Here is a 57,528-nt window from a genome sequence, read left to right as displayed (position 1 = left end):
CAACTGGGATCAGGCGCATTGATGCGTTTTTCGCGGACAGGGTCCGCTCCTACACAGCTGACACTATTTTAAGATGCTGAAAAATAGTTTTATTTTGCGGACAGGACGCGCCCCTACAGAAAACAGCTTTTAGCCTGTGGGAGCGGACCCTGTCCGCGATTTTAATAGTCATATTTTGATAAGGAATATCGTGTGATCGAAAAAGTTGAATGCCCTAAATGTGGTTGTTTCAATAAAGTAACTGACAACTTTTGCTGGAAGTGCAAAAGACCTATTGATAGTGAAGACCTTGAGCGTCACAGGGAGAAGGTTAGCCGGGAGAAAGCCAAAAGAGATAATGAACTAAGAATTCAAGAGTCAGAGTTGCAGAATAGGCTGGAAATGGCTAAAGATAGCGGTGATTGGAGTTGTTTTTCTAAAGAAGAACTTTCTAAGATTTCCGAGTCAGTGATCCTGACAACATCATTCCAAATATCGAAAATGGATATTATTAAGGAGATAGAAATTATAACGTCAGAAGTTGTTTATGGCGTTAATGTATTTAAGGATGTAATGGTTCAGGTAAGGGATATATTTGGTGGGAAAAGTGAAACAATGAAAAAGGTTTTAAGAGACGCAAGAAAAGAAGTTCTTGAGCAACTTAAAATCGAAGCTTATTGTGCTGGTGCAAATGCTGTTATCTGTGTGGATTTAGACTACCAAGAAATTACAGGGTCGGGAAAAAACGGGCTTATGATGCTTGTTGCTTCTGGAACTGCTGTTGTTGCTTCACCTCAATGAAGAAATTAATTCTCTCTCTCGACGGTGGTGGTGCCCGTGCTGCAGCCACCACTGAATTTCTGTCTCTGATAGAACAGCAGCTGCAGCGTTCGGGTAAAACGCTGCGTGACGAAGTCGATTTTTTTGCCGGAACCAGTGCCGGTGGCACTATTGCTCTGGCATTGGCCTGCACAGATAAAAGCCTGGATGAAATTAATTATCTGCACGGTGAGGTGAATGCCGCGCGTTTGTTCCGGCATAACAGCCGCTGGCCATTTATGGGTGGTGTGTTGCGGCCCAAATATCAGCGTCAGGGCAAGCTTGAAGTGCTGACACAAATTTTTTCTGAGGCGCGTCTCGGTGATGTCGCTGATGAAAAAGAAGCATTGGTGGTTTCTTATGACGTTAAAGCCCGTACGCCGCTGGTGATTAAATCCACTGAGTCTGACCACCGGTCGTTATTGTGCACTCAGGTCGTTGATGCGACCTCGGCAGCTCCGACGTTCTTTCCTACTGCGGCAGTTAATATAAACACGACACAGCGCTGGTTAATTGATGGTGGTGTGGTGGCGAATAATCCCGCTTTGTGCGCCATTGCCGAAGCGCGCCGGCGCTACCAAACCTCGATTGATCAGATGCGGCTGCTGTCGATTGGCACCGGTCACCGCACCGCTGCGATTAATGGTAAAGCGTCGCAACGCTGGGGTGCTATTCAGTGGGCGCTTAAAGGTCAGATTATGAGTGTGCTGTCGGATGAGCGTATTGTTGCTTATCAGGCGCAAACCATTACCCGGCCGGGCAGTTATATCCGGGTCGATAGCGAATTAGCCACCCAGCCCGGCTTGCCGAATCCGCCGCAGCAGGCGATGGATTGTGTTACCCGGGATAATATTGCGCGCATCCGCGACATGGGAAAGTTCTGGTTTGATCAGTACGGTGAAGCGGTTGTTCAGTTGATTCTCAATCAATACCAGGGCCCATCATTGGGCCGGATTGATGCCCGGAGCGGCAGGCCGATGGTGTTGTCGGATGACGAAACTGGAGCCGGGTAAGGCTTTCAGGGCATAATGCCCGCCCCTGAAGCGCGTGTGATGATTATGACATTTTTATTGTTTCTGGCCGTCGGTGCGGTCGCGGGTTTGTTAGCCGGTTTATTTGGTATTGGTGGCGGTATGGTGATTGTGCCGGTACTGGTGCTGACCTTTGCTGCACAGGGCATCAGCGAAGCGGTGTTAACCCATATGGCGGTAGCAACGTCGCTGGCGACGATTGTGTTTACCTCCATCAGCTCGGTACGTGAGCATCACAAAAATGGCGCGGTGGACTGGTCATTGGTGGCCATGATGAGCGTGGGCATTATTGTCGGCACCGCGCTCGGTGTTTCTCTGATTACCAGTGTGCCCGGCCCGGTATTGCAAAAAATCATCGGTGTGTTTGCTTTATTAGTGGCAATTAAAATGTTTTTTGGCCTGGATCCGAAACGCGATGGCTCGCGCCCTGGGAACGCCGGCCTGGTTACGGCGGGTGGTGTGGTTGGTTTTGGCTCCTCCTGGTTTGGTATTGGCGGAGGCACCTTCACCGTGCCGTATTTAACCTGGATGCAGATCCCGATGCGCCAGGCGGTAGCGACGTCAGCCGCCTGTGGCTTACCGATCGCATTAACCGGCGCCATCAGTAATGTGTTTGCCGGCTGGGATCAGGCAGGGTTACCCCAGTGGACTACGGGTTTTTTATATTGGCCGGCGATTGTGGGCATTGTGTTAACCAGTGTGCCCTGTGCCAAAGTGGGTGCCCGGCTGGCTCATAAGCTTGACCAAAAATTACTGAAAAAAGCCTTCGCGCTGTTATTGGTTGTGGTTGGATTGCGCTTCTTATTGTCCTGATCCGGTTTCTCTGATTCATAAAATTGCCGGATTTGGCCGTCATACTGACCACCAGATCCCGCTGCAAGGATGTTGTTATGCTGACTTACCCTGAAATTGACCCGGTTGCTATCGCCATCGGGCCGCTGAAAATCCATTGGTATGGCCTGATGTATCTGCTGGCCTTTGGTACCAGCTGGTGGCTGGCGAATTTGCGCGCCAAGCGGCCGGAGTCCGGCTGGACGCCGCAACAGGTGTCTGACCTGATTTTTTTCGGCGCCATGGGGGTTATTCTGGGTGGCCGCTGTGGTTATGTGTTGTTTTATAACTTCCCGCAGTTTCTGGAAGATCCGTTGTGGTTATTGCGGGTGTGGGAAGGTGGTATGTCGTTCCACGGCGGACTGTTGGGCGTATTACTGGCACTGGCCTGGTTCGGCCATAAATACAAAAAGAATTTCTTTGATGTTGGTGATTTTGTTGCGCCGTTTGTACCGCTGGGGCTGATGTTTGGCCGTATCGGTAACTTTATTGGCGGTGAACTGTGGGGCCGGATAGCCGATCCGCAATCAGTGCCCTGGGCGATGGTATTTCCGCGTGCCGGCGATTTACCGCGCCATCCGTCACAGTTGTACCAGGCGGCGCTGGAAGGCTTTTTACTGTTCGTTATTTTGTGGTGGTTTTCCAGTAAGCCACGGCCGCAGAAGGCCGTTGGCGCCGCTTTTCTGATAGGATATGGCCTGTTCCGCAGCATTGCTGAATTCTTCCGCGAACCCGATGCCCACATCGGCTTTGATCTGTTTGGCTGGATGAGCCGCGGGCAGTTATTGAGCCTGCCGATGATTGTTATCGGCATCGCTTTTATGGTCTGGGCTTATCGCGGTGCTAACAACCCGGCCAAAACCGCTTAATCGACTGAGAGTACACCATGAAACAATATCTGGATCTGATGCGTCATGTACGCGAAAACGGCACCTTCAAAGAGGATCGTACCGGTACCGGCACGTACAGCTGTTTTGGCTACCAGATGCGTTTTGATCTCAGTGAAGGTTTCCCGCTGGTGACCACCAAAAAGCTGCATCTGCGCTCCATTATTCACGAGTTGCTGTGGTTTTTAAGTGGTGATACCAATATCCGTTATCTGAAAGAGAACGGCGTTTCCATCTGGGATGAATGGGCCGATGAAGAGGGTAACCTGGGCCCGGTGTACGGTTCGCAGTGGCGCTCCTGGCCAACCCCGGATGGTGGTCATATCGATCAGATCAGCCAGGTGGTGGAGCAGATTAACAACAACCCGGATTCGCGCCGTTTAATCGTCAGTGCCTGGAATGTGGCCGAAGTGAACAATATGGCGCTGCCGCCGTGTCATGCGTTTTTCCAGTTCTACGTTGCCGATGGCAAGCTGTCCTGTCAGTTGTATCAGCGCAGTGCCGATATTTTCCTCGGTGTGCCGTTTAATATCGCCAGCTATGCGCTGCTGGTACATATGGTGGCGCAGCAGTGTGATTTAGAGGTAGGAGATTTTGTCTGGACCGGTGGTGATGTACATCTGTACGCCAACCATCTGGAACAAACCGATCTGCAACTGAGCCGTGAACCGCTGCCATTGGCGCAGCTGAAAATCGGCCGTAAGCCGGACTCTATCTTCGATTACACATTCGATGATTTTGAAATCGTGGGTTATGAGTCGCACCCACATATCAAAGCGCCGGTGGCGGTGTAACGCCGCCGATCCGCCCCCGGATGACACGGATAACAGCGCACTGGTGTTATCCGTGAGTTACATTTCCGTCGTCTGCTCGTTATCATCTGCTTTTTGTTCAACCAAGCGGATAATCCTGTGAAGCTCTCCCTGATCGTTGCGCTGGCCGAAAATCGTGTGATCGGCCGCGATAATAAACTGCCCTGGTATCTGCCCAATGATCTGAAATATTTTAAACAGGTCACGCTGGGCAAGCCGGTGATCATGGGCCGTAAAACCTACGAGAGTATCGGCCGGCCACTGCCCGGGCGCAGTAATATCATCATCACCCGGCAGCCGGACTATCAGCCGCCGGCTGCCAACGACAGTGTGAAAGTGGTGTCCAGCCTGGAAGCCGCGCGTGAGCTGGCAGAGCATATTTGCCTGATCGACGGTCAGCAGGAGGCTATGATTATTGGCGGGGCGGAAATTTATAGCCTGGCGTTAGCGCTGGTGGATCGTATGTATCTTACCGAGGTACACGCCGTCGTTGACGGTGATGCCCGCTTCCCGGAATTCGACCGCGACGCCTGGAAGAAGGTGGCGGGAGAAGATTTTGCCGCCACAGGCCCGAATCCTTATGCCTACAGTTTTAACGTGTATGAACCTGTTAGCGCGATGGCGGATTAAACCGTTATGAACTTATCGTTTGCCTGGAGAGACGTGGTGGATGTCGAGCAATCCGACAGCGGCTGGAGCCGGGAATCCCTGATTGAGGAAATCCCGGAGCTGCAGTGGCAGGCACCCGGCCTGGCCGAAAGCGAGCAATGGCAGGCCTATCGGCGTCACTACCAGCTCGATTTTGACGGTCTGGCGCAGGTCAGCCATTTTGCCGGTATGTTACACACTCAGGTGTATGACATTGCCGTGCAGTTGTGGCGTCAGCCCGGGGCCCGTGGCACGGCGCTGATTGTGCATGGCTATTACGATCACACGGGTATTTATGGCTCACTGATTGAGTTTTGTCTGCGTCAGCAGCTGGACGTGGTCATTTTTGATTTACCCGGCCATGGTTTGTCATCCGGCGAGCGGGCTGCGATCGACAGTTTTCAGCAATATGACGAAATATTCAGCCTGGTGTTGCAGCAGGTACAGGCACACTTAATTGCCCCGCTGTATCTGTTTGGCCAGAGTACCGGCGGCGCGATCGCCATCAATTATCTGCTTAAGCGTCAGCTGACTCAGGCGCAGTCGCCATTTCAGGCGGTGACGTTATTTGCACCGCTGGTGCGGCCGAAAGGCTGGCGCCGCGGTCGCCTGTTACACAGCATTCTCAGCCTGGTCCTGCGGCGGGTGAAACGTGAGTTTAATCCCAACTCCGCTGACGCCCGCTTCCTGAAATTTATTGCCGAACAGGACCCGTTGCAGCCGCGTCATCTGAGTGTGCGCTGGGTTGGTGCATTGCGTCAGTGGATTCCCTACATCGAAGCACGGCCGACGTGTGAAGTGGCCCTCAATATCATACAGGGGGACGCAGACAACACCGTGGACTGGTGTCATAATCTGTCCATCCTGTCGCAAAAGTTCCCCCATCGGCAGGTGTTGATGTTGCCTGGCGGGCAACACCATCTGGTGAACGAATCGGTGCAGAACCGCGCCCGTATTTATCAGCAGGTGGCGGACTGGCTGAATCTGGGCTGATTCGGTAAACAGATGTACAGGGAAGCGACCGGGAAGGTCGCTGTTAACACGGAAGTTGAAAGCAGAGGAATCCCATGGAAGAACGAAGCAACAATAATAAAAAACTGATTCGCCAATTTATCGAACTGACCTGGAATCAGAAACGTTTTAATCTCGCACGCTCGTTAGCGGCACCGGAATTTACTTACCATGCCAGCATGATCGATAAACCGATGACGCTGCAGAATATGGGGGTGGTGGTGCAGACCATTCAGGACGCTTTTGACGATTTCACGATTGCGGTGGATGAGCTGGTGGCGGAAGGCAATCAGGTGGTCAGTCAGTCCACTTTCAGTGGCACGCTGGTAAAGCCGCTGATGGGGTTTGAACCCACCGATAGAATGATTGCACTGAACGCGGTGACCTTCTGGAAGATACGACAGGGGGTAATTCAGTCGGGCCACTCGTTATTGGATACGGCCGATCTGATGCATCAGGCACAAACCATTCAGGACGGTGAGCGGCAACAGTATATGGCGCTTTAGCCGCCATTTCAGTGGCTGCTGTTGTGTGCCAGTTGCAGAATAAACTGCCACTGCTGCGGGCTTACCGGCTGCACCGATAAGCGGCCATTGTTCAGCAATACCATATCCTGCAGTTCCGGCTGCTGTTTCAGCTCTTTTAAGGAAACCGCTCGCGGCAATGGCGCATCCGCTGCAACTTCAACGGTTATCCAGCGAGGCTGTTCGGCGCTGGATTTAGGATCGTAATAGCGCGATTGCGGGTCAAGGCTGGTTGGGTCGGTAATACCGGTGCGGGTTATGCGGCACAACGCCACAACCGCCGGAACTTTGCAGCTGGAATGGTAAAAAAATGCCAGATCTCCAACCTGCATCTCATTTTTCAGCAGCTTTGCCGCTTGATAATTACGTACTCCGTCCCATAATGTGCGCTGATTCGGCGCGCTTTCGAGATCAGAATAACTATAAGCGTCGGGCTCGGATTTAAGTAACCAGTATTTCATAAGCTTGTTGCAGTTAGAGGCAGAGTGGTCTGACATTTGCTGACGAATTATCGCTCAGCTTTCACAGAGTATCATCGTACTGTCACTACGACGACTAAGAATATTGGCCGGGGTGTTATGTGGCCCCGGATAAATAATAAACCGCATGGCAAATAACGATCATGCACCGGGCATTAAACTGGGGAGTAAAAATGAAGAAGCCGGATGTATTAGTCCTGTTGGCAATGGTGGTGGCATTGGGGGCCGCGATCACAGGCATGACCGCAGAAGAAAAACGTTCTGCCAGCGTCATCGCTTCAGAAAGCAGTATCCGCTGACCTCGTCAGCGTTATTCCAGTCTTAATCAGAACTGTCGGAACCGGCCATTGGTAGCGATGGCATGCAGTGGGATATCCCATGCTTCTGCCGGCAGTTGTGGCACCTGCTGAAACTCATAAGCACAGCCAATCAGATCCGGTTTTTGTCCGCTCTGGTGACTGAATGCCAGGCTGCGGTCGTAATAGCCGCCACCCATGCCCAGGCGGTTGCCCTGTTCATCAAACGCCACCAGTGGCAGGCAAATCACGCTGATAAAGCGCGGGTTGACCCGCTGGCCATGGCGAAAGTCCGGTTCGCTGATGCCATAACGGTTGCGGCGCATTACGGTGTTTTTATGCAACCGGACAAAACTCAGCTGGCCGCTTTTCAGCGGGTGTAATACCGGCAGCAGTACCTGTTTGCCGCGTTGTTGCAGATCGTCGATCACAAACTGCGGATCGATTTCACCGTCGTTGGCGAGGTACAGGGCGACCCGCCGGGCTGCCAGAAAACGACTCGACTGATGTAACTGACAGAGCAGCTGGCGGGCCGCCCGGCGACGCTCAGCCAGCGGTAAGCGGCGACGCTTGTTACGGATCAGTTTGCGAAGGTCGGATTTATTCATGGTGATGGTGGCTCAGCGAGTTCTGAGAGAGGTAGCAGCTGATAACAGGAAAAAGAAACAGGGCTCCCCACTGTGCCGCTGTCATAAATAAAGGCCTTGAACCCTGTGGTCCAAGGTGGCAGGCCAGACACTGAATCAGGCTTTCCGTCGAGCGGACATGCACACATCAGCGAATGAACCTTCCATAATAAAAAGCATCGGCTCAGGTCTTTATTGACTGGCTAACACCCCAGGGAGCGACGCCAGTATAACAAAAGCAACAGCGCTTGAGATCCGTCCGCAGGGCGAAAAAACACTAAAAAATAAGGCTTTTTTGACTTGACCCGGAAAAAATTATGAGAAAGGCAGGTTACAGTTCCAGCTGAGATTCTTTATCCAGTGCGTCATCAATCAACTGATGGATTTTATCCAGTCGCTCGTAACGGCCCTGATGATCCTGCTGCAATTCCAGCAGCTGGTGGGCGATGTTCAGTGCGGCAATTACTGCGATGCGGTCGGTGCCCAGCACTTTCCCGGCCGTGGAGCTGGCGTTTTTGATTTCCACCATCTTTTCATTCAGATAGCGGGCGGCATTGCGCAGTTCAACCTCGGCACCATCGGGACAATTGACGCGGTAATCGCGGTCGAGGATGGTCAGTTCCAGGGTTTTCGCTTTAGCCACTGTTGCGCTCCAGGGTTTGCAGGCGGTTGATCATTTCGTTGACTTTACGACGGGCAATTTCGTTTTGCTGCATCAGTTTGGCACGCTCCGCCTGCCAGTCGGCTTCGGCGGCGCGCATAGCCTGATTCTGGGCGCGCAATTGTTCGTGCACCTGCAGCAGCTTTTCGATTTTTTGTTGCAAATGTTGCAGTTGTAAATCTTGCATCGTGTTCGTCAGAAGTCCGGTTCAGCGCTCTACTATAAGAGGCGGCAGCTAAGCAGGTCAATTCTGGCTGGCAAATGGTGGTTTGCCACGCGGGCGGATAAATAAATGCGCCAGAGCCGAGCATCGCTGCTGGCGGCAATGTTAGAATGAGGCGTTTTTCCGAGAGATGCTTATGAATATCGATTTTTCAGAAATGGCCGACCTGTGGCTGGAGTCCCGTTGTTACCAGACGCCGTCGGCCTTACACGGCTGGCTGACCGGTTATTTGTGTGGTGGTGCGCGGTTAACCACCGAAAACTGGTTACGCGAAGCGGAAGATTATCTGGAGCTGGATGAGGCACCACAGGACAAACTGAAGGTCGCATTAGTGGACTTCTATCAGCAGCTGCTCACTGGTCTGAGTGGTGAAGACATGAGTTATCAGCCGTTGCTGCCACCGGATGATGAAGCCGATGTGGTCGAACAGGTCGATTGCCTGGCGCAGTGGAGCAAAGGTTTTCTCGATGGCATTGGTGCGTCGGGTAAATTACAGGGCAATAAGCTGCCGGACGATGTGATGGAAGTGTTGCGCGATCTGGATGCGTTTTCCAACGCCACCATCGAAGATCCGAAGGACCCGGAAAACGAAACCCTGTATATGGAACTGGCAGAACATGCCCGCGTTGCGGCGCTGACGGTGTTTTATGGTATGAATCAGAAACCCGCCGCTGAAAACTCACCCAAAACCCTGCACTGAGGTCGAGCCGAGATGTCTGTAACACTGGAACCACAGGAATACGCCCGCCGCCGACAGCAACTGATGGCGGCGATGAGCCCGAATTCAATTGCGATTATTCCGTCTGCGCCGCTGACGACCCGTAACCGGGACGTCGAACATCCGTTTCGTCAGGACAGCGATTTTTATTACCTCAGTGGCTTCAGCGAAGAACATGCGGTGCTGGTGTTGTTACCCGGGCGCGAACACGGCGAATATGTGCTGTTCTGCCAGGAAAAAATTAAAGAACAGGAAATCTGGACCGGCCGTCGTGTCGGCCCGGAAGCTGCTCCTGAAGTACTGGGAGCGGATGATGCCTTCCCGGTAACGGATATCGACGACATTCTGCCGGGTTTGTTAGAAGGCAAAGATCGTATTTATGCCTGCCTCGGGGTGCGCCAGGACTTCGATCATCAGCTGATGATGTGGGTTAATCATATCAAAACTCAGGTGCGCAACGGTGCTACGCCACCGCGCGAATTCTGCGCTCTGGATCATCTGCTGCACGAAATGCGGTTGGTGAAATCCGACGCTGAACTGACGGTGATGCGTGAAGCAGCCATCATCAGTGCCGATGCGCACAAACGCGCGATGACGATGGTGAAGCCCGGCATGATGGAATATCAGCTGGAGGCGGAAATCCTGCGTACCTTTATGGACGCCGGCAGTCGCTGGCCTGCTTACCCGTCCATCGTTGGCAGCGGCGAGAATGGCTGCATTCTGCATTACACCCAGAACAACGCAGTGATTAAAGACGGCGATCTGATCCTGATCGATGCCGGTTGTGAGCTGGATTATTACGCCGCCGATATCACCCGTACTTTCCCGGCCAACGGCAAATTCAGCGAGCCACAAAAAGCTCTGTACCAGCTGGTACTGGATGCGCAGCTGGCCGCTATTGAGCAGGTAAAGCCGGGAAATCACTGGAACCAGCCACATGAAGCGGCGGTTAAGGTACTGGTGGATGGTTTATTAGCACTGGGCCTGATGCAAGGTGATGCCGCCGAGATCATCGAACAGGAAAGCTATCGTCAGTTCTATATGCATAAAACCGGTCACTGGCTGGGGATGGATGTACATGATGTCGGTGAATACCGCGTTGATGGCGAATGGCGGGTGCTGGAGCCGGGTATGGTGTTAACCATTGAGCCGGGTTTATACATCAGTCCGGATGATGAGTCCGTTGATGAGCAATGGCGTGGAATCGGTATCCGCATTGAGGACGATGTGGCGGTCACCGCTGACGGCTGTGAGGTGCTCACCGTCGACGTGCCGAAAGCCATTGATGCCATTGAAGATCTGATGGCCTGAGTATTCTCGGTCTGTGTTGGAAGGTGATGCCGGGTATTTGCTGACGACCGTCTGCCGCAGGGATGCGGCAGTCGAGCGTACATGGATGTATTCACCGCGTGTCGGGAGCGAATACCCGGCATTATCTTCCGCTGCCGAATGACGACAATAACTGGATCTACCGATGACTAGCGAACACAACGTTGATATTGCCATTCTGGGGGCGGGCATGGCGGGCGCCAGCCTGATTCATTTGCTGCGTCCGGCGCGTGAGCAGGGTTTAACCGTCGCGCTGATTGATCGCCAGCCGTTAACAGAAGAGCAGTGGAGCACGGATATCAGCCAGCGCCCGCCCAGCTTTGATGGCCGCGCCACGGCCTTATCCTACGGTACTCAGCAGTTATTCGAAAAACTGGGACTGTGGCCCGCTATGGCGCCGGCCGCGTGTGCGATTGAACATATTCAGGTGTCCGATCAGGGCCGTTTTGGCCAGGCTCATTTACACGCGGCAGAGCAAAATACCGCAGCACTGGGTTATGTGATTGAAAATGGCGCTCTGGGTCAGGGCTTACTGGCCAACATAGAGCAGCTGGACAATGTGGAACTGTTTGCTCCCGCTGAAGCTGATAACGTCCAGATGAATGCCGAAGGCGCTGAACTAACCTTCACCGATGGTCGCAAGTTGCAAACTCAGTTGCTGGTGATGGCCGACGGTGGTCGTTCGCCACTGGCTGCTCAGCTGGGCATCCGCCACTCACGTCAGCCATATGGCAGTCATGCGCTGGTGACTCAGGTGGAATGTGATCAGCCGCATAATCACTGGGCCTATGAACGTTTCAGCCGTGCCGGCCCAATCGCCTTGTTGCCGTTACAGCAGCGTTGTTTCGCGCTGGTCTGGACGCTGGCGGATGACCAGATTGATGAGGTCCGGGCGTTAGCGGATGACGTTTTTCTGCAGCGCCTGCAACAACAGATCGGCATGCGGCTGGGCAAATTTATCCGGGTTGGAGAGCGTCTGAGTTATCCGCTGGCGCTGCTGCAAAGCAAAGAACAGGTGCGTCGTTCGCTGGTGTTGCTCGGCAATGCCGCCCACAGTCTGCACCCGGTTGCCGGCCAGGGCTTTAACCTGGCATTGCGTGACGCCGCGGTGCTGGCCGAACATCTGAACCGTGCATACCGCCGCGGTCAGAATCTGGGAGATCTGGCGCTGTTGCAGGGCTATGTGCAACAGCAACAAACCGATCAGCGGAATACCATTGTTGCCAGTGATGCCTTACCGAAGTTATTTGCCAGCCAGAACTCGGCGCTGGCGTTTGTCCGGGATGCCGGTTTGTCAGGCCTGGCGGCGGCGCCCACCGCACGCAAGCTGTTTGCCCGGCACGCCATGGGACTGGGCCAGCGCGCTGCCAGGGTCTGATGCCATATGACGCGCCAGGAAGTTAATGTTGGAGACCAGTAACGTGTCTGAAAAAAAATATGATGTGGTGATTGTTGGTGCCGGGCTGGTAGGGCAGGCCATTGCTGCTGCGCTGCTATTGCAGCAGCAACAACAAAACAGTCGTCGGCCGTTATCGATTGCGCTGGTGGACCCGGCGCGCATCAGCCAGCCGGTGCCTGCTCAGTCGCTGACTGATTACGATCTGCGCGTCAGCGCGTTAACGGCACAGACCCAACAGCTGCTGCAGGACGTCGGAGCCTGGCAACACATTCCGCCACAGGCGCTGTCACCTTATACCGAAATGAAAGTCTGGGATGGTGAAGGCACCGGGGCAGTGCACTTCTCAGCCGCCGATCTGCATGTGGATAACCTCGGCCATATTGTAGAAAACCGGCAGACGTTAGCGGCGCTGCAGCAGGTGTTGGATGACTCGGCGGTGAGCTTTATTCACCAGCCGGTGCGTTATCTGGATAACCGTGATAGTGCGGGCAATACGCCGCTGGTGCTGGAAAACGGTGAAACATTATTAGCCCGGCTGGTGGTGGGAGCAGACGGTGCGTTGTCGCGGGTACGGCAGTGGGCCGGACTGGCGACCCGTGAGTGGGATTATCATCATCACGCGATTGTCGCGTCGGTGGAATGTGAGCAGCCGCTACAGGCAACCGCCTGGCAACGTTTCCGTCAGCAGGGACCGCTGGCATTTTTACCGCTGGCCGGCAACGAACACTTCGCGTCGATCGTCTGGTCTACGACGCCGGAAGAAGCGGAACAACTGCTGGCACTGGATGACGGGGCTTTCAGCCAGGCGCTTACTGAGGCGTTCGAAGGTCGCTTAGGTCAGATTTTGTCATGCAGTCAGCGTGTCGCTTTCCCGTTACGTCAGCGCCATGCGAAAGAGTACTGGTGCGATGGTGTGGTGCTGGCCGGTGATGCGGCTCACACCATTCATCCGCTGGCTGGCCAGGGAGTGAACCTCGGTTTTAAAGATGCAGCGGTGCTGGCGGAGGAGCTGGTGCGCGGCTTTAACAAAGGGCTCGATATTGGCAGTGCTGCGGTGTTAGCGCGTTATCAGCGTCGTCGCCAGGCCGATAATCTGGCCACCATGGCGGCCATGCAGGGTTTTAAAGAGTTGTTTGCCGCTGAGGCGCCGCTGTTGCGCTTGTTGCGCAACGAAGGCTTGCGTTGGTTCGATAAATTACTGCCGGTGAAGCAGCATGTTATGCAGCAGGCGATGGGATTGAAGTAACTCAACGTTTTCAGCCATTTTGTCGGGGACAAGGTCCCCTCCTACGGGCCACTTGTAGGAGCGGACCCTGTCCGCGACAGTCAGTCGCGATCTTAGCGATAGTTCTGCACGCCAATGCCCATCTCAGCAAAGTTCAGTTCCATTTGTTCCAGGTCGTATTCGCCTAACCCTAAGTAGGCGAGCACTTCATTGCCGATCACCTGCCACTCGTAGTCTTCATCCTGTTTGCCGAGAATGCGGTAGTTTCCACATATATGTTCTGCCATTTTCAGGATTGCCAACAGGGTTTTCAGTTCCGAATCTTTATGGTTTGAGGCGTTAAAATAACGCAACACGTTGTGGTGCTCAGCGATCACCTCGCACAGCAGTTCGGGCAGTTTCCACGATTTAGCGGTGTAATAACCAATCACCGCATGATTGGTATTCAGTTGCTGGTTTTCAATATCGATGACCCGTTGTTGTGGGTCATGAGCATAAGATTGCTCCATCACCTCAAGATAATTCGCGAAACGCCCCATTAGCAGCGGAATGCCACAGTTGTGAAACAGCCCGAGCAGGTACGCCAGATTGGGGTTGGGATAACCCACCTGTTTGGCGATCTGAGTGGCTACCTGAGAAATATCGGTGGCGGTGTCCCAGAAGCGGTTCATATTGACGATGGTTTCATCGCTCATCTGGCTTTTGATTGAAACACCGTTAATGATGTTGATCACGCCGTTCAGGCCAATCAGATTAACCGCCTGGTCGACCGAGGTAATGCGGTTGCGCAGGCCATAAAACGGCGAATTCACCACCTTCAGAATGGTACCCGCCAGGCCAACATCCTGGCGGATCAGACGGGAAATCGCCTGAATATCCGGATCTGGCATCAGTTGTTCCATCTGCAGGTCGACCAGGATCTGAGGCTGCGGCGGAATCCGGATGCCCTGCAGAATGTGTTTGATCTGATCTTCACTAAGTTCCTGAGCCATAAGACATTATCCGCCAAAACTGATGCTTCCAGTGTAGGTCATGAAACCACCTTTGCCGGGACAGGATTGTGTCTTTGTTGCTGCCTTTGTTATCCGTCGTGTTACGAAGGGCGATTTTTCAGGGCTGGTGGGTATAATGCGCGGCTGTTTCCGTTATCGCTCTGTGCACACCCTGAGGTTGTTATGCTGATTAGCCTGCGTTTAAAAAACAAAGCCGAACGTCGCCTGAAAGGTGGCCATTTATGGGTGTACTCCAATGAAGTGGATACCGCTCAGACGCCGCTGAAGGGCTTGCAGGCGGGTCAGGAAGTAATTATCGAGGCCGCCAGTGGCAAAGCGCTGGGGCGCGCAATCGTCAGCCCCGAGCAGCTGATCTGCGCCCGGCTGATCAGTCGCGACAGCAAGCAGCCGCTGGATGCCTCACTGATTGTGCATCGCTTAAAAGTGGCGCTCAGCAGTCGCGAGCTGTGGTACCCGCATCAGTGTTATCGCTGGGTGTATGGCGATAGTGATGGCTTGCCCGGGCTGGTGATCGACCGTTTTGGTGACGTGGTGGTGATCCAGATCTCGAATATGGCGATGGAGCTGCGGCGTCAGGATATTGTTGATGCCGTGATGAAAGTGGTGAAACCGGCCACCATTGTGCTGAAAAACGATGGTAAGTTACGCGCTGTGGAAGGTTTGGAAGAATACGTCGATATCGTGCATGGCGCACTGGAAGACAACTGTGCGCCGTTAATTGAAAACGACACCAACTTTATGGCCCCGGTGATTCACGGTCAGAAAACCGGCTGGTTCTACGACCACCGTGAAAACCGCGCGGTGTTAAATCGTCTGGTGAACGGCAAGCGGGTGCTGGATGTCTTTTCTTATGTCGGTGGCTGGGGTGTACAGGCCGCCAATCATGGCGCCAGTGAAGTGCATTGCATCGATGCTTCTGGCCAGGCGCTCGACTGGGTAGAGCAGAATGCCGCGTTAAACGGGGTTGAGGAAAAGCTGCACTGCTGGGAAGGGGATGCGTTTCAGGCGATGAAGCAGCTGAAAGATTCCGGCGAGAAGTTCGATATCGTGGTGGTCGATCCACCCGCTTTTATTCCGCGGCGCAAGGATATCAAAGCCGGCGAACAGGCTTACCGACGGTTAAATCAGCTGGCGATGCGGCTGCTGAATAAAGATGGTTTGCTGGTGGCGGGGTCCTGCTCGATGCACCTGGGGGATGATCGGCTGCCGGATATGTTGCGTATTCTGGGGCGTGAACTGGATCGTGAGGTGATGATTCAGCATATCGGCAGTCAGGGGGCCGACCATCCGGTGTTGCCGGCAATTGCTGAAACGCGTTATCTGAAAGCCGTTTTTGCCCGCGTTTTACCTACCCGTTAAATCTGCCCGCCCCGCGTTCAGCGGGGCATTGCCGGGTATCAGCGGCTGCTCAGCTCGTCACTGCGGGGAAGGCGCAGGTCAAAAGACTCGGCGGTCTTCTCCAGCAGTGATAACAGCTGGATCAGCTGCAGCCGTACCTTCTGATTCAGTTCGGCGTTGGCCATCCCCTGCTCCTGCCAGTCGCTGATGCTCTGATCCAGTAGCGCAAACTGCTGTTGCCAGTCCTGCGTCAGCTGGGTGTCAGCAATAATAGCCATAATCCCCTGACCGTGTTCCTGGCCAGATAACAGCAGTTTCAGACCATTAATGATGGCGACTATATCGTCCATGCCGGTATTACTGAATTCGCTGCTGTTGGAAGCCATACGACGATCAAGCAGTTCTTTGGATAACAGCGACTGGCTGGCCATCAGAGTGGCCAGCATGGCCTGATTGCCCGGTGTCTTTTCCAGTAGGCCAGCGTAATAACCGTTGCTGGGTTCCCAACGGCGCAACAGCCGGTGCAGATGCTCCAGCAGTTGATTGGATAACAACTGCAGGTAATGGCGCCGGCGGTTGTGGTTCTGCACCTGACTGCTGGCGGCAGCGGCCTGGTTATTGAGGTTGTTCTCCGGCTCCGCGGCACTGCCTTCGGAAGCAATGACAACCGGTGCGGTATTTTCACGGGCGATAAAGTCGCTGGCATCGCGGTCACCATTGGCGCCCCACAACATAAATTCCAGCGCGTGATAGCCCAGGCTGGCATAGCTTGGATCGGAGAAGCCGTGTTGTTCAAGCAGGTTGCGTTCGCTCAGCTCCAGCGTCAGATCGTTCACGATGCCGCTGTAGGGGTAGCCGGGTACGTGGTCTATGTAGCCACCTTCGATCGGCCAGCTATCCAGTAATGCCAGGGTAGCCTGGTAACCAATGCCTTTCTGGCGCCATTCGATCGGGTCGTTGATCGGCAAATACGCGTAGATCAGGCTATTCAGATAAGCGTCATAGGCCTGCCGCCAGGCACTCTGAGCCTGCACCAGGTGAGTGGCATCCGGCTGGTGCAAAAACGCCGACAAGCGCTGGTCGAATTGTTGCGCCTGCTGAGCGGCGTTCGACAGGCTGGTATAAGCCGTCAGGCCAAGGTAGGAACGGAAGGCATCTAAATCAGCCGCCGGTGTTCGTGGCGTATTGCTGCCGGGCAAAGTCAGCTTCTGCTGAGCGGGCGCCTGACCCGCTGGCTGGCCACAGCCGGTCAGCAGGATAGCAAAAATAAGCGTCGTGAGAGGACGTGCTCCGGGGGCCAATGCCATTGTCTGCTCCGTATTAAAGACACAGGCTGATCACAGGCCAGCCTTGTTGTTGTGCCCTGGCGTTGAGAATGTCGTCCGGATCAACGGCGACCGGATGGTCAACCAGTTCCAGCAGCGGTAAGTCGTTATGTGAATCGCTGTAGAAATAGCTGCCACTGAGATCCAGTTGTTTGTCTTCCAGCCATTGTTGCAAGCGGGTCACTTTGCCGTGCTGGAAGCTCGGAATACCAACGATCGCGCCGCTATAGTTGCCATCAATCAGTTCCGGTTCCGGAGCGATAATATGCTCTATCCCCAGCAGTCCGGCAATGGGATAGGTCACAAAGCCGTTAGTGGCAGTAATAATTAGCAGGGTGTCACCCGCCTGCTGGTGTTTGGCAATCAGATCGCGGCTTTTCTGGCTGATCAGCGGTTTAATTCGCTCATCCAGAAAGCGCTGGCGCTCTGCCAGCATCAGTTCCAGTGGATGTTGTGTCAGAGGCTTCAGGGCGAAGGTCAGGTATTCGTGGATATCCAGCGTACCGGCTTTGTATTGCTGGTAAAAATAATCATTGCGGCGCTGATGTTCCGCCGGCTCGACCAGCCCACGATCGACCAGATACTGGCCCCAGGCATGGTCGCTGTCACCGGACAATAAGGTGTGGTCTAAATCGAATATCACTAGTGCCAAGAGAGTCAGCCTCTTTCACAAACGTTACACAAATAAATCGCTATTCTAAGGGCAAGAGCGCATACTTTCCTTATAATTCTGAGTTTCAAGCAGAAAAACATTAGTACGTGTTTGTTCTAACAGTATGATGGATTAACTGGCCGAACAGGTCCGCTAGAGGTCGCCACAGTGCGGCTAACACAGTGATTTACTTGACCTTTGTGCAGAAATCAGCAAGTTTGGGAAGCAGACAGAATACAGGCGGATGGCATTGTGATTGATGAGCAGGGTTACCGCCCCAATGTTGGCATCATCCTTTGTAACGACAAAGGGCAGGTGTTATGGGCGCGGAGGATTGGTCAAGATGCCTGGCAGTTTCCCCAAGGGGGAATAAAGAAGGGGGAATCCCCGGAGAAGGCATTGTACCGCGAGCTGACTGAAGAAGTTGGCCTGACAAAAGAAGACGTGCAGATACTCGGGTGTACCCGTGGCTGGTTACGCTATCGCTTACCACGGCGGATGATCCGCCATGACAGCCACCCGGTTTGTGTCGGACAAAAACAAAAATGGTACTTGTTGCGACTGATCGCGGATGAGTCGCGGATTAACGTTAAATCCGGGGATAAACCCGAGTTCGACGGCTGGAGCTGGGTCAGTTACTGGTTTCCGCTGGGGAAAGTGGTTGCTTTTAAGCGCGATGTTTATCGCCGGGCCATGACGGAACTGGCCCCCCGGGTGGCAAAACTTCAACGGAAAGCGGGCTAGGTTATGCTCGAGATACTCAGACGCATTGTTCAGGAAGTCAGTTCGGCAACCGACCTGAGTGCGGCACTGAATGTCGTGGTCGCACGGATTCGTGCGGCCATGAAAACCGAAGTGTGTTCTGTGTATCTGTACGATCCGGAAATCAAACAATACGTCTTGATGGCGACGGAAGGTCTGAAGCAAACCGCCGTCGGCCGGGTGACGCTGAGCTCTTCCCAGGGCCTGGTTGGCCTGGTGGGTGCCCGCGAAGAACCTCTGAATATCGACGACGCTCCCTCCCATCCGAAATTCCACTTTGTATCTGAAACCGGTGAAGACCCGTTCCGTTCGTTTCTGGGGGTGCCGATTATCCATCACAAACGGCTGATGGGTGTGATGGTGGTGCAGCAGCGTGAAAGCCGCCAGTTTGACGAAAGTGAGGAAGCATTTCTGGTAACCATGTCGGCTCAGCTGGCTGGTGTGATTGCTCACGCTGAAGCGACCGGCGATATTCTGGATTTACCCGGCAACAAGAAAAAATCCGGCAAAAAAAATGCCCGCTTTAATGGTGCCCCCGGCGCTCCGGGTGTGGGTCTGGGGCGGGCCTATGTCATCACACCGGCGGCGGATTTGTCGTCAGTGGTCGATAAGGTGCCATCGTCCATTGATGATGAGTTAAAGCGCTTTGATCTGGCACTGGCTGCTGCCCGGGAAGAAATAAAGAAACTGGGCAGCCAGCTGGAAGGGGATCTGCGTCCGGAAGAGCTGGCACTGTTTGATGTTTATCTGAACATGCTCGATGACAATGCGTTGGGCGCGGAAGTTAAGCAGCGTATCCGTCAGGGCAACTGGGCGCAGGGAGCTTTGCGTCAGGTGGTTAAAGAATATGTCGGTCACTTTCAGGTGATGGAAGACGTTTACCTGCGCGAGCGGGCAACGGATATCCGTGATCTTGGTACCCGCATTCTGGCGCATCTGCAAGGCAACGACAGCAGTGAGATCCCGGTCGATTTCCCCGCTAACACCATTCTGGTCAGCGAAGAGCTGACGCCCTCCATGCTGGGAGAAGTCCCGGCTGATAAACTGCGTGGCCTGGTCTCGGTTAAGGGTTCTTCTAACTCCCACGTAGCGATTCTGGCCCGGGCGATGGGGATTCCCACCGTTATGGGGGTGGTGGATGTCCCCTACGCTCAGCTGGAAGGCCTGGAACTGATTGTTGATGGCTATCGCGGTTTATTGTTTTCATCACCTAACGATGAATTACGGGAAGAATACCAGGCGATCTATCATGAAGAGCAGTTGCTGCAGCAGGATCTGCAGGAGCTGAAAGACTGTCCGGCGGAAACCCTAGATGGCCACCGCATTCCGTTGTGGGTAAATACCGGCCTGATTACCGATGCGCTTCGCAGCCTGGACCGTGGCGCTGAAGGGGTTGGTCTGTACCGCACCGAAGTGCCGTTTATGATGAAAGATCGTTTTCCCAGTGAAAACGAACAGCAGAAAACCTACCGCCTGCAGCTGGAGACTTTTGCGCCGGCACCTGTAACCATGCGCACTCTGGACATCGGCGGCGATAAAGCGCTGACCTATTTTCCGATCAATGAAGCTAACCCGTTTCTCGGCTGGCGTGGTATCCGCGTGACGCTCGATCACCCGGAGATTTTTCTGGTTCAGATCCGTGCCATGCTGAAGGCCAGCGAAGGGCTGAATAATCTGCGTATTATGTTGCCGATGATCAGCCATATCAGTGAAGTTGATGAGGCGTTGCACCTGATTTACCGGGCTCATGCCGAGGTTCAGGAGGAAGGTTTCGCGGTAGAAATGCCGGATATCGGTGTCATGATCGAGGTGCCTGCAGCGGTGTATCAGATCCGTGAACTGGCTCAGCGAGTCGATTTCTTATCGGTTGGCAGCAACGACCTGACCCAATACCTGCTGGCGGTTGACCGCAATAATCCACGCGTTGCCGATCTGTATCAGGCGTTCCACCCGGCGGTATTATCGGCGTTAAAAATTATCGCTGAACAAGCGGCAGTACAGAAAACGCCGGTCAGCGTGTGTGGTGAATTAGCCGGTAATCCGCTGGGCGCGGTGTTGCTGATGGCGATGGGCTACGACATGTTATCGATGAATGCCACCAACCTGCCTAAGGTTAAATCGATTGTGCGTGGCATCAGTATGGAATGGGCGCAGCAGCTGCTGGGAGAAGTGATGCAGATGGACAGTGCCCCGATTATTGTTGCCACCATCCAGTTATCGCTGGAAAAAGCCGGCTTTGGCCGCATCATCGGACCGCAGAGCCCGGCGCGCTGACCTTGCCTTCAGGCGCCTTGCCAGTGACGGCGTCTGCCGGTGTCGATATGAATAAAACCACTTTTCGGGTAATAACCCACACCACCAGAACGCATCGCCATGGCTGCTTTATGCAGGTGACGGTGTGATACGCCGGGAATCCGGATATCAATTGCTTTGCCCTGCATATGCATGCTGCCTTCAGCAACTCCAGAGGACTGTTGACGCAGACTGGCATTGGTTTTTGGCGCCCGGTAGGCAGACACCACATACATAGGTTGTTGACTGTGAAACAGGTGTTGCAGATGGTGAAGCTTATCGTACAGCCGGCGCTGCATGGCAATTGCCTGGTTCGCGCGGTGATCACGCATCAATAAGTCGATCTGCTGGATTTCATCATCAAGGTATTCACCATCCGCCCAGAAGGTGGTTTTCAGTGATTCACCCGTGTGAATGTTATAAAGATGCAGGCTGCGTTCGGCGCTTATCCGGGGCTGGCTTTGCTGCAATTGTTCAGCAAAGCTCAGTGGCGTGATCAGTCCGGTGGTTCCGGCCAGTGCGACATTTTTCAGAAACTGTCGACGCTGTTGCATCGTATTTTCTCCAACTCCGGTGATTTGATAAGAACGCCCGATTATGGCGGCAGTATGCCTAAAGGAACTGTGCTGCCGTTGGTGTTCCTGGTCGGAGGGTTGAGAAAATGTCCCTTGGGTTACAAATGACAGTTGGGGAAGTGTAACTGCAGTGACTGCTTTACAAACTGACGGCCGGGTTTACCGGCGCCAGGCCAGCAATCAGATCCCGCTTGTACACATCGTCGCGCATTTGCAAAATGCCGTCGTCATCCACCCAGCTGGTCCAGTACATCAGATATACCGGCACCTTTTCCTGCAGGCGGATACGGGTGGTGCGGTTCTGATCGATCGCACTGTCGATATTAGAGCGGTACCAGCCCTGCTGGCCGCGTAATAATTTTTCCGCCAGCAGCCGGGGTTTTTCGACCCTTACACACCCCGAGCTGAGAGCCCGTTTGTCGAGATTAAACAGTTGTGGCTGTGACGTATCGTGCAGATAGATGTCCTTGTCGTTGGGGAACAAAAACTTGATCGTACCCAGAGCATTCAGTTTGCCGGCTTTCTGAATCAGACGGTAAGGGAAATAACGGGGGCTGAGTTTTTTCCAGTTGATGGTTTTCGGATCCACAAACTGGTCGATGCCGTTAATATGCTGAATCACCTGATAACCTTTTTCCTGCAGGTAGCCCGGGTTGCGCTGCAGTTTGGGCAGCAGACTGGTAACCGCAATACGATGTGGTACCGACCAGGTCGGTGCCAGTTCCAGTGTGCTGATTTGTTGTGCCATAACCGGTGTGCGACGTTGCAGATTACCGATGATGACTTTCATTTCCAGCTCGGTGCTGTTGCCATCTTTCAGCGTCAGGTGGTAGTCCGCCATGTTGACCATGACGTGGCGTTGTCCCAGCTGCTGCGGTAAATGGCGCCAGCGCTTCATGTTCAATGCAATCTTCTGGGCGATCTGATACGGGGCAACATTCAGGTGACGCAAGGTTTTTTCATCCAATGCGCCGCTGTTACTCAGACTATGGCGCTGCTGAAAATTTCTGATGGCCTGTACCAGGGCGTCATCAAACAGGAACTCCGGCTTGCGCAGATCATATTGAGCGTATTCCGAGGGTGCTTCTGTACGCTCCTTGCCATCTTTAAATAACCATGACAACGCACTTTTCGGCAGGTCGCCATACTGGCCTAACATCCAGCGCAGGTGAGGAACCAGACGATGACGTTCACCGGGCTGTAACCGCAGTTCCTGAGGCAGGGGGTACCAGCGCCCGGAGTTGGAAATCGCCAGATAACGATTCAGCTCCTGGCGCAGGCTGAGGTAGCCGGCATGGTTTGGAGTTAAACGTTCTACCAGATTGTCCAGCTGGTCGTTCTGAATGGCCTGATTCAGCAGGTCAACGACCTGTTCTTCACTGATTTCAGCTTTGTTGCTGTTGGTTAACCCAACTTTGCGGATCGGGTGGTCGCCTTCGCCGGTATCCGGTAATAACTCGGCATTTAACGATTGTTTGGCGTAAGTCACAAACGCATCGGTGAGCAGAACTTCAACCGCTGTTGCTTGTTTCGGGATGTTCGACAAGCGGCTGGTTTCACGTTCCAGGGTGGCCAGTTCATAACCATAATTGCGCCAGTCATCGGCGGCGGTTTCACGTAATACCTGCAATAACTCTTTACCGGCTTTGGTCAGTTCATAGCTGTCCATCCACACCGGCTGGTAATCACGGCGCAGATAAAAAGGTTCTATTGACCGCACATGTTTAAGCCGCACTTCACCGGCGACCCGGCGGGCTGATTCGATCAGCCAGTGTTCCATGTACTTCTGCGCCACCTTGGGTGGCATGTAGGGTTTGGTGTTAATGCTGGCCGCCAGCGCCACAAACAACAACGCCATACAGAAGATGGCAATCCATCCTGTAGCGCCGACAGCCCGGTGTTTTTGTGGTGTGGGGGGTAACATATCCATACCGAAAGTATGGACGGTGATTGGATAAAATGTGATTCAAATCGCGCGATTGGCTGAGGAAATTTGTAAGCATCTGCAACCCGAAAGGCATTTGCTGGCGAAGTTTTCATTTATATCAACAAGTTACAGGTGATTTGTGTAACTTGTTGAATTTCGTCGAATTTCTGTCAAATCGGAAAATGGTACCGTTGCCGTTGCTGCTCCGTCATACCTTTGCCCCAGCTGATTTCTTCCAGCCGGACGCAGTGCTGTTCCATAATCAGTCCGGTAGAACAGCGGGTACCGTACACGGCGGATTGAATAAACTGGCTGGATAATAATTTTTCCCACTCCGGTGGTACACCGGTATCCGGCAATTGCTGGGGCGGATAAGGCTGGCAGCGGTTCAGGATCCGGGTCGGTAACTCGTCTTGCTCCGTTTGCTCCAGCCAGTGTGCCAGTTGTTGCCGGGCGTCTTCGGCTTTGGGCCAGGCGGTGTCCAGGTGTGCGTTGCTGAGGGCGTACAAGCCGGGATCCAATGGTTGTTGATAAAAGTCAGGATGGTTGTGGCAATACCACAGTTGCTCGCCGTCATAACACAGCAGGTTGAACAGGCCGTAACGCGCCGCAGATTCTGCCAGTTGCTGTAGCCATTGTGCAGCCGGTAGCGAGGAGGTCAGAAAGTCCGTCACCAGATGGCCGCGGGATAAAGCTTTGTCAGGCTCCTGGCCCGGAGCCCGGATATTGGTTAAGGCGGCAAAGCGTTGCTGCCTGACTCCCAGCCAGCTGCCACCCTGCTGCAGGTCTTTGCCGGCGTATAAGCCCGGATGCTCCGGCCATTCCATCATTGCCCGGGTCGGACGCTGGTAAAACTCGTCGCGATTGGCTGCCAGTATCAGTCGTTTGGGCGCGCTTGGCTGCCAGCTAAAAGTAATCAGACACATACATAATTCAACTGTGCGAAAGATTCCGGCAGTGTGCCCGAAAACTCATCAGCAACAAAATAAATCGGCTCGCTATGATTGTTCCATCAGATAAATAAATTGTTGGGCCGCTCGCTGTTGGCCGAGCCAGACGCTGTGACCTCCGCTATTCATCGTATTACGACGATTGTGTGAATTGTTGCATTAAATTGTTGCTTTTATTGCTGTTAATTTTGCTTTTAATAGCGGTATAGCATGGTTTTATTGCAACAATTTGGGGTGCTTATGTCTCAATCTTCTGTCGATGTGATAAGGCAGCAGAATCGCTGGGTGTTGGGTTCTGCTCTGGCCTTATCTGTGGTGCTGGCCTGGTCGGTTATGGCGCAGGGGCTGGATATTCTTTATGACGAAAACCAGATGATGGAGCATCTGCAGTTGTTGGTATTGCTGGTAACCGGGAGGCTGTTCTGGCGTTCCCAGTGGTCTGCACTGGACGGTTTAACCACCCGGCGAATACGCTTGCTGCGTCATCTGGCACTGACCGCCAGTTTGTTGTGTTTCAGCTTTTTTGTCCGTGAAATGAGCGTTAAACAGTCGGGAATTGACTGGCTGATTTACCTGGTGGATGGCACGGGATTTAAGATACTGATGGCACTGATCTGGTTGCCGTTGATATTGTTTCTGAGCCGTAATATCCGGGCTTATGTTGCGCTGTTATGGCAAAGCGTAAACAGTCGTTTTTTTATTTTTTCTATGGTGTCGATGGGCCTGCTGTTACTCGGAGCTGTGTTTGATAAAGAAATTTTTAAGCCGGCGTACTTTCGCTTTTATGAGGAGGTGGCAGAACTGAACGGCTATTTCTGGTTGTTGGCCGCAGCCCTGAACTTTGAGCGGGATATGATAGGTGACGATGATTTGGCTGAGCGGCCGCAATTTGCTCAGGCCTGAGCAAAGACCTGCGTAAAGCCATCAGGAACGCGTCCAGAGTGACGCGTTTTTTATGGCAAAAGCCGCAAGCGACGAATGAACAAAGATTCAGTTTATATTTTGATCAGATGTAAGATGTAACAAAGTGTGACTTGCTGTAGGATGTGCACAAATCTTGATCAGAAGGACAGGGATTGTGTTCAAAATCAGCTCAGTTTTGTTACCTGTTGTGGCTATGGCTCTGACAGGCTGCTTTGGTGATAACAACAATAACGGCAGTGCAAATAATAGTGCCGATAAGCCAACCGCCCCGGATAGTGGCAACCATAATCCGTTCCTCAATATGAAGTCCGAAAATTATCGTCTGAGTGCGCGTCTTGATACGGTTCCGGCGATTTCTGCAGCTAATGATAAAACGGCTGTAACCGCGACTATTTCTCCGCTTTACCGTCCTCAGGGAGAGGCACAATAATGAAACTCTTCTGTTATGCCGGCATGTGCCGGCAAACTCTGTTAATGATCGCGGCCTTTATGGTCACCAGCCTGGCATTTGCTCAGGTACCTCAGGCGATTCAGTTGTCCGGGGCTGCAACTCTGAAAGCTTCAGACCAGCCGCTGAGTGGCACTGAGCAGGTGCGCTTTACCCTGTACGCAACGGATCAAACGTCAACCATTTACAGTGAAAATGGTGGTACTTATGTTGATCCCAGCGGCAGCGCTATGCCTGTGGTGTGGACCGAAGTGCAGGCGGTTGAGTTTGTTAACGGCGGTTATTCAGTTGAGTTAGGCTCTGCGGAAAATAACCCTTTTCCTGCTGATGCGTTCACTGGCTCCGGACGTGTTATCGGTATACAGATTGGTTCAGACTCGGAACTGACGCCACGGTTAACACTGAACAGTGTACCGTTCGCATTGCGCTCTGCTGTCAGCGATAACGTCGATGGTAATATCACTCCGCGCTCGGTCAGTATCAAAGATGAAAACGGTAATGACATTCCGGTGATTAATGCACTGGGAGAATGGGTGGGTGATTCAGCCGGACTGAAAGGTGATACCGGTGCTACCGGGCCACAGGGGGAGCCCGGAATTCAGGGCGTACAGGGGTTAAGAGGCCCGCGGGGGATTCGCGGATTCCGTGGTTACGCGGGTGATAAAGGCGATCCGGGTGCTGCCGGTCCGAAAGGTGACAAAGGTGATCCGGGTATTCCGGGGCCTGAGGGAGTGCCTGGCGTGCCCGGCCCACAGGGGCCAGCCGGTGTTGTCAGCAGCAGCCTGCTGAGCCGTAAAAGCTGCACTGGTGTATATAGCTGCAGTTGTGAGGCGGGAAAAATTATCCTGACAGCCGGTGCCCGGTGTGCAAAAAATCAGTACCTGTATCACTCCGGCCCCGATGCCGCTGACTTTGCCAGCTGGAATGCCCGCTGTGAAATTTTCAGTAATGGACAGGATGTTGCCCCGGCAGAAATTTATTTAACCTGCGCGACAGATAATAACTAGGCGTGGAGTGCGATATGAAACGCCGAGAGTTTATCAGAAACAGTTGTGTTGCTTATCCGCTGCTGGCGATGCCGCAGGTTCAGGCGCGGGTCGTGCCTGAACGGTGGCAGCAGGACGACCTGCTTATTAACGAGCAGCAACGGGTGATTGCGCTTGGCAAAGAACTGGCGCTGTATCTGGGGAAGTTCGGCCGACGTGTTGTGCTGGAGCGTCGGGGACAGCTGAAGGAGCTGACAGTCAGTCATCAGCTGCCTGGCCGGCCGGATAGCTGGCCTAATTATATGGCGGCTGCGTTACATAACGACCAGATTTATATTCTGGATCGGGCTCACCACTGTGTTGATGTGTTTTCTACCGCGACGCGGTTTCTGTACCGGATACCATTGCCGGATAGCGTATTAATACCCATGGATATCGGTTTTATGGGCGATAAACTGTGGTTGTTGGACAGCGCTGCACAAGGGGTTTGGCAATATCGGCCGGATACCGGGTTTGAACACTTTATTGCCGGGTTATCCGCGCCGCTGGCGGCGACAACCTCAGACAGTCATTTACATATCCTGGAATCCGGGTCGTTACAGATCAGTGTCTGGGATAGCAGTGGTCACCTTTTATATCGTTATGGTCAGGGTGAGATAACGGATGGACACCGGGTGATGGCAACCAGCAATAATAAGGTTGTTGTATTGGATCGCTATCAGCAAAACCTGCTGATGTTTTTACATGGGCAGCCGATTCACTCGCGGCAGCTTAATACCGCGTCGTCACTGAAGTACCTGACTGTAACGGCGGATGGTACGTTGCTGGTGACGGTTTAAGGAATTATTTGATGTCAGAACCCTTTATTGCAGAAGTCCGCATGTTTGCCGGAAATTTTGCCCCCCGCAGTTGGGCTTTTTGTGATGGTCAGCTTTTGCCCATTGCTCAGAATACCGCGTTGTTCAGTTTACTCGGTATTGTCTATGGTGGTGACAGTCGTACAACCTTCGGATTACCGGATTTACGCGGCCGTACGCCGATGCATTTTGGCTCCGGACCCGGTTTAACGAGCCGGCGACTGGGCGAAAAGGTTAGTAATACGCCGCTTCAGGTTGGTGCGGCCGATGCGGTTATGTCCGTCGATTCGGTAGATCGTGGACTGGGACATTCAACCACGACAAAGTCTGCCAATTTGTCTGCTGCCGACCAGGCGGCTGTGAGTAATGGTCATCCCGCCTTAACGGTTCATTTTATTATTGCCCTGCAAGGGCTGTTTCCGAGCCGGAGTTGATATGTCAGAACCATTTTTAGCAGAAATGCGCATGGTAGGATTTAATTTTCCTCCGCGAGGCTGGGCCTTGTGTGATGGTCAGATTCTGCCGATTAACCAGAATCAGTCATTGTATGCGTTACTCGGTACCACTTACGGCGGTGATGGTCGCAGCGACTTTGCATTACCCGATATGCGGGGTCGCATGCCGGTCCACCGGGATGCTGAGCATGCATTGGGCAGCAAAACGATTAGCGGCGATCACACGGTTGTGGCAACTGATGTTGTCGACAGTCTGACGGTCGAGCGCGACCTGGCCAGCCGTTCAAGCAGCACAGAGCTGTACAGCGGAGCAGCCACAGAAGTACTGGCGGCTCCTTATTGCGCCGTAAACTTCTGCATTGCCTTGCAGGGGTTATTCCCGTCGCGTAACTGAGGAGTATTTATGTCTGAACCTTTTGTGGGCGAAATCCGTATGTTCGCCGGAAACTTTGCGCCGCGCGGCTGGGCGTTGTGTAATGGTCAATTATTAGCTATTACGCAAAATGATGCGTTATTCAGTTTATTCGGCACCACTTATGGGGGGGATGGCCGTACAACGTTTGGCCTGCCGGATATGCGTGGCAGAATGCCGGTACATGCGGGCAATGGCCCGGGTTTAGCCGAGGTGAGGTTAGGTAGCAAAGGCGGAACGGATGACGCTCAGCTATCACCAACAACGACGGTAAAATCCGGATTCAGTATTGAGCGGGGGATTGCCCTTAATCAAACAACAGCCGCCTTTGTGCAATCCAAAACCGTGCAGCCCGCTTTGTGTCTGAACTTTATTGTGGCGTTGGTGGGGATTTATCCTTCGAGAGCCTGAAGCGATTTATGATTCATTATTCTCTGCGTGCGGTTGACGATAGCGATTATCCCTTTCTGACCGAGCTTTATATTTCCACCCGCTGGCAGGAAATGCAGCAGGCCCCCTGGACAGACCAGCAGCGGCTGCAATTTTTACAGCAACAGTTTGACGCGCAAACAGAGCACTACCGGGTCCATTACCCCGAAGCCAGTCGTCAGATCATTGTGGTTAATCATCAGCCAGCCGGACGTTTGTATCTGGATAACAGTGACCACGAAATTCGTATTGTTGATATCGCTTTGTTACCACAATTTTGTGGTCAGGGGATTGGCGGGAAAATTCTGAAGACGATTCTCGAGACCGGCGATCAGGCACATAAAGCGGTTAGCATTCATGTGGAAAAAAATAATCCGGCGCTGAACTTGTATCAGCGGCTGGGTTTTCAGCAGCAAAAAGACGTCGGAGTCTACTGGTTTATGTCTCGTCTGCCGCAAGGTTAAAGATACTTTCGTACACCAGCTCGTCAGAGTCCGGAAAGTATTTACCAATCGGCACCAGGAAAATTTCAATATCACCCAGTGTTGGGTTGTGCAGTTGATAGGTCGCCTGGGGTAATACGTCCGGGCTGCTGAATAACACGCTGAAGCTCTGCCATTTAGCGTTTTCTTTGCAATCGCCAACTTCTTTCAGAGTCAGGGTGATCCCGTCAGCATCAGCCAGTTGGAAATCCTGATGTAATGCCGATAAAAAAGATGAGTGGTTCAAGCGAATACCTGTGGCGATTGAGGTGGTAAGGTCGGTTACTGTATCACAGGGCGGTGCTGTCTACAGTCGTTTGGCAAGCAGAATACCAGCGACTGCAGACAGCGATTAAACGGTCGGCTAGCGTTCAATCGCCAGCGCAACACCCATACCACCGCCGATGCATAAGGTTGCCAGGCCTTTTTTTGCATCTCGGCGCATCATTTCGTGCAGCAGAGTAACCAAAATACGGCAGCCGGAGGCACCAATCGGATGGCCCAGGGCAATGGCTCCACCGTTTACGTTGACCTTGTCGGCATCCCATTCCAGTCCTTTATTGACGGATAACGCCTGAACCGCGAAGGCTTCATTGGCTTCGATCAGATCCAGATCGGCCACGCTCCAGCCCGCTTTCTGCAGACACTTTTTGGTTGCCGGTACCGGGCCGGTGCCCATGATTTCCGGATTTACCCCTGCGTTAGCATATGCCTTAACCGTGGCTAATACCGGCAGGCCGAGTGCTTCGGCTTTAGCACGGCTGGCTAACATGACAGCCGCAGCACCGTCGTTCAGTGATGACGCATTCCCGGCGGTGACCGAACCGTCCTTTTTAAACGCCGGGCGCATACCGGCCAGTTTATCGGCCGTGGTACCGGCACGTGGATTTTCATCGGTATCGAAGACAACCGGATCACCTTTACGTTGCGGAATCACCACCGGGGTGATTTCGTCTTTGAAGGTTCCGGCTGCGATTGCGGCAACGGCTTTGGCCTGGGATGCGGCGGCAAATTCATCCTGCTCGCTACGCCCGATCTGGTATTGGTCGGCGATATTTTCGGCAGTGATACCCATGTGATAGTCGTTAAAGGCATCCCACAAACCATCGGAAATCATGGTGTCGACCATATTCCAATTACCCATGCGCTGGCCGTTACGTGAGCCTGGCAGGGCATGTGCGGCATTCGACATGGACTCCTGGCCACCGGCGATAATCAGGTCAGCATCGCCACAACGAATCGCCTGGGCCGCCAGGTGTAAGGCCTTCAGGCCGGAACCACAAACCTTGTTGATGGTCATCGCCGGCGTGGTGTCCGGCAAACCGCCTTTAATAGCGGCCTGGCGGGCCGGATTCTGACCACAGGCAGCCGTCAGTACCTGGCCTAACAGCACTTCATCGACCTGTTCAGGGGCAATGCTGGTTTTTTCCAGTAACGCTTTGATAACCGTAGCGCCCAGATCACTGCCGGATACGCTGGCCAGCGAGCCGCCAAAAGAACCAATAGCCGTACGGGTTGCGGCAACGATGACCACATCGGTCGCAGACGTTGTGTCAGTCATAAATAACTCCAGGATGGATGATTAAGAGACGCCTTATGCTTAGCACAGAGATTGTTACGAAAATAATCGCGGTCTCGAAAAGTCAGAAATGATACTGGTATTTTTACGTAAGTAGTACGGATTGTCGTGTCCGGTAGTTACGACTTCCGTTGAATGGTGATTGTCAGACTTTGATGATTGTTGCCCAGCAGCGGCCGGTGAGTACCGGCGCCAGAGCAGATGAATGGCCGGTGGCACCGGCCATTGATGGTTCTCAGAAGCTGTAAACCAGAGTGACACCAAACTCGCGGTCGGTGTTTTTGTTTTCTGGTGGTACTTCGTCAACGTATTTGATTTTGTAGGTCAGCTTGGTGGCCAGCGAGCCGTTGATCTGGCTTTTCAGCCCGGTTTCCGATTTATAAGTGGAGTTTTCTTCTCCCAGCTCGGCAACAAACTCTTCGGTGAATTCCACGCCTTCCTGAATGGTCCAGCTGAAGTCCGCATCGATTCTGAGGATGGTATCTTCGTTGATATCACCACTTTCTTTCAGTTTGTCGCGGCGATAACCCGGTGCGGCCTCAAATGCCAGCTTCATTTTGTCTTCGTTAATAACGCGGTAACCATAACCCACCGAAGCGGTAGACTGGTATTCAAAGCCGCTGAAACGCGCCCGTTCCTGGGTACCGGTAATGGCCAGGTAGGAGCGGGCATCAAAGTTACGGTCGAGGTTGATCTCGCCGTTGTATTTTTCTTTCGAGGTTACGCCGTCTTCTTTGCTGGTCAGCGCGGTCAGTTTCAGGGCTTTATCCCACTGCTGACCCTTGTGCTTCACCTTAAAGGCGCCGTTGGTGCTTTGTGTGTCGGTATTGCCTGAGGTATCGATAAAACCCAGTTCAGCAGAGCCATCCCAGGCGGAGGGTGCTTCACTGGTGTCTTCGGCGGCCACTGCCAACGGGCTGCTCAGCAGCAGGACGGCTAAAAAAGAAGTGCGCATAAATTCAATCCATCATTGTTTGATATACCTGATCAGGGCGCTAGGGTAACGGGGCAGGAAATGCTTGGCAACGCTGTAGCGTGGCGTTTAAACAAGGTTTTACATAACCTTGGCTGCTGTTACGCAACGCTATGTTCGTTGTCTGGCATAAAGACACCAGGGGCCAGGACGGTAACTGAGGTACAGTAAGCCTCCGATTCAAGCGCTGAGATGAAAATATTTTGAGAGAAGCGATTCTGACCGCACCGGTCGATAAAGTGTTGTATCAGCTGACCAGACCTATGGTCATTGGCATCATGGCGGTGTTTTTTTTCCAGCTGGTGGACACCTATTTTATTTCGTTGCTGGGTACCAAATCTCTGGCTGCGGTGGGCTTTGCATTACCCGTCACCATGCTGGTTATGAACCTATCGATCGGCCTGGGGATTGCCGCCTCGGCAGTGATTGCCCGGGCGTTTGGCGCGGGTGATGAGCTGCAGGCAAAACAGGCAGCGATGGCGGCCTTGTTACTGAGTCTGGTACTGGGGCTGATCATCAGTGTGGTGGGGTTGCTGATTAACGACCCGTTATTCCGTCTGCTGGGAGCCCGCGAGGAGTTGCTGCCTGAAGTCTGGAACTTTATGTTGTTCTGGTGGCCCGGCTCCATTGTGATGTTGCTGATGATGGTGCAGAACAGCTCGATGCGGGCCATCGGCAATACCAAACTGCCGTCACAAATGATGCTGGTATCGGCGATTCTGAATGCCGCGCTGGACCCGCTGCTGATTTTTGGCTGGGGCCCGGTGCCGGCGATGGGTGTGGGTGGTGCTGCTCTGGCCAGTGCATTGTGCTGGTTGCTGGTGCTGGCTGTGATTATGACGCGTCAGCGGCGTTCCGGGTTTCTCAGTTCTCATGGCATGGGCTGGGACGATATCAAACAGTTATGGCAACGTATGATGACGCTGGGCATTCCGGCCATGGCTACCAATATGATGGTGCCGGTGGCCGGCGCTGTGTTGCTGATGATGGTAGCCCCGCTGGGCGAAGCGGCGGTTGCCGGTTTTGGTGTTGGTATGCGGCTGGAACCGTTTGCCATTCTGGTGATTCTGGCTCTGACCTCAACGTTACCGACGTTTGTGGCGCAGAATCATGGTGCTCAGCAAGACGACCGTATTTTCAGCGCGCTGTTAATCAGCTTTCGTTTTTTGTTGATATTACAGGGTGCGATTGTCGTGTTCTTCTGGCTGGCAGCAGATCTGCTGGCAGGTTTGTTCTCCGCTGACAGTCAGGTACAACAAACCATTATTGCTTTTCTTCACTGGCTGCCAATTGGTTATCTGGGGATGGGGATTGTGTTGTGTGTGAACTCCGCGCTGAATTCATTACATAAGCCAGTGCACTCTATGATGCTGAATGCCGTGCGGTTGTTTGTTTTTTATGTACCGGGTGCCTTTATTGGTGGCTGGCTGGCGGGTTACAGCGGCTTATTGCTGGGGGCAGCATTGGGGAATCTGATATTGGGATTGCTGGTGTGGTATTGGGTAAAACAGGTTGCCCGCCATGGTGAAGTAAACCTGATTGTTGCGCACTTTTCTTTCGACAGTATAAAACGTTGATATGGCCCCGGCCTGGTGAAATATTTATGGGAAAAATAATAATATGAGCATTATTCTGCATCAGTTTGACATGTCACCGTTTTGCGACAAAGTTCGCCGGGTGCTTAAATACAAAGGACTGGATTATCAGACAGACAATATCACCCTGCAGCAAGTGCAGTTTGGCTATCTGAAAAAACTGTCGCCGATTGGCAAACTCCCCGTGTTAAGCCTGAATGGTACAAATATCGCCGATTCTTCCACCATTATTGCTGAGCTGGAGCGCCAGTATCCTGAGAAGCCGTTATTGCCAGCGGATAAGAAACAAGCGGCGCTGGTGCATTTTTTTGAAGACTGGGCTGATGAGTCGCTGTATTTCAATGAGCTGTACTTGCGCTTTGTGGTGCCGTCTAACCGCGCGCAATACGGCGCCCTGGCGGCGAAAGAGGATAACGCGTTATTTGCTGCCATTGGTAAAATGGTGGCTCCGGATATGATCGCCAGACAAGCCAATGCTCAGGGAATTGGCCGCAAGTCTCTGGCGGATGTGTTATCCGACCTTAAAAAACACTTCTGCTGTTTATCCGATTGGCTGGACGGCCAGGACTACTTAGTGGCGGATTCTCTGACGTTAGCTGATATTGCCGTTGCCTGTCAGCTGGATTGTATTGTGGCGACACCCGAAGGCAAAGGTGTCGCGGCTGATTATCCGCGAGTGATTGAGTGGCTTAACAGAGTGGCTGAAAAAACGCTTTAAAGATGCTTTTACTGGCGGATAAACAGACCATAAATATACGGCCGTGAATCACCAAACGGGTTAATAAACTCAAACGCTTCAGCAGCGATTAACTGAAAATCCTCACCCAATCGCTGCTGCATTTCTTCCAGGTCGTACTGATGTACGTCCAGCCCGGCACACTTTTTAGCCCCCTGTTTGCTGAACTCAGCTAATAAAACGTAACCCCCTTGTTTAACCGCAGCTTTCAGGTTGTCGAAATAGCCCTGAATAGCATGTTCATCCAGTAAGAAGTGAAGAACCGCACGATCAATCCAGGCATCGATGGAGTTGGCGTCTACGGCTAATGGCTGGCTGATATCCTGCACCAGATATTCCGCATCATTGTCCCGGTCGTGGTCCTGGGTCAGGCGCTCCTGCAACTGGGATAATGCCGAATCACTTAAGTCGTTTAACAACAGCTGATGACCGTCGTTATAAAGTTTATCCACAAGCTGGGAAGTACCGGCGCCGGGAATAAAAATCTGGCTGGGGTTATCCAGAGACATTTGTTCGATAAACTTCACTGTCTGGCTGATATCGTCTTCAAACCAGCCCAGCTGCTCACCTTGTTTGTTATCGAAAACCTGATTCCAGTGTTGGTTCAGCTCGCTCATCTCTGCTGCCTGTGGGTTGAGAATATTACTTTTAAGGCATGCTACCCCCTGAATCGTGAATCTGCATTCATTTGTTGGTTGCGCATAAAAATGAATCATGATTCACTTGTTTGATCCTAAGTCAGATGTACTAACCCAGTGGCATACCGAGAAACCGAACATACCCGGGCTAAAAAGGCCCATACCCGCCAGCGTCTGCTGAAAGCGGCCCGTGATCTGGTGGCTGAAGGGGGCTTTGCTGCAGCGACTGCCGCCGCTGTGGCGCAGCGTTCTGAAGTGGCGGCGGGCAGTATCTATCGCCACTTCCCGAATAAGGCAGAACTGGTCGCGGAGGTGTTTCGCTACGCCACTGAGCATGAAGTCGGGATGGTGTACCAGGCGACTCAGACAGACAGCAGCTGCGCTGAACGCCTGTTGGCCGGTTTAACGGTGTTTGCCCGGCGGGCATTAGAAGGCCCGAGGCTGGCTTATGCATTAATTGCTGAGCCGGTCGATCCCAGGGTGGAGCAGGAGCGGCTGAAATATCGGCTGGCTTATGCTGAAATTTTTGAGGATTTGATTCGGGATGGCATGGCGGCGGGAGAATTTGCTCAGCAGCAGCCGGCATTAACCGCGGCGGCTCTGGTCGGAATGTTAGCGGAGTCGTTAATCGGGCCGCTGTTTTTACGGCGAGATAAGGCGTCGGCGCTGCAACCGATCGACGACCCGCAACAATTAATCAGTGAACTTAATGCGTTGTGCCTGCGTACGGTTGGGGCAACTCATCATTAATAATAAATAAACAACGAAGGGACAGGCTTATGAATCCGGAACTGGAATTTGATGTCGAAAAACACAAAGCGGCAGCGGAGACTCACCCGGTGTTTAACCAGCCAACGGCACTGGAAAACTATAATGCTTATCGCAGTGATCTGGCATTGCAATACTGGACCCGGGCCTTTAACGGAGAGTGGGCGGAAGATCGTTTGCAGCAATACGGTGCACTGGCCGGTGGCGATTTAATCGAGGCCGGTTTCCTGGCTAACGAAAATAAGCCTGCTTTTTATCCGCACGACCGGTTTGGTAAGCGCATCGATTTAGCCAAGTTCCACCCGGCTTATCACGAGTTAATGAGCAGCGCGATTGAAGCGGGGTTACATTCGTTACCCTGGACGGAAAAAGATGATCAGGGAAATGCTAAACAAGGTGCTCATGTTGCCCGTGCTGCGATGGAATATATGCACAATCAGGCGGATTCCGGCTCCGGCTGCCCGCTAACCATGACTTTTGCTGCGGTACCGGCACTGCAATATTCGCCAGAAGTGGCGAAGCAGTGGATTCCGAAAATCGTGGCGAAAAAATACGACGGCCGTAACGTACCTTTCTTCGAAAAAGAAGGTGTCACTATTGGTATGGCCATGACCGAAAAACAAGGTGGCTCCGATGTGCGTGCGAACACCACCCGGGCTTATCCATTAACCGAAGAACTGGGTAACGGCAAAGAATATGAGCTGGTGGGTCATAAGTGGTTCTGTTCGGCGCCGATGTGTGATGCTTTTTTAATCCTGGCGTATACCGAAAAAGGTTTGTCGTGTTTTCTGATGCCACGCTGGCGTCCGGATGGCAGCAAAAATGCCATGTATATTCAACGGTTGAAAAATAAGCTGGGTAATATTTCTAATGCATCGTCAGAAATTGAATTACGCGGTGCTTATGCCTGGATGATCGGCGATGAAGGCCGGGGAGTACGTACCATTATTGAAATGGTGTCGATGACCCGTTTCGATTGTATGGTTGGGTCAGCATCACTGATGCGTGGTGCCCTGTCTCAGGCGATTCATCATACTTCCGGCCGCAGTGCCTTTGGTAACAACCTGCATCAGCAACCACTGATGCAGAATGTACTGGCGGATATGGCGCTTGAATCAGAAGCCGCGCTGGCGATGACCATGCGGGTCGGGCATGCGCTGGATAATCTCGATGACGAACAACAAAATCTGTTTGCCCGCATAGCAACCGCGGTGGGCAAATACTGGATCTGTAAACGGGCACCGCATTTTATTTATGAAGCGATGGAGTGTATTGGTGGTGTCGGTTATGTCGAAGATAACGTACTGCCGCGGCATTATCGCGAAGCGCCGGTCAATGCCATCTGGGAAGGGTCCGGTAACGTTCAGTGCCTGGATGTCTTGCGTGCTATGGCTAAAGAGCCAGCAGTGGTGGATGCCTTTATGGCGGAGTTAAAACGAGCCGTTGGTGTGTATCCGGCCTACGATCAGTATCTGCTCGACCTGCAGGCTGAGTTTGCTGACACTAGTACGCTGGAATATCGCTCTCGTACTGTGGTCGATAAGCTGGCCATTGCGCTGCAGGCTGCGGTGTTGATTCAGCATGGTGAGAGTGATATTGCCGCCGCTTATGTAGGCTCCCGGATTGTCCATAATGGCACCCTGAATCTCGGCACCCTGGGAACCTCAGTCAACTGTGAAGCCATTATGAAGCGGGCTCAGCCACAACTCGGATAAGCAAAGCACGCCGCCAAGCTCATGATGGACAGTGTTTCAGCGGATGTCAGGATTGGCCGGTTCTGACAACTGGTATCGCCGCAGGCTTTAAGGCAACATGCTGAAACAAGCGCAGTAAAGGGAGCATGATGCGAGTGGTGAGTGAAGGACCTGCCTGCGGCCTGGCCAGCCGCTGGCAGTGTGTTATGGCCTTACTGGTGCTGCTGTTGTGTAGTGCAACATCTCAGGCCGACGGCGGCTTATTGTCGCCCGCTCAGGGGGGGAGCAGCCGGAGCTCTGAGTGCCAGCGAACGTACCTGGCTGAGCCAGCAGCCGGCATTGGTTATTGGTGTGTTAGGCAATCAGCCGCCAATTGACTTTTTTAACAGTCAGCAGCAACACAGCGGCTTGCTGGCCGAATATCTGGAGTACCTCAGTCGTTATACCGGTGTCAGCCTGCAGCTGCGCCGCTTCAGTGACCCCACCGATTTAATGGCTGCCGTGCAGGATCAGCAGATTGATCTGGCAGCACCCGTGGCCTGTGCCAGCGAACGGTTGCCGCCAGGCGTGTTATTCAGTGACGCATTATTTTACAGCCCGATGAAACTGGCGTCGCAGCGACTGGGGCCGGTTTACCAGGATCTGCATTCTCTGGCTGGCCGCCGGCTGGCAATTCATGGTCAGCTGCCGCAGCTAACCATCTTACAGCAACAATACCCACAAATTCGTATTGTTCCCTATGCCACTCAGGCAGAGGCACTGATGGCGGTGTCGACCGGACGGGTGGATGCGTATCTGGGGGATGAAGCAACAATGCGTTGGGCGATGAATGATTTTTATCTGACGGATCTGCAAGTCAGTCCGGGCATGATCAATAACAGCGGTTATTGCTTTGTGGCACCTGCGTCACGTCAACCATTGCTGGCTGTTGTGCAAAAAGCATTGGCTGCTTTATCGTTGTCGCGTCGTCAGCATATTCGTGATAATTGGCTGAAGCCGCACACGGATGACCAGGCCACGACAAAGCCGGTTACCCTTACGGCGGAGCAACAGGCCTATCTGCGGCAGTTGTCCGGACTGAATATCGCCGTCGATAATGACTGGCCACCGTTGGAATTTATTGATGAGCAGGGGCATTATCGTGGGCTGACTGCAGACTACAATCAACTGCTGGCTGAGCAGCTGGGGATTCCACTGACGCCGGTTTATGGCAATAGCTGGAAAGAAACGCTGGAGATGTTCCAGCGCGGAGAAATGGAATTAATTTCCGGTGTGCAGCCGACTCCCAGTCGGCGTGAGTATATGTTGTTTTCTCACCCTTATATGGTGCATCCGTATATGATACTGGTGCATAAAGACACCCGCTTTGTGAATTCATTTCCGGACCTGTACGGCAAACGGGTGGCGGTGGTGAGTGATTATGCCATTGAAGAATTATTGGCCCGTGACTATCCACAATTACAGCTGCGCTCCTATCCTAACAACATCAGTGCGTTATTAGCCCTGAGTGCAAAAGACGTGGATGCTTATGTTGGCCTGCTTGGGACGTCCTCCTGGCTGATGGAAGAATACGGCATTCGTAATGTCAAAGTGACCGCCCCTACCGACTATAAATATCATCAGACGATTGGCATTAATCGTAATTACCCGCAACTGTTACCGATAATTAATAATATAATTGATAATATTCCCGAATACCGGCGCCAGGAAATAAAGAACAACTGGTTCACCGTGGAGTTTGAACACCAGGTTAATCAGGGTGAAATTATCAGTGCCGTACTGCTGACTATCGCCATTGTTTTTCCGGTATTACTGGTGATTCTTATCTGGAACCGCAAGCTGAAGCGTACAGAAAAACATCTGCGCGAAAGTCAGCAACAGCTGGCGGAAGCAAAAGATGCTGCTGAACAATCGAGTCAGTTTAAAAGCCAGTTTCTGGCAAATATGTCACACGAAATCCGCACGCCGATGAACGCTATTCTCGGCATGAATCACCTGTTATTACGCTCGGGTCTGAATGACCGTCAGAACGGTTATGCCGAAAAGATAAAACAGGCAGCGACAACCCTGTTAGGGGTGATTAACGATATTCTTGACTTTTCCAAAGTTGAAGCCGGTCATCTGGATATTGATCAGCAGCCATTTAATTTACACAACGTATTTACCGAACTTTCCGATATGTTGTCATTAAAAGCAGCGGAAAAAGGCATTGAGGTATTACTGGAGGTTGATGCCAGCATTCCCCGGGTACTGACGGGAGATCCTTTACGTCTGGGGCAGGTGTTAATTAACCTGACTCAGAATGCGATTAAATTTACCGATCGGGGAGAAGTGCGGGTCAGTGTCAGCCTGAAATCGCGTAAAAACGATGCCGTCGAACTTGATTTTCAGGTCAGGGACACCGGCATTGGTATGGAACCGGATACGATTGAACAATTGTTTGAGCCATTTACTCAGGCGGATGGCAGCACTACCCGTAAATACGGTGGTACGGGCCTGGGACTGAATATCTCGCGTCAGCTGGTGCGTCTGATGGGCGGAGATCTTGAGGCCGAAAGCCAGCTGGGAAAAGGCAGTTGTTTTCATTTTTCGCTGACATTTGTTGCCGATCCATCGGAACAGCAGCTACAACACCGATTTATCCCCAGTCGCGAACTGCAGGGATTACGGGTATTGGTGATTGACGATAATACGGCTGCCCGGCAGTTGTTGCGGGAAATGCTGGAGTCGTTTTCGTTCCAGGTAATTACACTGCCCAGCGGTGAAAATGCAGCATTTCTGGTGCAGCAACAGGATGAAATGGGAGATCCGTTTGGCCTGGTTATCGCTGACTGGCAGATGCCTGGTATGAATGGTATCGAAACACTGGATGCTATTCGTGATTTACCCTTGCAGCATAAACCAGCCACTATTCTGATTACCGCCTATGGCCGGGAAGATATTTTAGCCAGTGCCGATAATCATGATGTCGATGTGCTGTTGATTAAACCCATTAATGCGTCGGTATTATTTGATGCCATTATGCGCTTGCTTAACCACAGGCATCAGTCGCGTATCGGTGCGCCGGGGTCGTCTGATGTGTGGTTACTGGGGCTGGTATTATTGGTTGAGGATCATGAAATTAACCAGGCGGTTGCGCTGGAGTTATTACATTCCGTCGGCATTATTGCAGATACCGCGACCAATGGAGTGGAAGCGCTGGAAGCACTGAAACAAAAACATTATGACCTGGTGTTAATGGATTTACAGATGCCGGTTATGGATGGTCTGCACGCCACAGCGATTATCCGCAAAGACCCACAATATAACGACTTACCGATTATTGCGATGACTGCTCACGCGATGGAGGGAGACCGCGAACGTTGTCTGGCCACCGGTATGAACGATCATATTGCCAAACCCATTGATCCGGAGCATTTTGTGACTGTGCTGAAACAGTGGCTGCCACAGGGAGAATCAGCATCTGCCAGCCCGCTGGTGGATAAGCAGCTGGAAAGAAATATCGACCATATTGATGGCATTGATCTGGATTGGGGCATTGAACGGGTAGGTGGCAACCGGCAGTTGTATTTTAATTTATTACGCAGTTTTTATCATAAGCATCAGAACGACGAACAGGTGTTATTGCAGTTATTAACACAGAATCAGCACCAGGATGCGCAGCGTCTGGCACATACCCTGAGAGGTGTGGCCGGGAACATCGGTGCGCGGTTATTCGAAAAAGATGCAGCGGAACTGGAAAAAGCATTGCGTACCAATAGCGAGCCACCGCAAACACTGGCCACCGGTTTGTTATGGCAGCGCTTCAGTGAGGCATTCCGTCAGCTGTTTTCAGGGCTGAAAAGCAGCGGGGTATTATTGCAGAGTCAGGCTGCCGAAGTGACTGAACCTCCGCCGAAGGTCGATATCCGGGGCTGCCACACTGAGCTGGTGACGCTGGCCGGATTTTTGTCCCAGGGTGATGTGGGCAGCTGCGAATACCTGCAGCAAATTGAAACATTATTGCCTCCGGAGCTGGCGTCGCAGTTGCGCGGACTGATTGATGAATTTGATTTTGAGCAGGCCGGTAAGCTGATTCATCGCTTGTTAGCGAATAATAAAGAGAGCTGACGATGGAAAAAGAGCGGATATTATTGGTTGATGATGAAGCCTTTTATATCAAAGTGCTGGTTGAACTGCTGGGATCAGACTATCAGATCACGCTGGCGAAAAGTGGTGCTCAGGCGCTGAAGCTGCTGGAAGGTGAAATATTGCCGGACCTTATCCTGCTGGATGTACTGATGCCCGGTATGGATGGTTATGAGATATGTCAGGCGATCAAAGCCGATGCCAGAACGCGGGATATTCCGGTGATTTTTCTGACCGTTAAAAGCGAAGTTGAAGATGAGGTTAAAGGTTTCCGTTGTGGTGCCAGTGACTATATTGTAAAACCTTTTTCGCCCCCGATTGTCAAAGCCCGGGTGGCTACCCACCTGGCGTTACAGCAGTCGCGTAAAGCGTTGCGTAATAGTAATGCACAACTGGAACAACGGGTTCAGCAACGTACCCGGGAAATTTCCCGAACCCAGGATATGGCAATTTATTGCATGACCTCACTGGCGGAAACCCGGGATAACGAAACCGGTATGCACATTCGTCGCACCCAGCATTATGTCCGGGTGCTGGCTGAACATCTGCACAGTCATGCACGCTTCAGCGATCAGCTGAATGACGAGTTTATTGAATTATTATTTAAATCCGCACCGTTACACGATATCGGCAAAGTGGGTGTGCCCGACCGTATTCTGCTGAAGCCGGGAAAACTGAACCCGGAGGAATGGCAGGAGATGCAGAAACACGCGCAATACGGCAAAGAAGCGCTGGATAATGCTGAACGGGAATACGGCGCCTCGTCGTTTCTGAGCATGGCGAAAGACATTGCTTATTGTCATCACGAGCGCTGGGATGGCAAAGGTTACCCACAGGCTCTGAGTGGTGATGATATCCCGTTAGCGGCACGATTAATGGCGCTGGCAGATTGTTACGATGCTTTGATCAGTAAACGGGTTTATAAGCCGGCATTTTCGTTTGACGACGCTGCCGATATTATTGTGAAAGGCCGGGGAACACAGTTTGACCCGGATATGGTGGATGCCTTTGTGGCGCTGGAAGCGGTGTTTGTTGATATTGCCCGGCGCTTTGCCGATGAGGAATAACAGCACCTTTATCGGGTAATAATAAAGGTGCTGAACAGCGACGCTGAGAGGATCAGCCGGCGGTGGCCGCCTGATTGCTGTCGGTTGTTGCTTCCGCTTCGCTTGCTGCAGGTGTTTCCGTTGCCTCGGGTGCAGCTGTGTCGGCAGGCATATCGGTGTCGGCCGATGTTGTCACGTCAGCGGCTTCGGTTGTTGCCGCAGGAGTGGCTGCTTCGGCAGGTGCCGTTGTTTCAGCTTCTGTCGTGGCTTCGTCCTGCGCCATCGCGCTATCTTCCGCTAAGGCCTGTTCCCGGTCGTCGACGGCTGGTTGTGCTTCTGCCTGAGCGATACAATCCCAGCCCCAGCCCCGTTGTTTCTCAACAAAAGCACTGGCTTTTTGCTGGCAATAGCCGGCATCGTTTTGTGCATTCCACAGTGTCTGAGTGCCACTTTCTTTGGTGTATTGCACTTCGCAGGGTAACTCGCCATCGGCGTAAACCACTTCAATAATCCGGGTTTTATCCGCATGGCTGCAAACAACTTTGCTGTTGTCGAAGGCCTGGCTGGTGCTGGCTAATAATGCCAGTGAGGCGAAGGTGATCAGTTTGTTCATGGGAGACTTCCTTTCCGGTTCTGATGGGAGGGTTACTACAATCCAGAAGCGGCCGGGCGTCAATTCGTTTCGCCCAGATTGGCGCAGCCTGACCATAAAAAAACCCGCACAGTGGCGGGTTTTTTTGATTCGCGGCGCTGGCTTAGTTTTTGCCGCCACGCATTGAGTCGAAGAACTCATCATTGGTTTTGGTCTGACGCAGTTTATCTAGCATAAACTCAATCGCCTGAACATCTTCCATCTCGCTCATCAGCTTACGCAGAATCCACAAGCGTTGCAGGTCGGCTTCGTTAAACATCATATCTTCACGACGGGTGCCGGAACGACGGATGTTAATCGCCGGGTAAATGCGTTTTTCCGCAATCTTACGATCCAGATGTAATTCCTGGTTACCGGTACCTTTAAACTCTTCGAAGATCACTTCGTCCATTTTCGAACCGGTATCAACCAGGGCGGTGGCGATGATGGTTAATGAACCACCTTCTTCGACGTTACGGGCTGCACCAAAGAAACGTTTGGGTTTTTCCAGGGCGTTGGCGTCAACACCACCGGTTAATACTTTACCTGAGCTCGGCACCACGGTGTTGTAGGCCCGGGCCAGACGGGTAATGGAGTCCAGCAGGATGACCACGTCGCGTTTGTGTTCCACCAGGCGTTTGGCTTTTTCGATCACCATTTCAGCCACCTGAACGTGACGTGCCGGTGGTTCATCGAAGGTGGAAGCAACCACTTCGCCGCGCACAGAACGGCGCATTTCTGTCACTTCTTCCGGGCGTTCGTCGATCAGCAGTACGATCAGTTCGGCTTCCGGATTATTGCGGGTAATAGCCTGTGCTGTGGTTTGCAGCAACATGGTTTTACCGGCTTTTGGCGGCGCAACGATCAGGCCACGCTGGCCTTTACCGATCGGTGCGATCAGGTCCAGTACACGGGAAGACAGGTCTTCGGTGGAACCGTTGCCGACTTCCAGTACAAAGCGCTCATCCGGGAATAGTGGTGTTAAGTTCTCGAATAAGATTTTGGATTTGGCGTTTTCGGGTTTGTCGTCATTAATTTTGGCGACTTTCAGCATCGCAAAATAACGTTCGCCATCTTTAGGTGGGCGAATTTTACCTTCAATTTTGTCGCCTTTACGCAGGTTAAAGCGACGAATCTGGCTCGGTGATACATAGATATCATCAGGGCCAGCCAGGTAAGAACTGCTGGCGCTGCGCAGGAACCCAAAGCCGTCCTGCAGAATTTCCAGCACGCCTTCCCCGTAGATGTCTTCGCCGCTTTTGGCGTGAGTTTTAAGGATGGCGAAGATGATATCTTGTTTGCGAGTACGGCTGACGTGCTCGAGATTCATCTCTTTGGCGATGGCTAACAGCTCAGGAACGGATTTGAGTTTCAGATCGGAAAGATTCATACAGGTTGGTTTGCAGTTATTAGAAGTTGATTAGAATTCAAAATAGAGGGGGGCGCCAGGAACGGCGTTTTGATGGTTAAGACTATAGACAGTAAAACAGGGGGTGTCTATAACTTGTGTCAAGAAATTTCGGATATTAAGTTTTTCTGCTGGCCCGGACTGTCATGTATGACAACCCGGGCCGGCAGTCCTGCATCAGATTGATTGCTCAATAAACGCAGTCAGCTCGGATTTGCTCATCGCGCCGATTTTGGTCGCTTCGGCATTGCCGTTTTTGAACAGGATCAGAGTCGGGATAGAACGAATGCCGAACTTAGGCGCCGTTGCTTCATTCTGGTCGATGTTCAGTTTAGCGATTTTCAGTTTACCCGCGTATTCTTCGGCGATTTCTTCCAGTACCGGCGCAATCATCTTGCATGGACCACACCACTCAGCCCAGAAGTCGACCAGTACAGGTACGTCAGAACCTAATACGTCAGCGTCGAAGGAATCGTCGGATACGGTCAGGATATGGTCACTCATGTGTTTCCCCTATGGAATGTATGGTTCGGTGCCGCGCCGGAATAAGCCGGCACCGCAGTTGACTGTATTGTACGCCCGGATTGTCGGGAATCAATTCGTGATTCGGATCCAGACGTGTATTCTGTGTTCTATATAGTGTCAGAGACAGAAAAAACAAGAGTGGCCTATGACAGAACTTCCCAGCCAGAACCCGGCCCAGGCGACGTCATCATCACAACATGCTGATGATCTGATCGCGGCGATCGATTTAGGTTCCAACAGTTTTCATATGGTAGTGGCGCGTGAGTTTCAGGGGGAAATTCACACGCTGGAAAAACGCGGCCAGAAGGTGCAGCTGGCGGCGGGCCTGGACGATCAGGGAATGTTATCGGAAGCGGCGCAACAGCGTGGTCTGGAATGTCTGCGTGAGTTTGCCCAGCGTATTCAGGGTATGAACCCCGACCGTGTCAGCGTGCTGGCTACCAATGCGTTACGGGCGGCGCGTAATCGGCAGCAGTTTATTGAGCGGGCGGAGGCCATTCTGGGCTATCCGATCGAAGTGATTGCCGGGCGTGAAGAAGCGCGGCTGATTTATCTGGGGGTGTCTCATGCACTGGCCGATGATCAGGGCAAGCGCCTGGTTGTCGACATTGGTGGTGGCTCCACCGAGTTTATTATCGGCGAACGGTTTGAGCCAAAAGCACTGGAAAGCCTGCACATGGGGTGTGTGTCTTTTACCCAGCGTTATTTTCCTGGCGGGGTGATTAATGAAGCCCATTTTCAGGAAGCGGTAGCTGCGGCGCGTCAGGAGCTGCTGAATATCGAAGCGGCTTATAAGCAGTTGGGCTGGACCGGTGCGGTGGGCTCTTCCGGTACCATTCGCGCGGCGGAGCAGGCGGTGCAGGAAAATGGCTGGAGTCAGGATGGCCTCAGCCGTGAGGGCTTGCAGCACCTGCAGCATCGCATGCTGCAGTTTAATCATATTGATGACGTTGAGTTAGACGGGGTAAAACCCGAGCGTGCTCAGGTGTTTATTGGTGGTCTGGCGATTCTGACGGCGGTGTTTGAAACCTTTGGCCTGCAACAGATGGTGTATTCCGATGGTGCCTTGCGTGAGGGTGCGTTGTGGGACCTGGTTGGGCGCTCGACCCACGAAAATGTGCGTGAACGGGTGGTGCAGTCGCTGGCGCAACGCTTTTATGTCGATACCGATCAGGCTGAGCGGGTAGCGCAGATGGCGGAAGCACTGTTTGATCAGGTCGCCGCTGACTGGCAGATGGGCCCCAGCTGGAAACACTGGTTGCGCTGGGCCGCAACCCTGCACGAAATTGGTTTAAGTATTGCTCATTCCGGCTTTCATAAACACGGAGCGTATTTATTACAGAACTCCGACCTGCTGGGCTTTACCCGTCAGGGCCAGGCTGCGCTTGGTGCTCTGGTGCGTTGTCACCGGCGGAAGTTTTCCAGCGAAGTGTTTGAGGCGGTGTCGGCCAGTCGTCGGCCAACGGCGTTGCGTTTGGCAGTATTATTACGCCTGGCCGTGTTACTGAATCACAGCCGTGGCGCGCATCATGTGCCGCTGCCGGCATTGCGGGTCAGGGAGCAACAATTGCAATTGACGTTGCCCGCCGGCTGGCTGGAGCAACATCCACTGACGGCGCGGGACTTACGTTCGGAGGCGGATTATCTGGCGGCTGCCGGCTGGCAACTGCATATCTGCTGAAGCGGGCCGATCGTGGATTCATAATAAAGCTGCGTATTTATCGCAGCTTTTTTATGCCGGATTGTTGTGTGCCTGATTGTTGTGTGCCTGATTGTTGTGTGCCACGCACTGTCTTAATTCACTTTTTTTTCACCGGGCTTTATTGCGGTGCACTCATTTTTTATTGTCCGGTGTGAATATGTCTCCCTTTTCTGTAAAAAATATTTCCCGAAAGCCCATTCTGGCGGGCTTTAATTAAATAATCTGACTGGCCGGATAATTATTTTTCCGGGTTGGCACGGTCATCGCTTTGTCACTTGTATACAAGTATGAATTCAGATCCGCAGCGGCGGACGTGACAAGAGCAGCTAATAATGACAACGGAACTTTTAAACACCCAGGGCTGGTCGGTACAGGACTGGCTGAATGCCTATCGCCAGGGGGGAAACCCGCAGAATTTATTAACCGGGTTGCTAAACCAGTTAATAAACAGCGAGCAGGTGGATGGCAATATTCGATACGGCAGCAGCTGGATCAGCCTGGCCGATGCAACAAATCTGCAACAACAGCTGGATGAATTGCAGCAGCGATTACAGCAAAACCAGGGAGATCTGTCAGCGTTACCGTTATACGGTGTTCCTTGTGCAATAAAAGATAATATTAATGTAATGGGCTTTAATACCACCGCTGCCTGCCCGGAATATTCATTTGCGCCACAACAGGATGCTTTTGCCGTTAGTTTATTACGCCGTGCCGGGGCCATTATTATCGGTAAAACCAATCTCGATCAGTTTGCTACCGGACTGGTCGGCACCCGTTCACCTTATGGTGCGGTTAAAAACCCGTTTAATGCTGACTACATCAGTGGTGGCTCAAGCTCAGGTTCTGCTGTGGCGCTGGCCAGTGGTCAGGTTGCGTTTGCCTTAGGTACAGATACCGCAGGCTCCGGGCGGGTACCTGCCGGCTTTAATCATATTGTTGGTTTAAAAGCGACGCCGGGCGCAATCAGCTGCCGTGGTGTGATACCGGCATGCCGCAGTCTTGATTGTGTATCCGTGTTTGCGCTGAATAATGCCGATGCCGGTTACATCTATCAGCTGCTGGCCGTGTATGACGAACAGGATGAATACAGTCGTGTTCGCCCGCCAGTGGCCGAGAACCCGATCCGTACGTTAGGTATTCCGGCAACCAGTGAGTGGTTTGGTGATGAGCAACAACAACTGGCCTATAACAAAGCCTGCGCTCAGGCACGCGCCGCCGGTTACCGTTTAACCGAAATCGACTTTACGCCGTTTTTCCAGCTGGCGGAATTATTGTATCAGGGCCCCTGGGTAGCGGAACGGTATGCGGCGGTAGGTGAGTTTTTATTACAAAGCTTACCGGGCATTAACGATACGGTGAAAAAGATCATAACGGCGGGCTGTGATGGCAGTGCCGTGGATGCTTTTAAAGCCGAATATCAACGTCAGCAACTGGTACGAAAAATTGAGCAGCAGTTCAGCCAGGTCGATGCCTTATTTGTACCAACCACTCCATTGTTTCCGACTCTGAAACAGGTTGAAGATGCTCCGGTTGAAGTAAACAGTCAGCTGGGGCGGTATACCAATTTTGTTAACCTGGCGAATTTATCCGCCATCGCGTTACCTGCGCAACGGCGCATGGATGAGTTGCCGTTTGGAATTACCGTCATCGCTCCGGCCTGGCATGAACTGGCACTCAGCCAGTTTGCCGCGCACTGGCAGGCACAGCTGCAATTACCACTGGCACCTTTGGTCAATGGCCAGCAACAGCAAGACAGCGTAGTGGTTGCAGTCGTGGGGGCTCATTTGACGGGTATGCCGCTGAATCATCAGCTGACCAGCCGAGATGCAGTTTTGCTTGAGCAAACCCATACCGCGAAAAAATATCAGTTGTATGCACTGGCTAATACGGTGCCACCAAAGCCCGGTTTAGTGCGGCTTAATGAACAGCAATTAACTTCCGGAGAAAGGCCATATCAACTGATTGTGGAGTTGTGGCGCATGAGTTACGCCGCATTTGGCTCGTTTGTGGAAGAAATTCCACAGCCGCTGGGAATCGGCACGCTGGAACTCGAAGACGGCCGTTTGGTGAAAGGTTTTATTTGTGAACCGGAGGCTGTGACCTGTGCGACACACATCAGTGAATTTGGTGGCTGGCGCGCTTATATCCAGCAACTCAACAGCCAGAAGGCGGTAAATCCGTCAGTCATTTCTGCCAGCTGATCATCACGAATTAAGGAGATAACCTATGTTTAATAAAGTATTAATTGCTAATCGTGGTGAAATTGCAGTTCGCAGCATCCGCACATTAAAAAAAATGGGCATTTGTGCGGTTGCTGTTTATGCCGAAGCCGATCGTAACAGCCTGCATGTTCGCGATGCGGATGAGGCTTATTCTCTTGGCGAAGGCAGTGTTGCCACGACGTATCTGCGCGGCGATGAAATTATTCGTATCGCTCGTGAGTGTGGTGCTCAGGCGATATTACCCGGTTATGGATTTCTTAGTGAAAATGCCGAATTCGCTCAGGCCTGTGACGATGCCGGTATTGCTTTTTGTGGACCAACTGCCGAACAGATTCGCCAGTTTGGTCTGAAACATACCTCGCGGGAAATTTGTGAAAAAGCCGGCGTGCCGTTAACTCCGGGAACCGGCTTGCTCGATAGTGTTGAGCAGGCCATTGCGGCGGCGGCACAGATTGGTTACCCGATCATGCTTAAATCAACAGCGGGTGGCGGTGGCATTGGCCTGACCCGTTGTGATGACGAAACCCAGTTACAGCAGGTGTTCGAAAGCACCCGGCGATTAGGCGAAAATTATTTTAAAGATGGTGGGGTATTTATCGAACGTTTTATCGATAAAGCCCGTCATATTGAAGTTCAGATTTTTGGCGATGGCTTGGGTAATGTGGTTGCCCTGGGGGAGCGTGACTGTTCGTTACAGCGCCGTAACCAGAAGGTGGTGGAAGAAACGCCGGCTCCGGGGTTACCGCCGGCCACACGAACTGCGTTATTAAAAGCAGCGGAAGACCTGGGGCGCTCTGTGTGTTACCGCAATGCCGGAACGGTAGAGTTTATTTACGATGGTGAACGTGACGAATTTTATTTTCTTGAGGTGAACAGCCGGCTGCAGGTAGAGCACCCGATTACTGAAGAAGTGACCGGCCTGGATCTGGTTGAGTGGATGTTAAAAATTGCCGCGGCTGAATTCCCGGACTTCAGTCAGGTGCCACAACCTGCTGGCGCAGCGATTGAAGTTCGTATTTATGCTGAAGATCCGTTAAAAAATTTCCAGCCATCACCGGGCATTCTGACCCAGGTGCAGTTTCCCGGTGATGATTACGTACGTGTCGATAGCTGGGTGGAAACCGGCTCGGAAGTCAGCGCGTTATACGATCCGATGATTGCCAAGCTGATTGTTAAAGCCGATACCCGCGAACAGGCGATTGCGCGCATGCAGCAGGCGCTTAATCATACTGCGCTGGCCGGTATTTCGACCAATGTGGATTATTTGCGTCAGGTGGTGAGCTGGCCGCGTTTTGAATCAGGAGATGTCAGTACCCGGGCGCTGGAAAGTTTTGAATTTCAGCCCCATTGTGTCGAGGTGTTACAGCCAGGAACTTACAGCAGCATTCAGGATTATCCCGGCCGCAAAGGGTATTGGGATATTGGTGTGCCGCCTTCCGGGCCGATGGATGATTATGCTTTCCGGCTGGCCAACCGTATTGTTGGTAACCATGAAAAAGCAGCAGGGCTGGAAGCGACTATTGTTGGCCCTCAGCTGAAATTTCATCAGGACTGTGTGATTGCGCTGGCCGGTGCGCAAGGTAATGCCACGCTGGACGGTGAGGTGATTGAATACTGGCAACCGCAGACGGTAACAGCCGGACAAATTCTTGATATGGGTAAAACCGATCAGGGCTGCCGCAGTTATTTAGCCGTACGCGGCGGTTTTGATGTACCGGAATATCTCGGCAGCCGTTCGACTTTTGCCCTGGGCCAGTTTGGTGGCCATGGCGGTCGTACGTTACGGGCGGCCGATATGCTGGCGTTGTCTCAGGATATTCCGGCCTGCACAACTCCTTCTCCGGTTTACCCGCCACAGGCGGCTCCGGCGGATTTAATCCCAGATTATCCTCAGATGAATGACGATAAGACAGCACACTGGGAAATTGGGGTGATGTATGGGCCACATGGTGCGCCGGACTTTTTTACGGCGGAATCAATTGAACAGTTTCTGACGACTGACTGGCAGGTGCATTATAACTCCAACCGCCTGGGAATCCGGTTAAACGGTCCTAAGCCGGAGTTTGCCCGCACCGATGGTGGTGAAGCCGGATTACACCCCTCCAATATTCACGACTGTGAATACGCCATCGGCAGTATTAATTTTACCGGTGATATGCCGGTGATTCTGACTCACGATGGCCCAAGCCTGGGTGGTTTTGTTTGTCCGGTAACCATAGTACAAAGTGAATTATGGAAGGTCGGGCAGGCGAAACCCGGCGATACGATTCGCTTTGTTGCGCTGAGTTTTGATCAGGCACTGGCGCAGGAAAAAGCCATCGATCAGGCCATCGGTGACTGGCAGGCACAACCGCTCAGTCTGCCTCAGGCTATGGCCGAAACACCGTCTCTGATTCCGGAAAAAACGGCATCGGCAACCATTCTGGCGCAGCTGGCTGCGACTGAACACACGCCGGAGGTAGCCTATCGTCAAGCGGGGGATAAATATATTCTGATTGAATACGGTCCGGTGGTGCTGGATCTGCGTTTCCGTTTCCGTATTCACGCATTAATGGAAGAACTGAAGCAACGTGATGTCAGCGGTATTGAAGAGCTGGCACCGGGGGTGCGTTCGTTGCAGGTTCGTTACGACAGCCGGCTGATCAGTCAGGATCAGGTGATGCAGGTGTTATTAGCGGCAGAAGCGAACTTGCCGGATATCGACAGCATGGTATTAAAAACCCGGGTTATTCATTTACCGATGGCGTTTGAAGACAGTGCCACATTGGATGCGGTGGAAAAATATCAGCAATCGGTGCAGGAAAAAGCCCCCTGGTTGCCAAACAATGTCGATTTTATTCAGCGCACTAACGGTTTGCACAGTCGTGATGAGGTCAAAAAGATTATTTTTGATGCCAGTTATATGGTGATGGGACTGGGTGACGTGTATCTCGGTGCACCTTGTGCAGTTCCGGTCGATCCTCGTCATCGTTTATTAACCTCTAAATATAATCCGGCACGTACATTTACCGCAGAAGGTACCGTGGGTATCGGCGGGGTTTATATGTGCGTTTATGGTATGGACAGTCCGGGTGGTTATCAGCTGGTTGGCCGTACCTTACCGATCTGGAATAAATTCCTGAAAAATAAACAGTTCAGCAATAATGAACCCTGGTTGCTGAAGTTTTTTGACCAGGTGCGTTATTACGAAGTGACGGAGCAGGAATTAACCCGGCAGCGTGAGGCCTTCCGCGAAGGGCGGCTGGAAATAAAAATTACCGAGGAAGACTTCAGTCTGGCGGAATATCAGCAGTTCCTGCAGGATAATGACGACAGCATCGAACAGTTCCGTCAGCAGCAGCAACAGGCATTTGCCAAAGAAGTGGAACACTGGGCCAGTGATGATGCTTTTGGTGAAGTTAAAGAGGCCGGGTTAACCACTCAGGCTGAAGAAATCCGGGGAACGGCAGTACACTCCGACATTGCCGGGAATATCTGGAAGGTATTGGTGGAAGAGGGCCAGGTCGTGCAGCAGGGCGATACTCTGGTGATTGTAGAAGCAATGAAAATGGAATTTCCGTTGCTGGCACCCCGGGATGGTGTGGTGGGTTCGTTATGTTGTCAGGAAGGCCACGCAGTTCAGCCGGGGGATGTGTTGCTGGGATTATTACAAAGCCAGCATGAGCCAGCCTGATGAATGCACCACAAACCCAACAACGTAAACCGAGCCTGGCGGAGCGTATATACCAGCAGCTGAAACAGGATATTTTTGATTTCCAGCTGCTGCCGGGTGATCGTTTCAGCGAAACGGAAATTGCTGGTCGTATGCAGGCGTCACGTACTCCGGTCAGGGAGGCGTTATACCGGCTGGAGCGCGATGGCTATGTTCAGGTACATTTCCGCAGTGGCTGGCAGGTACGGCCATTCGATTTTCGTTATTTTGAAGACCTGTACGATGTGCGCATTTTACTGGAGGCCGAAACAGTCCGGCGTTTATGTAGCGCTAACGACCGGCAACAGCGTTTGGCCGAACTATCAGCAATCTGGTGTTGCCCTGAAGGACAACGTCTGACGGATAGCAGTGAGGTCGCAAAGCTGGATGAAAACTTTCATTTTGGTCTGGTGGAAAGCGGAAAAAATCAGGAAATAAGTGCGATTCATCGCGATGTGTGTGAGCGTTTGCGCATTATTCGGCGGCTGGATTTTACCCAGACGGGTCGGATTGAAGCCACCTATAACGAGCACAGCCGGATATTGTTGCAGATACTCAATGCCGATGCGAATCAGGTGGTGGCAGAGCTGACACAACATATCGAGATCAGCAAAAATACGGTGCGTGAGATTACCCTGCATCGAATTCAGGAAGCCCGGCAGCGCTATGCCGTTGATATGAGCATGAAATAACGATCAATTTTTCAGTTCGTAACAGCTTTATAGCAAGAGTATTAACAGGACCTGAGCGTAACTAAAATCCCGGCGAAATTATTTTCGCCGGGATTTTTTTATACCGGCTAACGCTACCAAATAAGAGTTCAGTGATAAAAGGATGCACTGATAAATAGCAAGATGATATTAAACGGTAGTTAACGGTGCAGAACTGGCTTGCCAGCCCGTCGGGTTGTTGGCCCTGAGCGCGGTTAACCGGCGTAATAACGGATAATTCATCGGATTTTCATAGTTGGTATATGGGTTGCACTCTGTCTTGTATACATGACAACCAATGAAGGAAAGTTAGATGAAAAAAGCAATCTTGAGCCGTACCGGAAAACTGCTTGCTGTCACTGCTCTGGCTGCGGGCGTCAACCTGGCTAACGCTGGTGATACCATCAAAGTGGGTGTGCTGCATTCATTATCCGGGACTATGGCAATCTCCGAAACCACATTAAAAGATACCGTTTTAATGATGATTGAAGAACAGAATAAAAAAGGTGGCTTGTTAGGTAAAAAACTGGAACCGGTTGTTGTTGACCCGGCTTCTAACTGGCCGCTGTTTGCTGAAAAAACCCGCGAACTGCTTGAGCAACAGGATGTCGACGTTATTTTTGGTTGCTGGACATCGGTGTCACGTAAATCGGTTCTACCGGTCGTGGAAGAATTAAACGGGCTGTTGTTTTATCCGGTTCAGTATGAAGGCGAAGAGTCGTCATATAACGTATTTTATACCGGAGCGGCACCGAACCAGCAGGCCATACCTGCGGTAGATTATCTGATGAACGAAGTGGGTGCACAACGTTGGGTGTTAGCCGGTACCGACTACGTTTACCCGCGTACCACCAATAAAATACTGGAAAGTTACCTGAAATCCAAAGGCGTAGCGGCCGAAGATATTATGGTGAACTACACACCATTTGGTCACAGCGATTGGCAGACCATTGTGTCGGATATTAAAAAGTTCGGCAGTGCGGGTAAAAAAACCGCAGTAGTGTCGACGGTGAATGGTGATGCCAATGTACCGTTTTATAAAGAACTGGCGAACCAGGGTATCAGTGCAGAAGACATTCCTGTGGTTGCTTTCTCGGTGGGTGAGGAAGAACTGTCTGGTTTTGATACTTCTCCACTGGTAGGCCATCTGGCGGCCTGGAACTATTTCCAAAGTGCTGACAGCGAAGAAAATGATGCATTTATTGAGCAGTGGCACGGTTTTACTGAGAACGATGAGCGTGTGACGAATGACCCGATGGAGGCAACCTATATCGGCTTCAGGATGTGGGCAAAGGCGGTTGAAAAAGCCGGCAGTGAAGAGGTCGATAAAGTGCGCTCAGCCATGTATGGCATTGAAGTTCCGAATCTAACGGGTGGGATGGCGAAGATGAACGAAAACCATCATCTGTCTAAGCCGGTGCTGATTGGCGAAATTCAGGATGATGGCCAGTTTGATATCGTCTGGAAAACCGATGAGGTGGTTAAAGGGGATGCCTGGACCGATTATCTGCCGGAGTCGGCTAACCTGATCTCCGACTGGACGGCACCGATCAGCTGTGGCAACTACAACACGGTCAGCAAAAGCTGTGGTGGTGCGGTTGCAGCGGAATAACCGCGCTTACTGAAGGCCCTGATGGTTATTGTTACAGGCTGATTCTGTAGCAATAACCACCTTATAAAAAACGGAAGTTCCCATGCGTGTAACTCAATATATATCAACGCTATTCGTTGGCTTTTTATTACTGGCTTCGTCAGTCAGCCAGTCAGACGAAGCCTCACTGGCAACTCTTACACAACAATTAATCACCGCCAGTTATAAAGAAAAAGCAGTCATTATACAGAATATATCGGCTCACAAAGATCCGCTGAAACTCGACATTATGCAGGCATTGTTGTCCTCTGATCTGTATTACCGTAAGCAGGACCAGTTGCTGGTTTTTGCCAGCTCTTTTAAAAAAGAGAGTGAAATAAAAGAAGTATTTTCTGGCCGTCTGATTGAAAACATCGGCAAACGTAAATTCCGGAAAATTGGTGTTAATAACTCGTTACGTCGCCAGTTGCGGTCGGCCATTGCCTTAATTCTTATTAGTGAAGGTGATCGCCAGCAGCGCTTATCTGCGGCCGGAAATCTGTTAAAAAATCCGGATATGATGACTGGCGCGGAACTTCAGCAGCAGATAGCTAACGAAAGCGATGCGGAAATTGTTGAGTTACTGGTGTTAACCCGAGCGATTCAGCAGCTCCGGAGTGATGATGCAAATGTGCGGCTGGCGGCAATTTCAGCGATGGAGCGGTCGTTATATCCGGAGATTCGGGTTGCGCTCAGTCAGTTTGTCGCGTCGTTCAGTGAGTCAGATAAAAGTGAACGCGTGGCGGAATATCAGCTGGCTACAAAAACCATTGCCAGTATTGATCAACTGCTGGAGATTAATGGTTACGCTGAAAATCTGTACTTTGGCTTGTCGTTAGGGGCGGTGTTGTTACTGGCTGCAATTGGCCTGGCGATTACCTTTGGCGTGATGGGCGTTATTAATATGGCCCATGGTGAGATGATTATGCTAGGTGCTTACACCACCTATGTGGTGCAACAATTAATGCCGGATTCAATAGGACTGTCTCTGGTTGTCGCTATTCCGGCCGCTTTCCTGGTGAGCGGATTGGTTGGCGTATTCATTGAGCGCTCTGTGATTCGCCATCTATATGGCCGTCCGCTGGAAACCTTATTAGCGACTTTTGGTATCAGCCTGGTACTGCAACAAGCGGTACGCTCCATTTTTGGTCCATTAAACCGGGATGTCACCACACCAGACTGGATGGCGGGTACCTTTATGGTGAACCCGGCACTGGAGCTTACCTTTAATCGGCTGTACATCATTATTTTCAGTTTACTGGTGCTGGCGATGTTAGCACTGGTGCTTAAGCGTACGTTATTCGGTTTGCAGATGCGTGCCGTCACCATGAACCGGCCAATGGCCAGCTCAATGGGCATCCGTACCGGTTGGGTGGATGCCTTAACCTTTGGCCTTGGGTCGGGTATTGCGGGTATTGCCGGTGTCGCGTTAAGCCAGCTAACCAACGTTGGCCCGAACCTGGGTCAGGCTTATATCATCGACTCCTTTATGGTGGTGGTCTTTGGTGGGGTTGGCAATTTATGGGGAACACTGGTTGCGGCGATGTCGCTGGGTGTGGCGAATAAATTCTTTGAACCATTAGCCGGGGCCGTGTTAGCAAAAATTCTGGTGCTGGTGTTTATTATTTTATTTATTCAGAAGCGGCCGCGTGGATTGTTCGCTCTCAAAGGGCGTGCGGTCGAGGGATGATTTGTGTTGCAGAAGAATACATCCGGTACATCCCTGCGGCAGACGGCCGATCAGAAAAGCACCGGATATATTCTTTATCAGTTAACACCGTTGAATATTTCAGCCTGATTGTATTGGAGTTTTATAAGCAGGCCTTTTTTGCAGGGACGCAAAAAGGGAGTCTACAGGGATGTATTTACGACGTCCTGCGTTAGAACTGCAATGCAGTCAGGCGATAGAGGAAATCAATATGAAAGATGTTCAGTTAGGACCTTTAACCTCGTTATTGGTCAATGACAAGGCCGGACAGCGCTTAATACAGGCGGTTCTGGCACTCGCAGTGATTATTCCGTTTTGTAATCTGGTTTTTCCGGAAGGATCATTATTTCACGTTTCAACCTACACCATGACCTTGTTGGGTAAGTACCTGTGTTACGCCCTGCTGGCGCTTGCGGTGGATTTAATCTGGGGTTACTGCGGTATTCTCAGTCTTGGCCAGGGAGCCTTCTTTGCGCTCGGCGGCTATGCCATGGGTATGTATCTGATGCGTCAGATTGGTGACCGTGGGGTTTACGGCAACCCGGAACTGCCGGACTTTATGGTGTTTCTGAACTGGACGGAATTACCCTGGTACTGGTTTGGCTTTGATCAGTTCTGGTTCGCAGCCATTATGATTCTGGCGGCGCCGGGTATTCTGGCGTTTGTGTTCGGCGCACTGGCATTTCGCTCACGGGTGACCGGGGTTTACCTGTCGATTATTACTCAGGCGCTAACATACGCTCTGATGCTGGCTTTCTTCCGTAATGATATGGGGTTCGGCGGTAATAATGGTTTAACCGACTTTAAAGATATTCTCGG

Annotated in this window: 55 protein-coding genes and 1 other RNA gene (2 of these 56 running past the window's edge); 38 read left to right on the top strand and 18 right to left on the bottom strand. The window is 52.2% G+C overall.

Annotated features, from left to right (window positions below; all coding sequences use genetic code 11):
- The 9 genes from polA to ACFOMG_RS17420 form a co-directional block, all read left to right on the top strand.
- On the top strand, positions 1-22 hold the 3' portion of the coding sequence (polA, locus tag ACFOMG_RS17460; RefSeq protein WP_376868560.1) for a DNA polymerase I. 2,729 nt of this gene lie to the left of the window's left edge; the window shows 22 of its 2,751 coding nt (coding positions 2,730-2,751); the start codon falls outside the window, past its left edge; its stop codon occupies positions 20-22.
- Between the two features lie 170 nt (positions 23-192).
- Entirely contained in the window at positions 193-780 is a 588-nt protein-coding gene (locus ACFOMG_RS17455) for a YbjQ family protein (RefSeq protein ID WP_376868558.1), read from the top strand.
- Positions 777-1,811: a patatin-like phospholipase family protein gene (locus ACFOMG_RS17450; protein WP_376868556.1), complete on the top strand. Its 1,035-nt coding sequence runs from the start codon at positions 777-779 to the stop codon at positions 1,809-1,811. Before ACFOMG_RS17455 ends, ACFOMG_RS17450 begins: the two co-directional genes overlap by 4 nt.
- Before the next feature lie 39 nt (positions 1,812-1,850).
- The gene (locus tag ACFOMG_RS17445) at positions 1,851-2,642 is read left to right on the top strand and encodes a sulfite exporter TauE/SafE family protein (protein ID WP_376868700.1); all 792 of its coding nucleotides are present in this window, start codon (positions 1,851-1,853) and stop codon (positions 2,640-2,642) included.
- Positions 2,643-2,719: 77 nt separating this feature from the next.
- Positions 2,720-3,529 (top strand): prolipoprotein diacylglyceryl transferase, encoded by an 810-nt coding sequence (lgt, locus tag ACFOMG_RS17440; RefSeq protein ID WP_376868554.1) that lies wholly within the window; start codon positions 2,720-2,722, stop codon positions 3,527-3,529.
- A 17-nt stretch (positions 3,530-3,546) separates the two neighbouring features.
- Entirely contained in the window at positions 3,547-4,341 is a 795-nt protein-coding gene (gene thyA / locus ACFOMG_RS17435) for a thymidylate synthase (protein ID WP_376868552.1), read from the top strand.
- 117 nt (positions 4,342-4,458) lie between these two features.
- A complete protein-coding gene (locus tag ACFOMG_RS17430) occupies positions 4,459-4,989 on the top strand; it encodes a dihydrofolate reductase (RefSeq protein WP_376868550.1) in 531 nt (176 codons plus the stop codon).
- 6 nt (positions 4,990-4,995) lie between these two features.
- Positions 4,996-6,000 carry an alpha/beta hydrolase gene (locus ACFOMG_RS17425; RefSeq protein ID WP_376868549.1) on the top strand — a complete coding sequence of 335 codons (1,005 nt, stop codon included), beginning with the start codon at positions 4,996-4,998 and terminating at the stop codon, positions 5,998-6,000.
- A gap of 74 nt (positions 6,001-6,074) precedes the next feature.
- Positions 6,075-6,524, top strand: a complete 450-nt coding sequence (locus ACFOMG_RS17420) for an ester cyclase (RefSeq protein WP_376868548.1) — start codon at positions 6,075-6,077, stop codon at positions 6,522-6,524.
- 8 nt (positions 6,525-6,532) lie between these two features.
- Here the strand turns inward: ACFOMG_RS17420 and ACFOMG_RS17415 are convergent, their stop codons facing one another.
- Positions 6,533-7,003 (bottom strand): EVE domain-containing protein, encoded by a 471-nt coding sequence (locus ACFOMG_RS17415; protein ID WP_376868546.1) that lies wholly within the window; start codon positions 7,001-7,003, stop codon positions 6,533-6,535.
- Between the two features lie 191 nt (positions 7,004-7,194).
- Between ACFOMG_RS17415 and ACFOMG_RS17410 the strand changes: the two genes are divergently transcribed.
- Positions 7,195-7,320, top strand: a complete 126-nt coding sequence (locus ACFOMG_RS17410; RefSeq protein ID WP_376868544.1) for a hypothetical protein — start codon at positions 7,195-7,197, stop codon at positions 7,318-7,320.
- Between the two features lie 26 nt (positions 7,321-7,346).
- On the opposite strand, the gene ACFOMG_RS17405 is transcribed toward ACFOMG_RS17410, so the two are convergent.
- The 4 genes from ACFOMG_RS17405 to ACFOMG_RS17390 all read right to left on the bottom strand — a co-directional run bounded on the left by ACFOMG_RS17405 (position 7,347) and on the right by ACFOMG_RS17390 (position 8,791).
- Entirely contained in the window at positions 7,347-7,925 is a 579-nt protein-coding gene (locus tag ACFOMG_RS17405; RefSeq protein WP_376868543.1) for a 5-formyltetrahydrofolate cyclo-ligase, read from the bottom strand.
- 60 nt (positions 7,926-7,985) lie between these two features.
- Positions 7,986-8,164: non-coding RNA, 6S RNA (gene ssrS, locus ACFOMG_RS17400), on the bottom strand.
- A 110-nt stretch (positions 8,165-8,274) separates the two neighbouring features.
- A complete protein-coding gene (locus ACFOMG_RS17395; protein ID WP_376868542.1) occupies positions 8,275-8,586 on the bottom strand; it encodes a cell division protein ZapA in 312 nt (103 codons plus the stop codon).
- Positions 8,579-8,791 carry a TIGR02449 family protein gene (locus ACFOMG_RS17390; protein WP_376868540.1) on the bottom strand — a complete coding sequence of 71 codons (213 nt, stop codon included), beginning with the start codon at positions 8,789-8,791 and terminating at the stop codon, positions 8,579-8,581. The genes ACFOMG_RS17395 and ACFOMG_RS17390 overlap by 8 nt, the downstream gene beginning before the upstream one ends.
- Before the next feature lie 172 nt (positions 8,792-8,963).
- Here ACFOMG_RS17390 and ACFOMG_RS17385 point away from each other — a divergent pair, with 172 nt between their 5' ends.
- The 4 genes from ACFOMG_RS17385 to ACFOMG_RS17370 all read left to right on the top strand — a co-directional run bounded on the left by ACFOMG_RS17385 (position 8,964) and on the right by ACFOMG_RS17370 (position 13,519).
- The gene (locus tag ACFOMG_RS17385) at positions 8,964-9,527 is read left to right on the top strand and encodes a UPF0149 family protein (protein ID WP_376868539.1); all 564 of its coding nucleotides are present in this window, start codon (positions 8,964-8,966) and stop codon (positions 9,525-9,527) included.
- A 12-nt stretch (positions 9,528-9,539) separates the two neighbouring features.
- Positions 9,540-10,856, top strand: a complete 1,317-nt coding sequence (gene pepP, locus ACFOMG_RS17380; RefSeq protein WP_376868538.1) for a Xaa-Pro aminopeptidase — start codon at positions 9,540-9,542, stop codon at positions 10,854-10,856.
- Positions 10,857-11,019: 163 nt separating this feature from the next.
- Entirely contained in the window at positions 11,020-12,252 is a 1,233-nt protein-coding gene (ubiH, locus tag ACFOMG_RS17375; protein WP_376868536.1) for a 2-octaprenyl-6-methoxyphenyl hydroxylase, read from the top strand.
- A 25-nt stretch (positions 12,253-12,277) separates the two neighbouring features.
- On the top strand, positions 12,278-13,519 hold the full coding sequence (locus tag ACFOMG_RS17370; RefSeq protein ID WP_376868534.1) for a UbiH/UbiF/VisC/COQ6 family ubiquinone biosynthesis hydroxylase: 1,242 nt from the start codon (positions 12,278-12,280) through the stop codon (positions 13,517-13,519).
- Between the two features lie 92 nt (positions 13,520-13,611).
- On the opposite strand, the gene ACFOMG_RS17365 is transcribed toward ACFOMG_RS17370, so the two are convergent.
- A complete protein-coding gene (locus ACFOMG_RS17365; protein ID WP_376868532.1) occupies positions 13,612-14,490 on the bottom strand; it encodes an HDOD domain-containing protein in 879 nt (292 codons plus the stop codon).
- Positions 14,491-14,673: 183 nt separating this feature from the next.
- Here ACFOMG_RS17365 and ACFOMG_RS17360 point away from each other — a divergent pair, with 183 nt between their 5' ends.
- Positions 14,674-15,870, top strand: coding sequence for a class I SAM-dependent rRNA methyltransferase (locus ACFOMG_RS17360; protein WP_376868530.1), 1,197 nt, complete (start codon positions 14,674-14,676; stop codon positions 15,868-15,870).
- A 38-nt stretch (positions 15,871-15,908) separates the two neighbouring features.
- Here the strand turns inward: ACFOMG_RS17360 and ACFOMG_RS17355 are convergent, their stop codons facing one another.
- The gene (locus ACFOMG_RS17355; RefSeq protein ID WP_376868529.1) at positions 15,909-17,156 is read right to left on the bottom strand and encodes an imelysin family protein; all 1,248 of its coding nucleotides are present in this window, start codon (positions 17,154-17,156) and stop codon (positions 15,909-15,911) included.
- Positions 17,157-17,169: 13 nt separating this feature from the next.
- Positions 17,170-17,826: a histidinol-phosphatase gene (locus tag ACFOMG_RS17350; protein WP_449237037.1), complete on the bottom strand. Its 657-nt coding sequence runs from the start codon at positions 17,824-17,826 to the stop codon at positions 17,170-17,172.
- 252 nt (positions 17,827-18,078) lie between these two features.
- Here ACFOMG_RS17350 and rppH point away from each other — a divergent pair, with 252 nt between their 5' ends.
- Together rppH and ptsP are read left to right on the top strand one after the other, a co-directional pair.
- Positions 18,079-18,570 carry an RNA pyrophosphohydrolase gene (rppH, locus tag ACFOMG_RS17345; protein ID WP_376868528.1) on the top strand — a complete coding sequence of 164 codons (492 nt, stop codon included), beginning with the start codon at positions 18,079-18,081 and terminating at the stop codon, positions 18,568-18,570.
- 3 nt (positions 18,571-18,573) lie between these two features.
- Positions 18,574-20,862 carry a phosphoenolpyruvate--protein phosphotransferase gene (ptsP, locus tag ACFOMG_RS17340; protein WP_376868526.1) on the top strand — a complete coding sequence of 763 codons (2,289 nt, stop codon included), beginning with the start codon at positions 18,574-18,576 and terminating at the stop codon, positions 20,860-20,862.
- Positions 20,863-20,870: 8 nt separating this feature from the next.
- On the opposite strand, the gene ACFOMG_RS17335 is transcribed toward ptsP, so the two are convergent.
- The 3 genes from ACFOMG_RS17335 to ACFOMG_RS17325 form a co-directional block, all read right to left on the bottom strand.
- Positions 20,871-21,434 (bottom strand): DUF882 domain-containing protein, encoded by a 564-nt coding sequence (locus tag ACFOMG_RS17335; RefSeq protein WP_376868524.1) that lies wholly within the window; start codon positions 21,432-21,434, stop codon positions 20,871-20,873.
- A gap of 160 nt (positions 21,435-21,594) precedes the next feature.
- Entirely contained in the window at positions 21,595-23,379 is a 1,785-nt protein-coding gene (locus ACFOMG_RS17330; RefSeq protein ID WP_376868522.1) for a L,D-transpeptidase family protein, read from the bottom strand.
- Positions 23,380-23,552: 173 nt separating this feature from the next.
- Positions 23,553-24,308 carry an NRDE family protein gene (locus tag ACFOMG_RS17325; protein WP_376868520.1) on the bottom strand — a complete coding sequence of 252 codons (756 nt, stop codon included), beginning with the start codon at positions 24,306-24,308 and terminating at the stop codon, positions 23,553-23,555.
- A gap of 264 nt (positions 24,309-24,572) precedes the next feature.
- Here ACFOMG_RS17325 and ACFOMG_RS17320 point away from each other — a divergent pair, with 264 nt between their 5' ends.
- The 8 genes from ACFOMG_RS17320 to ACFOMG_RS17285 all read left to right on the top strand — a co-directional run bounded on the left by ACFOMG_RS17320 (position 24,573) and on the right by ACFOMG_RS17285 (position 29,307).
- Entirely contained in the window at positions 24,573-25,235 is a 663-nt protein-coding gene (locus tag ACFOMG_RS17320) for a hypothetical protein (protein ID WP_376868518.1), read from the top strand.
- A 214-nt stretch (positions 25,236-25,449) separates the two neighbouring features.
- Entirely contained in the window at positions 25,450-25,686 is a 237-nt protein-coding gene (locus ACFOMG_RS17315; protein WP_376868516.1) for a hypothetical protein, read from the top strand.
- Complete coding sequence (locus ACFOMG_RS17310; protein ID WP_376868515.1) at positions 25,686-26,711, top strand: hypothetical protein; 1,026 nt, start codon at positions 25,686-25,688, stop codon at positions 26,709-26,711. The genes ACFOMG_RS17315 and ACFOMG_RS17310 overlap by 1 nt, the downstream gene beginning before the upstream one ends.
- 14 nt (positions 26,712-26,725) lie before the next feature.
- Entirely contained in the window at positions 26,726-27,529 is an 804-nt protein-coding gene (locus tag ACFOMG_RS17305; protein ID WP_376868513.1) for a hypothetical protein, read from the top strand.
- A gap of 11 nt (positions 27,530-27,540) precedes the next feature.
- Positions 27,541-27,981 carry a phage tail protein gene (locus ACFOMG_RS17300; protein WP_376868512.1) on the top strand — a complete coding sequence of 147 codons (441 nt, stop codon included), beginning with the start codon at positions 27,541-27,543 and terminating at the stop codon, positions 27,979-27,981.
- 1 nt (position 27,982) lies between these two features.
- A complete protein-coding gene (locus ACFOMG_RS17295; protein WP_376868510.1) occupies positions 27,983-28,396 on the top strand; it encodes a phage tail protein in 414 nt (137 codons plus the stop codon).
- Between the two features lie 9 nt (positions 28,397-28,405).
- Positions 28,406-28,825 carry a phage tail protein gene (locus tag ACFOMG_RS17290; RefSeq protein WP_376868509.1) on the top strand — a complete coding sequence of 140 codons (420 nt, stop codon included), beginning with the start codon at positions 28,406-28,408 and terminating at the stop codon, positions 28,823-28,825.
- Positions 28,826-28,833: 8 nt separating this feature from the next.
- The gene (locus ACFOMG_RS17285; protein ID WP_376868507.1) at positions 28,834-29,307 is read left to right on the top strand and encodes a GNAT family N-acetyltransferase; all 474 of its coding nucleotides are present in this window, start codon (positions 28,834-28,836) and stop codon (positions 29,305-29,307) included.
- Here ACFOMG_RS17285 and ACFOMG_RS17280 read toward each other — a convergent pair.
- The 3 genes from ACFOMG_RS17280 to ACFOMG_RS17270 all read right to left on the bottom strand — a co-directional run bounded on the left by ACFOMG_RS17280 (position 29,282) and on the right by ACFOMG_RS17270 (position 31,859).
- Positions 29,282-29,572: a DUF6916 family protein gene (locus tag ACFOMG_RS17280; RefSeq protein WP_376868506.1), complete on the bottom strand. Its 291-nt coding sequence runs from the start codon at positions 29,570-29,572 to the stop codon at positions 29,282-29,284. The genes ACFOMG_RS17285 and ACFOMG_RS17280 overlap by 26 nt on opposite strands.
- A gap of 117 nt (positions 29,573-29,689) precedes the next feature.
- Positions 29,690-30,886 carry an acetyl-CoA C-acetyltransferase gene (locus ACFOMG_RS17275; protein WP_376868505.1) on the bottom strand — a complete coding sequence of 399 codons (1,197 nt, stop codon included), beginning with the start codon at positions 30,884-30,886 and terminating at the stop codon, positions 29,690-29,692.
- A gap of 253 nt (positions 30,887-31,139) precedes the next feature.
- The gene (locus tag ACFOMG_RS17270; RefSeq protein ID WP_376868503.1) at positions 31,140-31,859 is read right to left on the bottom strand and encodes a DUF481 domain-containing protein; all 720 of its coding nucleotides are present in this window, start codon (positions 31,857-31,859) and stop codon (positions 31,140-31,142) included.
- A 221-nt stretch (positions 31,860-32,080) separates the two neighbouring features.
- Between ACFOMG_RS17270 and ACFOMG_RS17265 the strand changes: the two genes are divergently transcribed.
- Positions 32,081-33,454 (top strand): MATE family efflux transporter, encoded by a 1,374-nt coding sequence (locus ACFOMG_RS17265; RefSeq protein WP_376868501.1) that lies wholly within the window; start codon positions 32,081-32,083, stop codon positions 33,452-33,454.
- A 43-nt stretch (positions 33,455-33,497) separates the two neighbouring features.
- Entirely contained in the window at positions 33,498-34,190 is a 693-nt protein-coding gene (locus tag ACFOMG_RS17260; RefSeq protein WP_376868499.1) for a glutathione S-transferase family protein, read from the top strand.
- Positions 34,191-34,198: 8 nt separating this feature from the next.
- On the opposite strand, the gene ACFOMG_RS17255 is transcribed toward ACFOMG_RS17260, so the two are convergent.
- The gene (locus tag ACFOMG_RS17255; RefSeq protein WP_376868497.1) at positions 34,199-34,825 is read right to left on the bottom strand and encodes a class I SAM-dependent methyltransferase; all 627 of its coding nucleotides are present in this window, start codon (positions 34,823-34,825) and stop codon (positions 34,199-34,201) included.
- A gap of 138 nt (positions 34,826-34,963) precedes the next feature.
- Here ACFOMG_RS17255 and ACFOMG_RS17250 point away from each other — a divergent pair, with 138 nt between their 5' ends.
- The 4 genes from ACFOMG_RS17250 to ACFOMG_RS17235 all read left to right on the top strand — a co-directional run bounded on the left by ACFOMG_RS17250 (position 34,964) and on the right by ACFOMG_RS17235 (position 42,503).
- On the top strand, positions 34,964-35,596 hold the full coding sequence (locus ACFOMG_RS17250; RefSeq protein WP_376868495.1) for a TetR/AcrR family transcriptional regulator: 633 nt from the start codon (positions 34,964-34,966) through the stop codon (positions 35,594-35,596).
- 29 nt (positions 35,597-35,625) lie between these two features.
- On the top strand, positions 35,626-37,329 hold the full coding sequence (locus ACFOMG_RS17245; protein ID WP_376868493.1) for an acyl-CoA dehydrogenase family protein: 1,704 nt from the start codon (positions 35,626-35,628) through the stop codon (positions 37,327-37,329).
- 213 nt (positions 37,330-37,542) lie between these two features.
- A complete protein-coding gene (locus ACFOMG_RS17240; RefSeq protein WP_376868491.1) occupies positions 37,543-41,418 on the top strand; it encodes a response regulator in 3,876 nt (1,291 codons plus the stop codon).
- 2 nt (positions 41,419-41,420) lie between these two features.
- Positions 41,421-42,503: an HD-GYP domain-containing protein gene (locus tag ACFOMG_RS17235; RefSeq protein ID WP_376868490.1), complete on the top strand. Its 1,083-nt coding sequence runs from the start codon at positions 41,421-41,423 to the stop codon at positions 42,501-42,503.
- Between the two features lie 52 nt (positions 42,504-42,555).
- Here ACFOMG_RS17235 and ACFOMG_RS17230 read toward each other — a convergent pair whose 3' ends face one another.
- The 3 genes from ACFOMG_RS17230 to trxA all read right to left on the bottom strand — a co-directional run bounded on the left by ACFOMG_RS17230 (position 42,556) and on the right by trxA (position 45,025).
- Positions 42,556-43,095 (bottom strand): hypothetical protein, encoded by a 540-nt coding sequence (locus ACFOMG_RS17230; protein ID WP_376868488.1) that lies wholly within the window; start codon positions 43,093-43,095, stop codon positions 42,556-42,558.
- Positions 43,096-43,237: 142 nt separating this feature from the next.
- A complete protein-coding gene (gene rho, locus ACFOMG_RS17225; RefSeq protein ID WP_376868486.1) occupies positions 43,238-44,503 on the bottom strand; it encodes a transcription termination factor Rho in 1,266 nt (421 codons plus the stop codon).
- A 195-nt stretch (positions 44,504-44,698) separates the two neighbouring features.
- The gene (gene trxA, locus ACFOMG_RS17220; RefSeq protein ID WP_376868485.1) at positions 44,699-45,025 is read right to left on the bottom strand and encodes a thioredoxin TrxA; all 327 of its coding nucleotides are present in this window, start codon (positions 45,023-45,025) and stop codon (positions 44,699-44,701) included.
- Positions 45,026-45,191: 166 nt separating this feature from the next.
- Between trxA and ppx the strand changes: the two genes are divergently transcribed.
- The 7 genes from ppx to urtC all read left to right on the top strand — a co-directional run.
- Positions 45,192-46,727 (top strand): exopolyphosphatase, encoded by a 1,536-nt coding sequence (gene ppx, locus ACFOMG_RS17215; RefSeq protein WP_376868484.1) that lies wholly within the window; start codon positions 45,192-45,194, stop codon positions 46,725-46,727.
- Positions 46,728-47,080: 353 nt separating this feature from the next.
- Positions 47,081-48,949 (top strand): allophanate hydrolase, encoded by a 1,869-nt coding sequence (gene atzF, locus ACFOMG_RS17210; protein ID WP_376868482.1) that lies wholly within the window; start codon positions 47,081-47,083, stop codon positions 48,947-48,949.
- A 25-nt stretch (positions 48,950-48,974) separates the two neighbouring features.
- Positions 48,975-52,643, top strand: coding sequence for an urea carboxylase (gene uca / locus ACFOMG_RS17205; RefSeq protein WP_376868481.1), 3,669 nt, complete (start codon positions 48,975-48,977; stop codon positions 52,641-52,643).
- Positions 52,643-53,353, top strand: coding sequence for a GntR family transcriptional regulator (locus tag ACFOMG_RS17200; RefSeq protein WP_376868479.1), 711 nt, complete (start codon positions 52,643-52,645; stop codon positions 53,351-53,353). The genes uca and ACFOMG_RS17200 overlap by 1 nt, the downstream gene beginning before the upstream one ends.
- Positions 53,354-53,684: 331 nt before the next feature.
- Positions 53,685-54,983 (top strand): urea ABC transporter substrate-binding protein, encoded by a 1,299-nt coding sequence (gene urtA, locus ACFOMG_RS17195; protein ID WP_376868477.1) that lies wholly within the window; start codon positions 53,685-53,687, stop codon positions 54,981-54,983.
- 82 nt (positions 54,984-55,065) lie between these two features.
- The gene (gene urtB, locus ACFOMG_RS17190; RefSeq protein WP_376868475.1) at positions 55,066-56,691 is read left to right on the top strand and encodes an urea ABC transporter permease subunit UrtB; all 1,626 of its coding nucleotides are present in this window, start codon (positions 55,066-55,068) and stop codon (positions 56,689-56,691) included.
- 229 nt (positions 56,692-56,920) lie between these two features.
- Positions 56,921-57,528: the 5' portion of an urea ABC transporter permease subunit UrtC gene (gene urtC, locus ACFOMG_RS17185; protein ID WP_376868473.1), read on the top strand. The gene runs 565 nt beyond the window's last position; the window shows 608 of its 1,173 coding nt (coding positions 1-608); the start codon lies at positions 56,921-56,923; its stop codon lies off the right edge, out of view.

The sequence above is a fragment of the Bacterioplanoides pacificum genome (assembly GCF_042648445.1).
Taxonomy (GTDB): Bacteria; Pseudomonadota; Gammaproteobacteria; order Pseudomonadales; family Oceanobacteraceae; genus Bacterioplanoides; species Bacterioplanoides pacificum.
This window is presented reverse-complemented; position numbering and strand designations above follow the sequence as displayed.

Bases quoted from the DNA above. Each gene is read 5' to 3' on its own strand.
- ACFOMG_RS17450 (WP_376868556.1), top strand. From the start codon at position 777: ATGAAGAAATTAATTCTCTCTCTCGACGGTGGTGGTGCCCGTGCTGCA.
- ACFOMG_RS17445 (WP_376868700.1), top strand. From the start codon at position 1,851: ATGATTATGACATTTTTATTGTTTCTGGCCGTCGGTGCGGTCGCGGGT.
- lgt (WP_376868554.1), top strand. From the start codon at position 2,720: ATGCTGACTTACCCTGAAATTGACCCGGTTGCTATCGCCATCGGGCCG.
- thyA (WP_376868552.1), top strand. From the start codon at position 3,547: ATGAAACAATATCTGGATCTGATGCGTCATGTACGCGAAAACGGCACC.
- ACFOMG_RS17425 (WP_376868549.1), top strand. From the start codon at position 4,996: ATGAACTTATCGTTTGCCTGGAGAGACGTGGTGGATGTCGAGCAATCC.
- ACFOMG_RS17420 (WP_376868548.1), top strand. From the start codon at position 6,075: ATGGAAGAACGAAGCAACAATAATAAAAAACTGATTCGCCAATTTATC.
- ACFOMG_RS17415 (WP_376868546.1), bottom strand. From the start codon at position 7,003: ATGAAATACTGGTTACTTAAATCCGAGCCCGACGCTTATAGTTATTCT.
- ACFOMG_RS17410 (WP_376868544.1), top strand. From the start codon at position 7,195: ATGAAGAAGCCGGATGTATTAGTCCTGTTGGCAATGGTGGTGGCATTG.
- ACFOMG_RS17405 (WP_376868543.1), bottom strand. From the start codon at position 7,925: ATGAATAAATCCGACCTTCGCAAACTGATCCGTAACAAGCGTCGCCGC.
- ACFOMG_RS17390 (WP_376868540.1), bottom strand. From the start codon at position 8,791: ATGCAAGATTTACAACTGCAACATTTGCAACAAAAAATCGAAAAGCTG.
- ACFOMG_RS17385 (WP_376868539.1), top strand. From the start codon at position 8,964: ATGAATATCGATTTTTCAGAAATGGCCGACCTGTGGCTGGAGTCCCGT.
- pepP (WP_376868538.1), top strand. From the start codon at position 9,540: ATGTCTGTAACACTGGAACCACAGGAATACGCCCGCCGCCGACAGCAA.
- ubiH (WP_376868536.1), top strand. From the start codon at position 11,020: ATGACTAGCGAACACAACGTTGATATTGCCATTCTGGGGGCGGGCATG.
- ACFOMG_RS17370 (WP_376868534.1), top strand. From the start codon at position 12,278: ATGTTGGAGACCAGTAACGTGTCTGAAAAAAAATATGATGTGGTGATT.
- ACFOMG_RS17365 (WP_376868532.1), bottom strand. From the start codon at position 14,490: ATGGCTCAGGAACTTAGTGAAGATCAGATCAAACACATTCTGCAGGGC.
- ACFOMG_RS17360 (WP_376868530.1), top strand. From the start codon at position 14,674: ATGCTGATTAGCCTGCGTTTAAAAAACAAAGCCGAACGTCGCCTGAAA.
- ACFOMG_RS17355 (WP_376868529.1), bottom strand. From the start codon at position 17,156: ATGGCATTGGCCCCCGGAGCACGTCCTCTCACGACGCTTATTTTTGCT.
- ptsP (WP_376868526.1), top strand. From the start codon at position 18,574: ATGCTCGAGATACTCAGACGCATTGTTCAGGAAGTCAGTTCGGCAACC.
- ACFOMG_RS17335 (WP_376868524.1), bottom strand. From the start codon at position 21,434: ATGCAACAGCGTCGACAGTTTCTGAAAAATGTCGCACTGGCCGGAACC.
- ACFOMG_RS17330 (WP_376868522.1), bottom strand. From the start codon at position 23,379: ATGTTACCCCCCACACCACAAAAACACCGGGCTGTCGGCGCTACAGGA.
- ACFOMG_RS17325 (WP_376868520.1), bottom strand. From the start codon at position 24,308: ATGTGTCTGATTACTTTTAGCTGGCAGCCAAGCGCGCCCAAACGACTG.
- ACFOMG_RS17320 (WP_376868518.1), top strand. From the start codon at position 24,573: ATGTCTCAATCTTCTGTCGATGTGATAAGGCAGCAGAATCGCTGGGTG.
- ACFOMG_RS17315 (WP_376868516.1), top strand. From the start codon at position 25,450: ATGGCTCTGACAGGCTGCTTTGGTGATAACAACAATAACGGCAGTGCA.
- ACFOMG_RS17310 (WP_376868515.1), top strand. From the start codon at position 25,686: ATGAAACTCTTCTGTTATGCCGGCATGTGCCGGCAAACTCTGTTAATG.
- ACFOMG_RS17305 (WP_376868513.1), top strand. From the start codon at position 26,726: ATGAAACGCCGAGAGTTTATCAGAAACAGTTGTGTTGCTTATCCGCTG.
- ACFOMG_RS17300 (WP_376868512.1), top strand. From the start codon at position 27,541: ATGTCAGAACCCTTTATTGCAGAAGTCCGCATGTTTGCCGGAAATTTT.
- ACFOMG_RS17295 (WP_376868510.1), top strand. From the start codon at position 27,983: ATGTCAGAACCATTTTTAGCAGAAATGCGCATGGTAGGATTTAATTTT.
- ACFOMG_RS17290 (WP_376868509.1), top strand. From the start codon at position 28,406: ATGTCTGAACCTTTTGTGGGCGAAATCCGTATGTTCGCCGGAAACTTT.
- ACFOMG_RS17285 (WP_376868507.1), top strand. From the start codon at position 28,834: ATGATTCATTATTCTCTGCGTGCGGTTGACGATAGCGATTATCCCTTT.
- ACFOMG_RS17275 (WP_376868505.1), bottom strand. From the start codon at position 30,886: ATGACTGACACAACGTCTGCGACCGATGTGGTCATCGTTGCCGCAACC.
- ACFOMG_RS17270 (WP_376868503.1), bottom strand. From the start codon at position 31,859: ATGCGCACTTCTTTTTTAGCCGTCCTGCTGCTGAGCAGCCCGTTGGCA.
- ACFOMG_RS17260 (WP_376868499.1), top strand. From the start codon at position 33,498: ATGAGCATTATTCTGCATCAGTTTGACATGTCACCGTTTTGCGACAAA.
- ACFOMG_RS17255 (WP_376868497.1), bottom strand. From the start codon at position 34,825: ATGAGCGAGCTGAACCAACACTGGAATCAGGTTTTCGATAACAAACAA.
- ACFOMG_RS17245 (WP_376868493.1), top strand. From the start codon at position 35,626: ATGAATCCGGAACTGGAATTTGATGTCGAAAAACACAAAGCGGCAGCG.
- ACFOMG_RS17235 (WP_376868490.1), top strand. From the start codon at position 41,421: ATGGAAAAAGAGCGGATATTATTGGTTGATGATGAAGCCTTTTATATC.
- ACFOMG_RS17230 (WP_376868488.1), bottom strand. From the start codon at position 43,095: ATGAACAAACTGATCACCTTCGCCTCACTGGCATTATTAGCCAGCACC.
- rho (WP_376868486.1), bottom strand. From the start codon at position 44,503: ATGAATCTTTCCGATCTGAAACTCAAATCCGTTCCTGAGCTGTTAGCC.
- trxA (WP_376868485.1), bottom strand. From the start codon at position 45,025: ATGAGTGACCATATCCTGACCGTATCCGACGATTCCTTCGACGCTGAC.
- ppx (WP_376868484.1), top strand. From the start codon at position 45,192: ATGACAGAACTTCCCAGCCAGAACCCGGCCCAGGCGACGTCATCATCA.
- atzF (WP_376868482.1), top strand. From the start codon at position 47,081: ATGACAACGGAACTTTTAAACACCCAGGGCTGGTCGGTACAGGACTGG.
- uca (WP_376868481.1), top strand. From the start codon at position 48,975: ATGTTTAATAAAGTATTAATTGCTAATCGTGGTGAAATTGCAGTTCGC.
- ACFOMG_RS17200 (WP_376868479.1), top strand. From the start codon at position 52,643: ATGAATGCACCACAAACCCAACAACGTAAACCGAGCCTGGCGGAGCGT.
- urtA (WP_376868477.1), top strand. From the start codon at position 53,685: ATGAAAAAAGCAATCTTGAGCCGTACCGGAAAACTGCTTGCTGTCACT.
- urtB (WP_376868475.1), top strand. From the start codon at position 55,066: ATGCGTGTAACTCAATATATATCAACGCTATTCGTTGGCTTTTTATTA.